Origin of the sequence: Sphingomonas sp. PP-F2F-A104-K0414 (genome assembly GCF_004340945.1) — a bacterium.
Lineage (GTDB): Bacteria > Pseudomonadota > Alphaproteobacteria > Sphingomonadales > Sphingomonadaceae > Sphingomonas.
On sequence record NZ_SLYD01000006.1, the window covers coordinates 115,344 to 172,044 of the forward strand.

General features: G+C 61.0%; 54 protein-coding genes (1 of these 54 running past the window's edge). 20 read left to right on the top strand and 34 right to left on the bottom strand.

Annotation, left to right across the window (positions count from 1 at the left end):
- Positions 1–759, top strand: the end of a protein-coding gene (locus tag C8J46_RS15550) for a GAF domain-containing protein (protein ID WP_132741147.1). It extends 1,206 nt beyond the left edge of the window; the window shows 759 of its 1,965 coding nt (coding positions 1,207–1,965); its start codon lies beyond the left edge, outside the window; the stop codon is at positions 757–759.
- Positions 756–1,169, top strand: a complete 414-nt coding sequence (locus C8J46_RS15555) for a response regulator (RefSeq protein ID WP_243643434.1) — start codon at positions 756–758, stop codon at positions 1,167–1,169. Before C8J46_RS15550 ends, C8J46_RS15555 begins: the two co-directional genes overlap by 4 nt.
- 211 nt (positions 1,170–1,380) lie before the next feature.
- Here C8J46_RS15555 and C8J46_RS15560 read toward each other — a convergent pair whose 3' ends face one another.
- Positions 1,381–1,671: a hypothetical protein gene (locus C8J46_RS15560; RefSeq protein ID WP_165886584.1), complete on the bottom strand. Its 291-nt coding sequence runs from the start codon at positions 1,669–1,671 to the stop codon at positions 1,381–1,383.
- Between the two features lie 1,008 nt (positions 1,672–2,679).
- Complete coding sequence (locus tag C8J46_RS15570) at positions 2,680–3,612, bottom strand: Crp/Fnr family transcriptional regulator (RefSeq protein WP_243643435.1); 933 nt, start codon at positions 3,610–3,612, stop codon at positions 2,680–2,682.
- Positions 3,613–4,247: 635 nt separating this feature from the next.
- Between C8J46_RS15570 and C8J46_RS15575 the strand changes: the two genes are divergently transcribed.
- Together C8J46_RS15575 and C8J46_RS15580 are read left to right on the top strand one after the other, a co-directional pair.
- Positions 4,248–5,072: a hypothetical protein gene (locus tag C8J46_RS15575; RefSeq protein ID WP_132741153.1), complete on the top strand. Its 825-nt coding sequence runs from the start codon at positions 4,248–4,250 to the stop codon at positions 5,070–5,072.
- Positions 5,073–5,201: 129 nt separating this feature from the next.
- Positions 5,202–5,621, top strand: coding sequence for a hypothetical protein (locus C8J46_RS15580; protein WP_132741155.1), 420 nt, complete (start codon positions 5,202–5,204; stop codon positions 5,619–5,621).
- Between the two features lie 140 nt (positions 5,622–5,761).
- Here the strand turns inward: C8J46_RS15580 and C8J46_RS15585 are convergent, their stop codons facing one another.
- The gene (locus C8J46_RS15585) at positions 5,762–6,085 is read right to left on the bottom strand and encodes a hypothetical protein (protein WP_132741157.1); all 324 of its coding nucleotides are present in this window, start codon (positions 6,083–6,085) and stop codon (positions 5,762–5,764) included.
- 184 nt (positions 6,086–6,269) lie between these two features.
- On the bottom strand, positions 6,270–6,875 hold the full coding sequence (locus C8J46_RS15590; protein WP_132741159.1) for a hypothetical protein: 606 nt from the start codon (positions 6,873–6,875) through the stop codon (positions 6,270–6,272).
- A gap of 349 nt (positions 6,876–7,224) precedes the next feature.
- On the opposite strand from C8J46_RS15590, the gene C8J46_RS15595 reads away from it, so the two are divergent.
- A complete protein-coding gene (locus tag C8J46_RS15595; RefSeq protein WP_132741161.1) occupies positions 7,225–7,674 on the top strand; it encodes a BLUF domain-containing protein in 450 nt (149 codons plus the stop codon).
- Positions 7,675–7,940: 266 nt separating this feature from the next.
- Here the strand turns inward: C8J46_RS15595 and C8J46_RS15600 are convergent, their stop codons facing one another.
- From C8J46_RS15600 to C8J46_RS15635, 9 genes are all read right to left on the bottom strand, one after another.
- Positions 7,941–8,264 carry a hypothetical protein gene (locus tag C8J46_RS15600; protein WP_132741163.1) on the bottom strand — a complete coding sequence of 108 codons (324 nt, stop codon included), beginning with the start codon at positions 8,262–8,264 and terminating at the stop codon, positions 7,941–7,943.
- Between the two features lie 19 nt (positions 8,265–8,283).
- Positions 8,284–8,580 (bottom strand): hypothetical protein, encoded by a 297-nt coding sequence (locus C8J46_RS15605; RefSeq protein ID WP_132741165.1) that lies wholly within the window; start codon positions 8,578–8,580, stop codon positions 8,284–8,286.
- Between the two features lie 13 nt (positions 8,581–8,593).
- Positions 8,594–9,238: a hypothetical protein gene (locus C8J46_RS15610; protein WP_243643436.1), complete on the bottom strand. Its 645-nt coding sequence runs from the start codon at positions 9,236–9,238 to the stop codon at positions 8,594–8,596.
- Positions 9,239–9,468: 230 nt separating this feature from the next.
- Positions 9,469–9,639, bottom strand: coding sequence for a hypothetical protein (locus tag C8J46_RS20915; RefSeq protein ID WP_165886585.1), 171 nt, complete (start codon positions 9,637–9,639; stop codon positions 9,469–9,471).
- Between the two features lie 208 nt (positions 9,640–9,847).
- A complete protein-coding gene (locus C8J46_RS15615; RefSeq protein WP_132741167.1) occupies positions 9,848–10,072 on the bottom strand; it encodes a hypothetical protein in 225 nt (74 codons plus the stop codon).
- A gap of 51 nt (positions 10,073–10,123) precedes the next feature.
- On the bottom strand, positions 10,124–10,657 hold the full coding sequence (locus tag C8J46_RS15620) for a thermonuclease family protein (protein ID WP_132741169.1): 534 nt from the start codon (positions 10,655–10,657) through the stop codon (positions 10,124–10,126).
- Between the two features lie 192 nt (positions 10,658–10,849).
- Complete coding sequence (locus tag C8J46_RS15625) at positions 10,850–11,473, bottom strand: hypothetical protein (protein WP_243643437.1); 624 nt, start codon at positions 11,471–11,473, stop codon at positions 10,850–10,852.
- 30 nt (positions 11,474–11,503) lie between these two features.
- On the bottom strand, positions 11,504–12,412 hold the full coding sequence (locus C8J46_RS15630; RefSeq protein WP_132741173.1) for a zincin-like metallopeptidase domain-containing protein: 909 nt from the start codon (positions 12,410–12,412) through the stop codon (positions 11,504–11,506).
- Between the two features lie 95 nt (positions 12,413–12,507).
- Entirely contained in the window at positions 12,508–14,760 is a 2,253-nt protein-coding gene (locus C8J46_RS15635; protein ID WP_132741175.1) for a ParB/RepB/Spo0J family partition protein, read from the bottom strand.
- Positions 14,761–14,951: 191 nt separating this feature from the next.
- On the opposite strand from C8J46_RS15635, the gene C8J46_RS15640 reads away from it, so the two are divergent.
- A complete protein-coding gene (locus tag C8J46_RS15640) occupies positions 14,952–15,461 on the top strand; it encodes a MucR family transcriptional regulator (RefSeq protein WP_132741177.1) in 510 nt (169 codons plus the stop codon).
- 557 nt (positions 15,462–16,018) lie between these two features.
- Here the strand turns inward: C8J46_RS15640 and C8J46_RS15645 are convergent.
- From C8J46_RS15645 to paoA (C8J46_RS15695), 11 genes are all read right to left on the bottom strand, one after another.
- Positions 16,019–17,374, bottom strand: coding sequence for a S41 family peptidase (locus tag C8J46_RS15645; protein WP_165886586.1), 1,356 nt, complete (start codon positions 17,372–17,374; stop codon positions 16,019–16,021).
- Between the two features lie 279 nt (positions 17,375–17,653).
- Positions 17,654–18,055, bottom strand: a complete 402-nt coding sequence (locus tag C8J46_RS15650; protein WP_132741182.1) for a cupin domain-containing protein — start codon at positions 18,053–18,055, stop codon at positions 17,654–17,656.
- A 25-nt stretch (positions 18,056–18,080) separates the two neighbouring features.
- A complete protein-coding gene (locus C8J46_RS15655; protein ID WP_132741184.1) occupies positions 18,081–18,407 on the bottom strand; it encodes a carboxymuconolactone decarboxylase family protein in 327 nt (108 codons plus the stop codon).
- 92 nt (positions 18,408–18,499) lie between these two features.
- Positions 18,500–19,321, bottom strand: coding sequence for a glucose 1-dehydrogenase (locus tag C8J46_RS15660; protein WP_243643438.1), 822 nt, complete (start codon positions 19,319–19,321; stop codon positions 18,500–18,502).
- A 109-nt stretch (positions 19,322–19,430) separates the two neighbouring features.
- Entirely contained in the window at positions 19,431–20,339 is a 909-nt protein-coding gene (locus C8J46_RS15665; RefSeq protein WP_132741186.1) for a LysR family transcriptional regulator, read from the bottom strand.
- A gap of 48 nt (positions 20,340–20,387) precedes the next feature.
- Entirely contained in the window at positions 20,388–20,879 is a 492-nt protein-coding gene (locus tag C8J46_RS15670; protein WP_132741188.1) for a cupin domain-containing protein, read from the bottom strand.
- A 14-nt stretch (positions 20,880–20,893) separates the two neighbouring features.
- Positions 20,894–23,317: a membrane-bound PQQ-dependent dehydrogenase, glucose/quinate/shikimate family gene (locus tag C8J46_RS15675; protein WP_132741190.1), complete on the bottom strand. Its 2,424-nt coding sequence runs from the start codon at positions 23,315–23,317 to the stop codon at positions 20,894–20,896.
- Between the two features lie 123 nt (positions 23,318–23,440).
- Complete coding sequence (locus C8J46_RS15680; RefSeq protein ID WP_165886587.1) at positions 23,441–24,154, bottom strand: isochorismatase family protein; 714 nt, start codon at positions 24,152–24,154, stop codon at positions 23,441–23,443.
- 41 nt (positions 24,155–24,195) lie between these two features.
- Entirely contained in the window at positions 24,196–26,406 is a 2,211-nt protein-coding gene (gene paoC / locus C8J46_RS15685; RefSeq protein WP_132741194.1) for an aldehyde oxidoreductase molybdenum-binding subunit PaoC, read from the bottom strand.
- Positions 26,403–27,353 (bottom strand): xanthine dehydrogenase family protein subunit M, encoded by a 951-nt coding sequence (locus C8J46_RS15690; RefSeq protein WP_132741196.1) that lies wholly within the window; start codon positions 27,351–27,353, stop codon positions 26,403–26,405. Before C8J46_RS15690 ends, paoC (C8J46_RS15685) begins: the two co-directional genes overlap by 4 nt.
- Positions 27,350–27,982 (bottom strand): aldehyde dehydrogenase iron-sulfur subunit PaoA, encoded by a 633-nt coding sequence (paoA, locus tag C8J46_RS15695; RefSeq protein WP_132741198.1) that lies wholly within the window; start codon positions 27,980–27,982, stop codon positions 27,350–27,352. Before paoA (C8J46_RS15695) ends, C8J46_RS15690 begins: the two co-directional genes overlap by 4 nt.
- A 117-nt stretch (positions 27,983–28,099) precedes the next feature.
- Here paoA (C8J46_RS15695) and C8J46_RS15700 point away from each other — a divergent pair, with 117 nt between their 5' ends.
- From C8J46_RS15700 to C8J46_RS15715, 4 genes are all read left to right on the top strand, one after another.
- Complete coding sequence (locus C8J46_RS15700; RefSeq protein ID WP_132741200.1) at positions 28,100–29,005, top strand: LysR family transcriptional regulator; 906 nt, start codon at positions 28,100–28,102, stop codon at positions 29,003–29,005.
- A 305-nt stretch (positions 29,006–29,310) separates the two neighbouring features.
- Positions 29,311–30,051, top strand: a complete 741-nt coding sequence (locus C8J46_RS15705) for an SDR family oxidoreductase (protein WP_132741202.1) — start codon at positions 29,311–29,313, stop codon at positions 30,049–30,051.
- Between the two features lie 124 nt (positions 30,052–30,175).
- On the top strand, positions 30,176–31,066 hold the full coding sequence (locus C8J46_RS15710) for an NAD(P)-dependent alcohol dehydrogenase (RefSeq protein ID WP_279388906.1): 891 nt from the start codon (positions 30,176–30,178) through the stop codon (positions 31,064–31,066).
- Positions 31,067–31,068: 2 nt separating this feature from the next.
- Complete coding sequence (locus C8J46_RS15715; protein ID WP_132741206.1) at positions 31,069–31,797, top strand: YafY family protein; 729 nt, start codon at positions 31,069–31,071, stop codon at positions 31,795–31,797.
- Positions 31,798–31,984: 187 nt separating this feature from the next.
- Here C8J46_RS15715 and paoC (C8J46_RS15720) read toward each other — a convergent pair whose 3' ends face one another.
- Genes paoC (C8J46_RS15720) through C8J46_RS15735 form a run of 4 tightly spaced genes read right to left on the bottom strand, consistent with a single transcriptional unit; the run spans position 31,985 to position 37,143 of the window.
- Entirely contained in the window at positions 31,985–34,201 is a 2,217-nt protein-coding gene (gene paoC / locus C8J46_RS15720; protein WP_132741208.1) for an aldehyde oxidoreductase molybdenum-binding subunit PaoC, read from the bottom strand.
- Positions 34,198–35,163: a xanthine dehydrogenase family protein subunit M gene (locus C8J46_RS15725; protein WP_132741210.1), complete on the bottom strand. Its 966-nt coding sequence runs from the start codon at positions 35,161–35,163 to the stop codon at positions 34,198–34,200. Before C8J46_RS15725 ends, paoC (C8J46_RS15720) begins: the two co-directional genes overlap by 4 nt.
- Complete coding sequence (gene paoA, locus C8J46_RS15730; protein ID WP_132741212.1) at positions 35,160–35,795, bottom strand: aldehyde dehydrogenase iron-sulfur subunit PaoA; 636 nt, start codon at positions 35,793–35,795, stop codon at positions 35,160–35,162. The genes C8J46_RS15725 and paoA (C8J46_RS15730) overlap by 4 nt, the downstream gene beginning before the upstream one ends.
- A gap of 37 nt (positions 35,796–35,832) precedes the next feature.
- Complete coding sequence (locus C8J46_RS15735) at positions 35,833–37,143, bottom strand: multidrug effflux MFS transporter (protein WP_243643440.1); 1,311 nt, start codon at positions 37,141–37,143, stop codon at positions 35,833–35,835.
- Positions 37,144–37,344: 201 nt separating this feature from the next.
- Here C8J46_RS15735 and C8J46_RS15740 point away from each other — a divergent pair, with 201 nt between their 5' ends.
- From C8J46_RS15740 to C8J46_RS15775, 8 genes are all read left to right on the top strand, one after another.
- Complete coding sequence (locus tag C8J46_RS15740) at positions 37,345–38,238, top strand: LysR family transcriptional regulator (protein WP_132741216.1); 894 nt, start codon at positions 37,345–37,347, stop codon at positions 38,236–38,238.
- A 218-nt stretch (positions 38,239–38,456) separates the two neighbouring features.
- Entirely contained in the window at positions 38,457–38,708 is a 252-nt protein-coding gene (locus C8J46_RS15745) for a hypothetical protein (protein ID WP_132741218.1), read from the top strand.
- Positions 38,683–39,888, top strand: a complete 1,206-nt coding sequence (locus C8J46_RS15750) for an MFS transporter (RefSeq protein ID WP_207894199.1) — start codon at positions 38,683–38,685, stop codon at positions 39,886–39,888. Before C8J46_RS15745 ends, C8J46_RS15750 begins: the two co-directional genes overlap by 26 nt.
- Before the next feature lie 122 nt (positions 39,889–40,010).
- Positions 40,011–40,994, top strand: coding sequence for an aldo/keto reductase (locus C8J46_RS15755; RefSeq protein ID WP_132741364.1), 984 nt, complete (start codon positions 40,011–40,013; stop codon positions 40,992–40,994).
- Positions 40,995–41,283: 289 nt separating this feature from the next.
- Positions 41,284–42,861 carry a carboxylesterase family protein gene (locus C8J46_RS15760; RefSeq protein WP_165886588.1) on the top strand — a complete coding sequence of 526 codons (1,578 nt, stop codon included), beginning with the start codon at positions 41,284–41,286 and terminating at the stop codon, positions 42,859–42,861.
- Between the two features lie 177 nt (positions 42,862–43,038).
- A complete protein-coding gene (locus tag C8J46_RS15765) occupies positions 43,039–43,425 on the top strand; it encodes an ester cyclase (protein WP_132741222.1) in 387 nt (128 codons plus the stop codon).
- Positions 43,426–43,850: 425 nt separating this feature from the next.
- Positions 43,851–44,828, top strand: a complete 978-nt coding sequence (locus C8J46_RS15770; RefSeq protein WP_243643441.1) for a serine hydrolase domain-containing protein — start codon at positions 43,851–43,853, stop codon at positions 44,826–44,828.
- 13 nt (positions 44,829–44,841) lie between these two features.
- Positions 44,842–45,318: a nuclear transport factor 2 family protein gene (locus C8J46_RS15775; protein WP_132741224.1), complete on the top strand. Its 477-nt coding sequence runs from the start codon at positions 44,842–44,844 to the stop codon at positions 45,316–45,318.
- Between the two features lie 337 nt (positions 45,319–45,655).
- On the opposite strand, the gene C8J46_RS15780 is transcribed toward C8J46_RS15775, so the two are convergent.
- From C8J46_RS15780 to C8J46_RS15790, 3 genes are read right to left on the bottom strand one after another with little or no spacing between them, the layout of a single operon-like run.
- A complete protein-coding gene (locus C8J46_RS15780; protein WP_132741226.1) occupies positions 45,656–49,873 on the bottom strand; it encodes a strawberry notch-like NTP hydrolase domain-containing protein in 4,218 nt (1,405 codons plus the stop codon).
- A gap of 37 nt (positions 49,874–49,910) precedes the next feature.
- Entirely contained in the window at positions 49,911–50,765 is an 855-nt protein-coding gene (locus C8J46_RS15785) for a toprim domain-containing protein (RefSeq protein WP_132741228.1), read from the bottom strand.
- Between the two features lie 12 nt (positions 50,766–50,777).
- Positions 50,778–51,002, bottom strand: a complete 225-nt coding sequence (locus tag C8J46_RS15790; RefSeq protein WP_132741230.1) for a hypothetical protein — start codon at positions 51,000–51,002, stop codon at positions 50,778–50,780.
- A gap of 232 nt (positions 51,003–51,234) precedes the next feature.
- Here C8J46_RS15790 and C8J46_RS15795 point away from each other — a divergent pair, with 232 nt between their 5' ends.
- Positions 51,235–51,504, top strand: coding sequence for a hypothetical protein (locus C8J46_RS15795; RefSeq protein ID WP_132741232.1), 270 nt, complete (start codon positions 51,235–51,237; stop codon positions 51,502–51,504).
- A gap of 4 nt (positions 51,505–51,508) precedes the next feature.
- Here C8J46_RS15795 and C8J46_RS15800 read toward each other — a convergent pair whose 3' ends face one another.
- Positions 51,509–52,801, bottom strand: a complete 1,293-nt coding sequence (locus C8J46_RS15800; RefSeq protein WP_132741234.1) for a hypothetical protein — start codon at positions 52,799–52,801, stop codon at positions 51,509–51,511.
- Between the two features lie 222 nt (positions 52,802–53,023).
- Here C8J46_RS15800 and C8J46_RS15805 point away from each other — a divergent pair, with 222 nt between their 5' ends.
- Complete coding sequence (locus C8J46_RS15805) at positions 53,024–53,818, top strand: lytic transglycosylase domain-containing protein (protein ID WP_132741236.1); 795 nt, start codon at positions 53,024–53,026, stop codon at positions 53,816–53,818.
- Here the strand turns inward: C8J46_RS15805 and C8J46_RS15810 are convergent.
- Positions 53,815–54,690: a replication initiator protein A gene (locus tag C8J46_RS15810; RefSeq protein ID WP_132741238.1), complete on the bottom strand. Its 876-nt coding sequence runs from the start codon at positions 54,688–54,690 to the stop codon at positions 53,815–53,817. The genes C8J46_RS15805 and C8J46_RS15810 overlap by 4 nt on opposite strands.
- A gap of 183 nt (positions 54,691–54,873) precedes the next feature.
- A complete protein-coding gene (repC, locus tag C8J46_RS15815) occupies positions 54,874–56,223 on the bottom strand; it encodes a plasmid replication protein RepC (protein ID WP_132741240.1) in 1,350 nt (449 codons plus the stop codon).
- Positions 56,224–56,701 lie beyond the last annotated feature (478 nt).

Genomic DNA, 56,701 nt, shown 5'->3' on the forward strand with positions numbered 1-56,701 from the left:
CTTCGTACGCACGCCGTGGTCATCGTACCAGTGCGAGAGCGTGATCGGACGGTTGCGGTTCTCCTGATTCACAAGGACAGCCCGTATCACTGGACGGACGACGAAGTTGGATTCCTCCGCAGCGCTGCCGACCGGCTTGAGACTGCGAACGCGAGACGGCGAGACGATGAGCAGCAAGGACTGGTCAACGGAGAGATCGCTCACCGGCTTAAAAACGCATTGTCGATGGTACAGGCCGTCGCGACGCAGACCTTACGCGGCGATGCTTCTCCCGAAGGTCTCGAAGCCTTTACGCGCAGATTGCAGGCGCTTGGTCATGGTCATGACGCGCTTACCAGCGGTCGCTGGAAGGCAGCTACCCTCAATGATATTCTAGGAGGAGTACTGGATGGAGCCGCCATACGCGACCGCTGCACCATCCAGGGCCCATCGGTCGAGATGGGCGCCCGTGCTGCGCTGTCGACGTCGTTGCTGATCCACGAACTAGCCACCAATGCCGTCAAGTACGGAGCTCTTTGCGCAGCCAGCGGGCATGTGGACATCACATGGCAGATTGAAGGTGACGGCGACGAATGCCAACTGGCGCTGGACTGGGCCGAACGAGGCGGGCCTGCGGTCACGGCACCAACGCGTAAAGGCTTCGGTTCAAAGCTAATTCGGCTGGGCCTCGTCGGAACCGGCGGTTCCGACATACGCTATGAGAAGGAAGGTCTGCGAGCTGCCTTCACGGCACGGCTCGCAGAAGTGGAACAAGCGTGAGCACAACCGATCCCCAGATCGATGGACATACCGCCATTGTGCTGATCGTCGAGGACGAGCCGTTGCAACGGCTGGACATGATCGACATGGCCGAACGCGCCGGCTTTGAGGTCTTGGAAGCGCATGATGCCAGCCATGCAGTAGCGCTGCTAGAAACCAGGACTGACGTCCGCCTTGTCCTGACCGACATCGATATGCCGGGCGCAATGGACGGGATGAACCTTGCTGCCGCGGTCCGCAAGCGTTGGCCACCTATCGAAATTATCATCATCACTGCGGGGCCGGCTCCCGCACGGGCGGACATGCCTGAGCGTGCCGTCTTCATGACCAAGCCACTAAACTACGAACGCGTGATCGAGACTATGCGACGAATGACAGCGATCCAAGACGCCGAAAACCGGCCGGATTGAGGGAATTGCGACGGCGGTATGCGTCTTAGTGTCAGGATGCGACGCTGACGTTCGTACTGGTTCACGGCCCAGGACGACCGGTTCCGACACCCAGATCCTTCTCGTTTCAGCGATATGGATCAGTTTTAGGAATGGACACGCTTTCCCGTTTCTCGATCGATTTCGGGACGGCATCAGGCGTCTCGATCACCGGGACTACCGACAGCGGTCGCTAGGATGGTTCCCAGAAGCGCACGGTTGCGCCCTCAAGCTCCCCGGCAACGCGATCGCTAAGAGATCGACCGCGATCGTTGAAGTCACGTGCAGCGGCATCATCGTTAAAGCCGGATCTGGCCGGATCGTCGATGTTCAGCGTCGCGTCGTATTCGCCGGCCCAAGCCCACAGTGCCTCTACAAGCCCTTCGCTTAGCGGCAGAGTCTGGGGGTTGATGTTGCCAACCCGTTCGCCTCCGTCCCACCACAATGGCGCGCAGCCGTAATCGACCATGACCTTAATCTGCATAATGATAGCCTCGCCAATCGCGATCGGTACCGCAATGGCTTGCGTCTCTAACATCGCCAAATGTTACGGACGAACGGGATTCCCATTTCTCGATCCCTCGCGAGAATGCCGGCTCGGGCAAGAACGCCCACACCCGGACGCTCATCTGGCTAAATGGGGTTCTTGAAAGCGGACATCCGTTCAGGACGATGATCTCGGCCCGCCACTCCCGATGCAAAATCAGCACTTTCGCGACCTCGGCCTTTTTGGCGTCGACATGGCCCGCCTGCTGATGCTCTAACCAGCCATTCCGATGACGCTCAGCCGCGTACTATTGCGTCTCCGCGATTTAGGACGTCGTCCAAGAAGGTTCGCAGGTGAGCTATGGCGTCTGTGGTAAGAACCACATCGTCATGGTCGCGTCGCTCCGCCACCTGACCGTCTTTCACAAGATGCTCAATCCACCTCCGACCGGAATGCTCGCTGGCTCCGGCTTTCTCGATGAGAGCAACTTCCGTCATAACTTGGTTATTGGCTAGCCCGACAAACAGATGCAGCATCATATTCCAGGCGAACTCGTCGAAGAGCTCACTCGGGAACATGACCTTCCGCAATGAGCGAACGTCTAGAATGCACTGAGCGGCCTCGCCGCGAGCTTGGTCACCAATCATAAAACGATCTTGCCGGAAATAATTGCTGAAGCCTTGATCTGCGTGAAGCTCGCGAAATTAACCTTATGCGATGACCCCCGCTGAACTGGAAGAAGCGGACAGGTGATATGCCGGCGATGAGCGCACAAAATGTCGAGTCCTTACGTGCAGCCATAGCTTGGGCGCTCCTGCTCGCGGACTCCCAGGAGCAAAGTTTGATTGCGGCTTATCTAGCCGATGCCCTTCATCTCGCTGAAAATTTGTCTGATCATGATCCTAAATAAAGCCGTTATTCTTGGCATGTCCACGGTACTCTGAACTTGGTAGAGGCGAACCGCTTTGCGGTTGCCGCGCGTCATACTGACTGCGTTCGGCTCGCTCACTTGTGCTTGTCGATCGACTGTGCGTGGAGGTAGCTAGGGTCAAACTCAGCAATCTCGGTGAGGGCAGGCAGATCGAGCACTGTGACCTGACCCTTGCGTATTTCAAGCACGCCTTCCTTCATAAGCTGACGAACGACACGGTTGATGTGCACCGCTGTAAGCCCAAGAGCCTCAGCTAAATCCGGCTGGGTTAACGGCATAGCGAACTGACCACCGTCTTCGCGATCGATATTGCGCATCCGTTCACGAAGTTCGCAAATGAGGTGCGCTACCCGTTCGCGCGCTGTTCGAACGCCGAGGCTAACAAGCCAGCTTCGCAATACGCCTTCATCGACCAACGTTGCCCACCACAGCGCTCGCATGATTGCCGGTCGTGAGCGTGTTAGTTCCTCAAATTGCAGGCGATCAACGTAGGCGAAGGTGGTCGAAGTTATGGCGCCGATGGCATGATCCATTCGATCGAGCACGCCTACGTGCAGGTCACAAAAATCTCCGGGGAGCAGCAGAGCGGTAATTTGCCGCTTGCCGTTCTTCAAAATTTTGTACCGACACGCCCAACCGTTCAGAATAAGGTGGACACGCTCCGGTCTGTCGCCATCACGAATGATGTCACGCCGGGCGCCAGTTTGACGCACATCCTGGCACATCGCCTGAAGGCCAGCGCAGTCGTCCTGTGAGAGCGTCATTACCCGCGACAGTTTGGTGATAAGTGGGTTCTTAGCTTTGAAAGTAGCCGGCTCCATCGCCGGTGCTAATGACCTACGATCTTCGTAGGTATCACCATGCCCTAATTTTTTATCTGGTTTAGCATCAAGAAGTTCTAAAACTATTTTCAACTGCGCTGATGCCAATGTCTTGCCGTGCAGGTCAAAAACATCAAGCAGAGTTTTGAGTTCTGATCGAGTGTCGGCGAGCCAGGCATCAGACATCAGCATCGCTTCATCGCTTTGGGTGCAGGCGGCATTTTGCCGATGCAAATTAAGGTCAACTGGTGTTTCGCATTGAGTTATTTATAGAACAGAGATGCAAATCGGTTATTGTTCACAAATTTGCGGCAAACGGGCCGGTTTGTGAAAAACGAACCTCATCGTCCGAGTGCTACTGAAATTCTGAGTGATTAATACCCTAAAATTACTTACACATATCAGTATCACGTATTCATGAAGGGACACCAGTAAGGTAGGGCATAGCCGGCGCTCAATCGATAGAGCACGGAAAGTGGACGGTCCCGCCAAATGGGACGCGCATGCGCTTCCGACGGCCAATCAGCGGTCGGCTTCCTCGACTGCTGCCCCGAAAGCGGTCGGTCCGCTTTCCTTCCCATGTTGGACATTCCCGAATCTCGATCCCAATGGAAATGCCCCGGCCGCCTCGCAAGCCGTTCCTTTTGGGGAAATGAGCCAACAGCTGCGAAGGCCTAAACGGTAAGCAAATTCGGCTTCTACAAACCGCGGCTAGATAGCCGTCCGTCTTGGTAAAGCTTAATCCTCGGCGGTTGATCATCGCCTTGGTTTGCGGGATGGCGGGTGACCCTGCAAAATCTGCGGAGGCTAGGATCGAAGCAATGCGAACCCAGACTGTCATGATGATGGCCGTGCTTATATCGATTGGCGGGGCGGGAGCCGCCCCTCAAGCGACTGCGCAAACCAATGACAAAGCTTCCGAACACAAAGCCAATCGGTCAGCCTCAACGCTCTATGAGGTGCTAAACGAGCAAGCGTCTTCGCGCAGCAAGCAATCTACGGAAGACGTTGGAACGCCAGTGCTCAAGCATGATTCAAATGGTAGCGCATGCACTACTGATCAACTTGTCCATGCTTCGGTGGGTTCGAATATCACGAGCCGTATCAAGAACTCTATCGTACCGCTGCAAAAAGGTATTCAGGTTCGTGACATCGCAATGCTGACATTGCCATGTGGCTTCAAAATAGATGACCGATCCGGTTGGAGTCTCTTTTTAACCAACGGTAGCGAGGTAAGGCGCTACATTGAAAATAACCCGTTCGGGTTCGCACCCGCATTTGGCTTTAGTGATCCGATCGAAAAGTCCTATACGATGAAATATGAAGACATTCCCCGTGAAAAGGTTCAGACAGATAGCTGCATCAATACAATAGCATCTATCAGTTCGAGCCTGAAGCTGTGTAGCAGCTTTGGAAATGAAAAATCCTTCTTTGGAATAGAACGGAGCGATCATACTAGCCATCTAGGTCATTATGTCGTTCGAGACGGGGCTATTTTTGAAGATTTTCCGTTGGCCAATATTAATAAGGATGTGGATAGTATTTACTTTATTCCACCCCCTGATGCATCCGGCGGTACTATCACGCTCATAGTGACCGATGGTCAGAACCCGTACAGGGCCTACGTGGACACTCCACGAGGGTAAGCTGCTTGCCGCCTCCGCTAACCGGCGCTCGGAAAGCGCGCGCATTCCCAAAATGCGATCGTTTGCGAGACAGTCGGTGTGCTCATAATGCAGCAATCAAGACATTGCACATCTCAAAGGATTAGTAGTGTGCGCGTGATATTCAACGACTCAATCGACCTCGGCTTCGCAGTCGCCGCTTTGATAACTGGCACTGTCGATCGGAGTGAAATTGCCGATTGGGCCGCACGCGTAATTGACGAAGTGGAAGATCCACCAACCTATATTTACGCCATGCTGGACATTGAGCGCTACCACGGACGTGGTCTTCATGACGAGATTGGATTTACGCCAACCACCGGTGTAAATTCTGACGACGAATTTCAGTACCTCCGTGAAATCGCAGTGCGTCGCGGCAAAGAAGACCCTGACTATCTCGGGGGTAAGAGTCCTGTCAGCCTGGGTGCGGTCCGCAAGGCTTATATAGATAATCTACTCAAAATAAATTTCGGATTCGATGTTCAATCATTGCCGCCATTGTACCTAGGGGATGCTTCGCGCGCGCCATAGCTTTCGAGAAGCAGGCTAGCCTAACCTGGTGTCCATGGGACCGGCAGCAGCTTACCAGCTCGTTAGCATACGAGGTCCGTCGCCAGCGGTTCCCGAAAGTCGATCCCTCGCGAGAAAGCTGGATCGGGAAAGAACGGCCATTAGCGGACGCTGAGGGGAATTTCGCGCAAATCTTGGAGATAGGCAATGATCCCTTGGACCGTTTCGACACACGCTTTACGGGCGAGAGTATTTGACGGGCCCAAGCCCATGTACTCTGACCCGACCCACTCGAGATATTCTGCTGCCTCTTCTGGGGAGTTTCCCTGATTTAACATGCCGACGACGTGAAGCAGGTATCTGTCATATTCGTCGGCGCAATGCTCTGGCCAGCCCTCTCCCGGCAGTCCCAAGCCTATCGGGTCCCACAGCTTCCAACCTATGTCCCGGAGAGCCGAAAGTTTGATTTTCGGATAGAGGTTCATCGGCCGTCTTATAACCTTATGGCCGCTTGCTACCAAATTTTGCCGTTCGTATCGGCGTGATCGCTTCCCATTTCCTTGCGCTTGGCGAATTTCGGAAAGTTGGCCGCGTTCCCATTCTCCGATCCTTTTGGGAGCGCTCTGGGCTTCCCGGCCCGCCCTCGTTTTGGGGAACGCTGAGAAGCTCCTACATTCCCTTCGTGAACCAGCAGTTGACCACGCGACCGTCCTCGGCATCCACGTGGCAACGCCCGGTCCATGTCGTCACTTCGAGCACCGCCTGATCTAACGCTATGATCTGGGAGTAACCTTTCGCGTCCGACCACTCTTCAACCGCCATCGGTGCGCGCCAGGCGAGCCTGCCGTTATGTTCGTACGCTCCGACATTTGAAGCGTTGTCCTCCGCAACAAATCCGTACGGCTCATTGACGACATAGACCCGGCGGCGATCAAAATCAGGTACGATCTCCAATACTTCCGTATTGCCAGTTCGGATGCGCTTCAGAATGTTGGCCGTTGCGGCATCTATCAGTAGCAGACCGTCATCGACGCCTACGAACAGGGTTTCATCCATCAGCACCATAATCCGTGCGTTGAACCACGGCGCACCGGGTACGGACACGTCACCAAGTTCGATGATCTTGGCAAAATCAGCGCGTCTCTGTCGCAAGCCGAGGCGCACCCTGCTGGGAGGACGCGACAGCTTCTTGTCGTGGATCTCCTCATAGCTAAGAGCGTCAAATGTCAGATCGGCGACATAATCGACATTTTCCTCTCTATAGGCGTAGCGCATTGCCGTCCTTTCTCTTGTCATGCGCACTGCAGCGATGGTTCGCTACTAGCACCTATGCCAGCGAAACCAGAGATTCTCGAAACACCATCCCTTTTGAGAACGTCGATTTGCCCTCAAATCGCCGTTCGTAGGGAAACTGCCTCAGATCCGTGTGTTGTGCCCCGACCAGACAGGAGGAAGCGGTTGAGTGTCCCGATCCATAATACGCCCTCCGACGTTGCAGCGCTGGACGGATGCGTGGTTGTATCTGGTCCTGGAGGGATCGCTCTAACCCTGTCGGCAGACGCCGCGGAAGAAACGGCAAAGCGCCTTCGTAGGTCTGCAACCGAGGCTCGGGATCAACCTTGCGTTGACCCAGCGCCGCGCGAAACGCCGGAATCGTGAGTTGGCGATGCACCGAATAATTTACGTCAGCAGATCGCTTATTGTCGGAAATCCCTGCGAGATAGAAGCCATCGTCGCGACCTCAATCGCTTGGAATAATACAGCCGGCGTCACGGGGATGCTATGGTTCGATGGTGCAAGCTTCGCACAGGTAATCGAAGGCGATCCTGATCAGGTTGAATCGACGATGGATCGTATCCGCAGTGACCCGAGGCACACCGACATCGAAGTATTGTTGGATCGATCCGTCCTATCCCGCCAGTTCGGTAGTTGGTCGATGCGGTGCGCTGGTAGCGATGAGGCGAGCGCGCATGGCACTAGCTTTATGATCGGCTTTGCAATGGGCGAGCGCACGGCGTCATCGAAGCGACTATATGAAATCGTCCTGTCTAGCGATGCTGGTAAAGCGGACTAGGGAACAGAACCACACGACCGCTGTTCTGATTTCGACCGGTGCGGTTCCCCCCCTGCCCCGCCGGCCACGACGCCCCGCTGCTCCCTCCCGCAGCGGGGCGTTTCTCTTTCGGGATCCCTTTTTAAAATCGGCTGATGGCATCGATGTCCAGAAAACGGCCGTTTTCCGAACATCGCATACGAGCCGGCCAGAGCCGGCGCTTGCCGCAGACCAATGTTCATCAACCTGTTCGGAAAACAATGTGCAGAAAAGGCCACGTACGTCAGCTATCCGCACGGCGGTGCCGGATACTGGAATGGTCGCACCGCCCGTTGCGCTGGTCCGTCAGCCGTGCCCAGCGTCTTCAGGCGGTCGGTCTCAAGTTTGGCACCGAGGTCTTCCGGCAGGTCGGCGTAGCGCGCTGCGATCTCGATCGCCGCTGCTGCGGTCGGTAGCTCGTCGGGCTCCGTACCCTGCCATTCGACCATGTCATCTTCGCCTTTCAGGGTCAGGTGAGGACGCAGGACCTGAACGAAAAATGTCGCCAAGGGACGATCCCAACCGATCGCTACGGTGGTGCCGGCGTTGCCGGTGTAAGTATGACGGCTCATCAATTGATCCCCCAGTCGGTCAGGAAGCGAGCGTGATCCACGCAAGCTGCCACGGGCGTGGATGCGGCGCAAAGCGGAGCACGCCAGGGACCTGTTCGGCATCACCAGCCAGCCGCTCGACCAGCCAGTCGATATAAAGGATGGCATCGGCCATATCCCCCTCGAGCAGATCGTCGAGCATCGCCGACTGGCGTGCGTGATCCTCGGTGAGCATCGACCAGTCGAGGGCATCTAGGAAACGCTCCCGTCGCTCGATGAAGTGCGCAATGCGCGTGGCGTCGGCTCGTGCAACCGCGAGCGCGTCTTGGATGTGCATGGGCATCGCTCCTTCAGGCGGCGATCAGGACTGCGGCGACAGGCGCGACCGGTCGGACGGCGATCGACAGATCGCGGCGCAAGCGATCAGCGAAGCGGTCCGGCTTCAGCAGATCGGCCATCGGCGCGTAATGGTTGAGCGGGCTCGTGCTATCGCCGACAGCCCGGTACGCTACCTCGCGACCCTCGTGACGTGCGCCGATCCTGACAGTGACGGCAAACTCGCCGGCCGCCAGCAGGACATGGCCTGATTGATCGCGTTCCCCCTGAAGCGACACTATCTCGAATGTCCCCGGTGCCAGGCCGATGCAGACGGCGAGGGCGTTCATCGCCTCGGTCGCTTCGATATGAAAACGCTCCTTGGCGCCAGCATCATATTCCACGCCGCGGATTGCGAGCGCCAGCAGCGTCGGGAACCGCTTCAGGTCTTCGAGGCGGCGCCTGCAGGCGTGGCGAAGTACGTCGCGGGGCGCACGATTGGTCGACACGGTTGCCATGTGACGCGCCAGCAGGACGACAGCGGGGTCGCTGTTGGGATCGACGCCGGCATTGCGGCAGTCGTCGACCGCTTTTCCGATCGCGTGCAATGTCGCGACGACGGTGGTGAGGGCGCTCGGGTCCAGCGCTTGTTGGTGGCGGAAAGGCACATCGTAAATCATCGACGCATGCTCCGAATGAGGACCGTGCGCTCTTTCGGCGCACACTCTTCACCCCCCTCTCTTCTCCCGCGACACCCGGTTTGCGCTCGTATCGTCAGCCCCTCAGGGCTGGGCGCTTGGGCACGTCTCGGGAAAGATGTTGCCGGATTTTGGCAACATCTTTCCGGCCTTTAGTCGGCCCCCTCCCCCTCCGTTGGCCAGAGGGGGTAGGGCAACGACGCTCCCGATCGTCACGGCACCAGTTCGACATCAAGAGCCGCAAAGGTGTTCATCGGGCGGGAGCTGTCGTAGCGTGCTGCATCACACAGGCCTTTGAAGTCCGGGCCTTCATACTGTGCGAAGCCCAGGTGATCGCAGCCGGTGATGCGCTGCCCGGTGACGCCGACCTTGCCCTTGGGCACCCAGTCGGCCCAATCTCCGGATGCTGAGCGTACCCCGATCTCTCCGATCGCGGCCTCGTAGAGCGCTGCCTTCTTCAGGACGTAGCTATCGCTTGGGCTGATAACCTCGCCGGTGAAGGCACCGTATTGTATCGGACGCCAGTGACGTGCCGTTTGATGGGCAAGGTTGCGTTCGATGTCGAACAGCGGGTCTTTCAGCGCTGCGAACTCAGTCTCGAACCCGATTTACCAGCGACCAGTTGACGTCTTCCTCGTAGTAGATGCCGTCGAGGCGCAGGGCTTCCGGCATCGCAGCCTGACGCTCATCCGACAGGACGAACCCACCATGCGAGGGGGTGGTAACGAACCAGATGCCTGGCAGGCGCTGGATCGCCGTATCGGGAGTGTCCCAGAGCGTATGCACGGGCGCGGAGGTCGAAGTGAAAGCGGGCATGATCGTCTCCTTGATCGATGCCCTTTCCCTCCCCCTTCTCTCCCACGCGATTCAGCGCTCTCGGCTGCTTTTGCCCCGGGCCTCGCATGAGAGGCGTTCGCCGCGACGCCATTTTGCCGGATCGATGAAGTAGCCGGCATGCACGCCGGCATGTCTGGCCTCCGCGTTTTCATAAGCGGCGAGATAACGCTGCGCGCGCTCGGGGTCGTTCTTCAGGTAGCTGGTCGCCGGCACGGCAAGCCCCGCTGCGATCATGCTCTCACCAAGGTCCTGGCCCCCAATCTCGACCGTTCCGATCGGACGACCGTAGCTTTGCTTGCCCGTCAGGCGGATCGTACTGCTTCCCGATTTCAGGAGCTTCGACGCATAGTCCTGTGCCGCCTTGCCGCACGGCCAGCAGCCGTTCGTATTTCGGCACAATTGCCTCTTCTCGAAGGCATCGGCCCCAAAAATCCGGACGTCGAACGATACGGTGTCACCGTCGATCGCGCGGCCGTCGGCGCGGATCAGCGCTGGGTCTTCGGCCTGGGAGGCGGCTCCTCCGCAGGCGGCAAGGGCAAGAGCGATGACAAGGGTCAGGCGCATGCGCGGGTGTCCTCGATCAATCCGGCGGTCGTCTCGACGATCAGCCACGGCTGCAATGGCTCGCCGTAGCGACGATGTCGGTATGAATTCCGTCAAGGCGCATCCATGCTGCGACCCTGACGGCGTTGGACCTGCTGCACAGCACACGGCGCAGCGGCGAGAGGGGCGTGTCGGCAGACATGGGGCTATCCATCATGCTGGTGTCGCACACGCGGTAGGGGCCGCGAAGACGGCGCGGTGAACTTTGGTTTCTGGAACGACAGACCAGGCCAGGTCGCGGAAATGCGAGATGCGGTAGTGGCCGTGCCCCTTGTGGCTCCGGAACGTGATCTTTTCGCCGCATTTCACGACGATGAACTCGGTGCCGGTATGGCCGTCACTGAACGAAACCGGGCGGGGAAGTTTGATCCGCATCCCGTTATCGATTTTGCGGGCGTGCAGCCTTAGCCGAACGAGGCAACGGCGGTGCCAATCCAGCGCGCTTTCTTTGCTGGTTGGCGACAGGAGACGCAGGATCCGGGCCGGGCATCCGGCCTCGCAAGGTCCCATCGATTCCTCCTGGTCCTTGTACGCAAATACGTATCCGTCTCTGGCCTTGGGATTCCAGCGGACCAGACACACGAGTGCGATGACGTAGAGCGGCTCGCCGTCTGAAATGATCTCAGCTGCTGCGTACCAGACGCGGTTTCCGACGAACGCGCTGTCGATAACGCGCAGCCCTCGCGTGCCGCCACCATCCAGCGCACGGCTGTAGGTGAACTGGTCGTCGAGATAGGCCTTGGGGTTCGGGTGGCCGGCCATGCCGGCGCTGGTCATCGAGAGCCAACCCATGTCGTGTTCTCCGGTTCATGCGGCGAGCCGCGTTTCTGCTGCAGCCTCGGTCGAGAAGGCGCGAAGGTAGATGAAGGCCTGTTCGGCCTTGGTCGCGGCCAGGAAGATCGCGGTCTTGTCGGCGCGCAACACCCCCAACCAGTTGGCGAGGTAGGAGGCATGGCTGTCGTGCAGCTCTGTCGGGAGGCCAAGATCGCCGCAGATCATGGCCGAGCCAAGCTCAGCGACCAATTCTTCGACGCAATATGCGTTGTCGCCGAAGCGCTTCCCGAAGGTGCGATCGAGCCGGGAGGCATGGCCCGCCCAATGGACGGTCTCGTGCGCGCGAACCGATGCGTATGCGTCGCCTGACTTGAAGCTGCCGGTGTGCGGCATCTGGATATAGTCAAAGGTTGGGTGGAAGAAGGCGCGGTCACCACCGTGACGGACCTTGGCCGGAATGCCGCCAAAGAAGGCGTCGATTCGATCCTGCCGTTCTGAGATCAGCAAAGGGGTCGGTGCGACCTCGCCCGGGTAATAATAGTCCGGCAGGCCAACGATTTCGTCGGCGTTGTAGACGACATAGGAACGCAGAAAGCGGATCATCTGGTCAGCGGTCGCACCAAGCAGATTGGGCATTCCGGCCTTGCGGAAGGTCGAGGCGTAGACGGAGAAAGACGGTCTCGCATCGCGGTTGATCTCGCCGCCCAGTTCGCGGGCCTGACGGGCGGTCATCCAGTAGCGGCTGCGATAGCCATAGGTGTCGGCGGTCGCCCAGAGCCATAGGGCGTTTATTCCGGTGTACGGAACGCCCTCATGGCGCAGTGGCCTGCCGCCCTCGCCGGTAACCGACCAGAAGCGTTGCCATGGCAGGGTCCCGGCTTCGAGCCGTGCGATGATGGTGGCGGTGATGTCGGCCGCAATGTCGCGGGTTGTAGCGGTCATGACGCTGTCCTCGTTAGCGGTGAGGAAAAGGCACTGCCGGCGCCGCGAGGTCGCGGGCCGGCAGTGAGGCTGCTCGGAATTGAAGCGTCGTGCTGCTATTCGGCCGCGACGATCTCGTTCACATCGTCATCGTTCTGGTGATCGCGTTCGATCTGGGCGTTGCCGTTCGTCTCGACCTCGCCCGTCTCCGCATCATCCGGACCGTCACCGACCAGAGCGGCGAGATCGTCCTCGCCGGTGTCGTCGCTGGTCCCCTCGATCAGGTCCGCAATATCGCCCTGCGCGCCATCGTCCTGGCTTTCACCCCCGACGACAGTGTCGCTGAAGCGCATCGCGGTCGGCACCCATTTCAGGGCAGCTTCCTTGACGTCGGTCTCGACGATCGCTTCGCCAGCGAACAGCTTCTGGCAGGATGCCGAGATCTCGGTCTTCTTCTCGCTGGCGTGGCGGCTCGACAGCGCGGGGCCTCCGACCTCGTGAAGGAGCGAGATCAACGACCCCTTGGAAACCCGGTCGAAGAAGTTCTCCGACGTCGGGCGCCACCAGCTGGCGACATCGACCTCGAGGATGCTGGCCATGCGGCCGTGGAGCGGGTTCTGGCGATTGGAGCCGTAGGACTCCTTGGCCTCCAGCGACGTCGCGACGATGTAGGCCAGCCATGCGCTCTTCACCTCGTCACCGAGCGCGCGGAATGCCTCGAACCGCATAACCTTGTCGTCGGATGCGCCCCACGATTCATCGAGGCCGTCCCGCACCTCGGCGAGGTAGTCGCGCGCGCGCGATCCCGGCATGTTGGTCGACAAGATCGGATCCTGCGGGGCATGGGCGCTGATCGTCGTGCCGTCATTCGACGAAGTGCCACGCCGCGCATCCGCCATGGCGAACAGCATGTAATCCAGCGCCAAGCCGGGACTGGCGATCAACGAGGCCGCCAGGACATCGCGACGCTGCATCGCCAGTTGGTCGCTCAGGACCTGGCTGAGTGCCTTGCCGCCCGGCGCTGCGTTATCAGGGTCGACCTCCTTGGGATTGCCCGCCGTCACCGGCGTCGCTGCGCCCTCCTCGATGCGGAAGGTCGGCTCCGCCCGGACCCGTTCCGAGCCCTCGCCCTCGCCGTCGGCAACCCCCTCGTCCGTCTCGTCGGTCTCCCCGTTATCACCTTCGACCGGTTCCGGCTCGACCACCGTCACGCGGATCGGCGTTTCGCTGTAATAGGTCTCATCCAGGACCATCGTACCGGTCTGCGACAGCGTCAGAAACGCGCCGACCCGCGACACGAGTTCAGCGGGGAGTACCGAGGGGCGACGTTGCAGCGCTTCGAGTTCCTCGCCAAGCGCATCATATTCGGCGTCGCAAGCGGTGAACGCCTCTTCGGTGAGCTCGTCGTTCTCCATCTCCTGCTGCAGTTCGCCCATGCGCTGCTCGATCTCGTCTACGCGTTGTGCCTCGGCCGGCGACATCGGCTGGACCGGCAAGGCGATGCGATGGAGGCTGCGGGCCGCATCCCAAGTGCTGTGGCTGGCGACAGGCCGGATCCAGGCAAGACCGCGTTCCTCGCCGATACGCTTGGCTTCCGCTTCCATCATCGCGGCCGCGAGGGTCTGTGCGATCTCGGGGTTGGTCCAGCGCTCGCCGGCGTTGCTGAACAGGTCTCGGTCGACGACGCCGCCTGCGGCCTCGTAGGATTCGACGCCGACCAGGAGCGCGATCGGATCGTTGGCCCGCATCGTGTCGTTGGCGATAACGCGCCGGATAGCATCCGCGTTGTAGTGAACCATCGCGCTATAGGTCTGCCAGACGCGCAACTGACGTTCGTGACTGCCGGTCGAGGCGTAGGCCTTTGCCATGTCGAGGGTCAGTTCGCCGTTCGCGAGAGCAGAGAAGATCGGCTCGGCAAGATCGGCTAGGCGGAGGCGACCGTCGATGAAGCGGCGGGTAACGCCAAAGCGCTTGGCCACAGCGTCGATATCGGTGCTGCCGTTCAGGAAATGCTGGAAGGCGCGGCATTCCTCGGCCGGGCTGAGCTTCATATGATGGAAGCTGACCGCGAGCGAGGTTTCGGTCAGTTCGGCATCGTCACCCTTCAGGACACGCACCGGCACGTCATACTCGTCGGGATTGATGACGCCGCGAGCGACCAGCATGTTGAGCGCACGCCAGCGCCGACCTCCATCGAACACCTCGAACGTGCCGCGTGGCCGAGAGACCGGCGTAACGAGCAGGTTCTGGAGGACGCCGCGGGCTTCGAGGTCGGCTGCGAACGGCTCGATCTGCAGCGATTCATCAGGGGCGGTGCGGACGTTGCTGGCGGAGAGGCGGAGCTTCGAGAGTTTCACGGACTGGATCATGGGAAATCACCCTTCGTTTTTGAGCATCCGACTATTTTCGGACACCATCTCCCTTCCCCCTTTCCTCTCCTTGCCGTTTTGGATCCCTCGGTTCAGCTCAATGGTATTGTTCGATTAAGTATTGTCTGTGATGCCTCAGCTACTATCTAGCGGCGATCCTCAAAGCGTTCTCACATAATTACGGAAAATTGATGACGGATGATATCAATGCGGTCGAACTTGCAACCGAACTGACCATTGCATGGCTGGGTAACCCGAATACGCGGACCACAGCAGACGATGTTCCTGCATTTCTACAGTCGATGCATGCGGCGGTGTCGAAGCTGAGCGGTGAACAGAGCGTAGATGCTCCGGAAGCGCCTGTGCCAGAGTACACGCCTGCGGTAACCGCACGAAGGTCGCTTGCCAGCAAGGAGCACATCATCAGCATGATCGATGGCAAGCCTTACAAGACCTTGCGTCGTCATCTGGCCACCAACGGTATGACCCCGGCTGAGTATCGTGAACGGTATAATCTCAAGGCGGATTATCCGATGGTTGCGGAAGCCTACAGCGAGAGCCGTCGCGCCATGGCCAAGAAGATCGGCCTCGGCCGTAAGCCTGGCCAGACCGTTCAGAAGGCTGAAGAGCCTGCGCCCGCACCTGCACCTGCCAAGCCGCGTCGCAGCGCGAAGCCCGCAGCAACCGCAGACGCCGAATAATCAGTCGTGAGGTTTGGCGCTTGGTCGAAAGCCAGCGTCAACGCCTGGCTCTATGAGCCGTGCTCATGAGGTAAAAAACAAAAGGCCGCCCCGGGAGGGGCGGCCTTTCCATTGTCAGCCACTACTGGCTTAATCCTTAGAGCTGGACAGCCCCGCCAGCGGGGGTCGCACTCATCAGGTTTGCCACGAGCGGCGTGTAACAATGAGACATTCGACCACCTCCTTCCAGTTGTTCAACAGTGAAACGGATATGGGCGAGCCTATCGAAGGTTCAAGGATTACAGTCAGATATCCATAAGCCGATCGTTCCAGGGTGCATCCCGATCCACGATACAGCGTCGAAGCGAGTTATCTTCGGTGATGGCACGCCCGGCCCCGTATGTTCGTCGCTACCCATTAAGAGCCGGTACATTGAACGGACCTAGATGTACGATCAGCGTCGGCAGGCCGGCTCGGGTGACGCAAAACACCTGTTTGTCACACAATGGTGATTACGACTGGGTTTTTCGCACATCGAGCAGCGTCGAACCTGCATAACTGCGCTCAGCGCCAGATGATTAGCTGCCCATCGCTACATAGTGCGTTACCCATCGCTCAAGAGCCCCGTCGTCACGAATATCGCCGGTGAAGCGACGGGAGGGAACCTGCGGCACGTTGTCGTCCCGTTCGCGTCCGTCACGGGTCATCGCGGCGAAGTGGGCGACCGCATTGCCACTAGGCAATGGGATCGCGACGGACGACCCCGAGCGCCTGTCCACAAACGTTGGCAAACCTATCTGGAAAACGCCGGGAAACTTCTTCATTTCGTCGACGAAGGCAATACAGGCACTCGCACAGCCATAATCGGTAAGCACATAGACCTGAGCGCGGACCGGACTGGTCGGCGCCTTACCGCGCACGATCGGGATCGAAGCCGCCCTGAACAGTGGCTCCCCTGCAGCCTTCGCGCGTGCCTGCTCCCGGTCGTCTTTCGCCCTATTAACGTCGAACGTTGTATCGACAGGGGTCTTGAAGGCGTCGGCTGTCTGTTCGACCTCACCGTCCAGCGCGACGTAGGCCGGCGACAGGCGATACACTCCGCGTATGTGCAGCCGAGCCGTTGCGTAATAGTCCGCGTAAGCCTGTCCATACAGCCCGCGCAGGTATCCCATGAACCAGTCATAGGGTCCGCCACTGTTGCCGCGAACATCGAGTACGATGAAGCGCTTGTTCCGTAGTGAGGGCGCTGCTGCGATCGCTGCATGGAAGTCCGACGCTTGCCGTGCGGTTTCCGGAGCAAAGTATCCGAGCGTCACCCACACGCCATCGGCCCCGATCAGTCGCGTGGTCACGCCACGCTTTCGTTTGCCCTGCCATGACAGTATAATCGGCTGCAGTTCATCTAACGGTGCGGGCTTCCAGTCGAGTACGACGGTACGGCCGTCGACCACGCACTGGGAGGGCCGTGGACGCAGCGGGCTGTCCTGATCCATCAAAAGCCGGAGAGCCGCTGTCATTCGCGAGTTCTCAAGCGCGATCGGGGTGCTGATCTCGTATTGCCCGATGGTATCGATCCACCATGACACGGGTTTCCCATCGCACGCAGTCAGTTCGGCATCGTCCCTGACGCCAGCCAGGCGCGATGACGTGACGCGATATCGTCCATTATCGAAGCGGACGAGGAAGCCCGGCCATTTAGCGTCAATGGGCGCCATCTGGAATTGCACGCCCGTATGCGCATCGCGGAAAGTCGTGGCGAGGTGGCGTAAGACTGCTTGATACCCAGCAGCGTCGCGAACGAGGGGTATTTCCGCCTCAGCCTTCGCCACCGCAAGGTCGAACTGAGCAAGCCATACTGCCGGGTCGGGGTAGGCTGCGTAGATGTAGTTCTGTCGCGTGGCACTTGTAAACGCGTGAATGTCACGTCGCGTCATGTCCTGCCATCCGGATATGGTCGCAGGCGTTTCCGCTGCCCCGGGGGTCTTCGCGGGCACCGACGGCATACCATCCGGCGTAGAGGCCCGTGCTAGCCGATCTGGCGTAGACGCAGTGCCAAGGATCATCAGCACTGACAAACCTGGGCGGATGGCTCGTGGGAAACGCATAGCAGACCTTAACGCGCCGGATGGGGCGGTGATTGCACCACCCCTACATTACGGAGACGGTAGGGCCGTCATGATCCGCGGGGGTAGCAATACCTCCCGAGGAAGCAACTATGGTCTACCCTGATACTGATCGTCCGTTACCTTCTCCAGCCACACGACGTTCTTGCCGTCTAAAGCTTCGGTTATCGCGAGGTGAGTCATTGCCGTGGTTGGCGTCGCCCCGTGCCAATGCTTGTGGCCAGGCGGGCACCAGACGACGTCACCTGTCCTGATCTCAACAATCGGTTCGCCCTCGCACTGTGTCCATCCACACCCTGCGGTCACGATCAGCGTCTGACCGAGCGGGTGCGTATGCCACGCCGAGCGAGCACCTGGTTCGAACGTGACGTAGGCGCTTGTAGCACGAGCGGGCTCCGGCGGACTGTTCAGCGGATCAATCCGGACGGTACCGGTGAAAAACTCCTCCGGACCTTTCTGTGAGGGCTGCGATCCTGCGCGCATGAGTTTCATAGTATTTCTCCTCTCCTCAATGACATCAGATGCCGGCTTCCTCGAACACCTTCTTCACGATCGGCAGAGCGGTCATGGCGGGCGGCCACCCAGCGTAGAAGGCAATCTGAGTGATCGCCTCGACGATCTCGCTGCGCTTCAGACCGTTCTCCAGTCCCTTCTTCACGTGGAAGGCCAGCTCGTTGTGTCGGTAGCCCGCGACGAGGCAGGTGATTGTTGTCAGACTGCGATCGCGCGGAGAAAGCGCCGGGTTTGCCCACACGTCCCCGAACAATACCTTGTCAGTGATCTCGGCGAGATGGGGCGCGATGTCGCCGAATGATTTGCGAGCGTCGGTCGGTTCCGTAGGCATGATTGTTTCTCCTGATAAGGCCGGCCACGGGGCAGAGGCGACAAGCGCCCCAGCGACTGCAGCCCGACGGGTGATTTGAAAGTCCATCAGCTTCAGTGAGCCGTAAAACCGCCATCTACTGGCAGGGCCACGCCGACGACAAAACTGGCGCCTGGGCTGCACAGCCATAAGACCGTCTGCGCGATCTCTTCAGCGGTACCGAGACGGCCAATTGGCTGCTGCTTCAGGAAGTCGTCCATCGCCGCCTTCTGTGTCTTCAGCATATCGGCAACCATCGGGGTTTCGATGACACCCGGGCAGATTGCGTTGATGCGGACTCCACGGGGCGCGTATTCAAGTGCAGCACTCTTGGTGAGGCCGATCACCCCATGCTTTGAGGCATGATAGGCGACACGCTCCGGCAGTCCGACAAGACCTCCCAGCGAAGAGCAATTGACGATCGCACCAGAACCTTGTGCACGCATCTGCTTCAGCTCGTGCTTCATGCAAGCCCAGATACCGCGCAGGTTCACTGCATGTACCTTGTCGAACTCTTCGGCGGTTTCGTCGGCCGCGTCTGACGGTGGAGCCTGGATACCTGCATTATTGTAGGCGAAGTCGAGCCGACCGAACTCGGAAACGGCTCGTTCGACGAGCGCCGCGGCCTGTGCTTCGTCCGAAACATCGCAGGCCATGCCGATCGCAGTGTAACCGGCAGAGGTGAGCTTGTCCGCAGCCTCCTGGATTGCGGCTTCGTCGACGTCACCAATGACGACTGCGGCACCGTTTTTCGCAAAAGCCTCTGCAGTTGCGTAGCCCATACCGCCTTTGGCGCCTGTGACGACGGCGACCTTGCCGGAGAAGTCGTAGGTGGGGTTCATATGAGATCTCGCTGTTTGACGGTCGCTCCCGTCTTCAGCCAACAAGATATTCATCAGCACGTGCTTGGATTACCCCGATCCAAGTTCATGCGACCTTGAGGACGGCTCAACGTAGAGCCGTAGCGCCGGTAACGGCTAAGAGCCGACCCGATGATCCGTGCGGTCACAGTCCAAGCGGCTTCAACTCCCTTACGAGATCGATCAGGAGACGAAGCCCGGTCGGTAATTGACGCCGGCTCGAATAATAGGCGTAGAAGCCCGGGCCCGACGCTGTCCACTCATCCAGCACCTGCCGTATGGCGCCGCTGGCGAGCAGCGGTGCGACCAACGGCTCGGGGGCATACATCAGGCCAGCACCGCCGATGAGCGCCTCCAGGATCGCGCGACTGTCGTCGAACGTCAGGGAACCCGGAACAGCGACGGCAATCTCTTCATTTCCACGCTCGAACTCCCAGCGGTAGACGCTGTCGTCCCCGATCCGGAAGCGCAGGCAATGATGGGCAGCAAGATCATCGGGGTGAGCCGGCGCACTATACCGTTCGAGGTAGTCGACAGAACCGACGACGATCCAGCGGATCTCCGCCGACAGTCGCTGCGCGATCATGTCCTCGGGAACCGTACCGCCGTAGCGTATGCCAGCGTCAAACCCACCGTCGGTCACGTCGACCAGTTGATTGCTGACCGCCACGTCGAGTTCGACGTCCGGGTAACGCGCCACGAACGCGGGCAGCACGGGGCCAATCAACAGGCTTGCCGCATCGCTTGGCACGTTGATGCGGATACGTCCCGTCGGAGCATCCCGAAAGCGGTTGAGCCGATCGACGGCTTGCTCGATCTGATCGAATGGGGCGCTGATCGCAGCCTGCAGCTCTTCCCCCGCCGCAGTGAGCGTAACGCTCCGGTTCGTTCGGTTCAGCAGTCTGATGCCGAGGCGGGTTTCAAGCCCCTTCAATGCATGGCTTAATGCCGAAGCGCTGACGCCGAGATCGAGGCCGGCGCGACGGAAGTTGCGGTGTCGAGCGATCGCAAGGAAGTAGTTGTAATCGGCGAGATCGGTACGGCTGATGGGCATGAGCGAACATGACCCATCAACGGCAAACATTGCAAACTGAACCGCTTACTATCTCGACGGCCCGTGGAACTGTACGTCCGATACTGGCTCGGCCCAATCGACGTTGCGCCCGCCGACAGTCTCGGTGATCGACAGATGAGTCATGGTCGTCCGGTCGGTAGCACCATGCCAATGCCGCTGACCTGCCGGCACATAGACTGTGTCACCCTTGCAGATACGCTGCACCGGCCCCCCTGCGCGTTCCGTCCAGCCACAGCCCTCCGTTACATAAAGGGTCTGGCCTGCGGGATGGGTATGCCAGTTGCTGCGCGCACCGGACTGGAACGTTACCAGTCCGGTGCCAGCACGGCCGGGCGCCAAAGGCTTCACCAGCTCGGCGACCGTCACCTTGCCCGTGAAATACTTCGCAGGGCCAGGCTTTGGGGACACCGTCTTGGCCCTGACCACGCCGGGCGGGGGCGCAGGTGCTGCCTGGCCGAGGGCGGCACCAGAGCCGTTAAACAGCAATGCCGCAAGGAGGGGTGCTTTGAGCGACGTCATATAGGTTCTCCTGCCTATCGGGCAACGTTGGCGGTCGGCATAGCGAAGGCGACGAGCCTCGTACCATGGGCCGTCTTGAGCGACGGCTTGCCCCCTGTAGCGATAACGACAAACTGGCGGCCGCTCGGCGCGCGATAGGTCATCGGCGTCGCCTGTCCGCCGGCGGGCAACCTCGCCTTCCACAGCTCCCTGCCGCTCGACACGTCATAGGCACGGATCGCCTGCTCGACCGAGGCGGCAATGAACGTCAGTCCGCCACGGGTCGTGATGCCGCCTCCCGAGAAGGGCACACCCATGGTGAAGGGGACGTGACTGTGGATGCCGAGCGGCCCTGTGTCAGCACCGGTGCCGAACGGCTTGGACCAGATCACACGACCGGTGGACAAGTCGACTGCCGACATGTTGCCCCAGGAGGGTGACGTACAGGGGACGCCAAGGAACGACTGGAACGGACCATTGGCGGCACCGTACGGCGTGTTTGCCATCGGGTTCTTGGTATTCGTCGCCCCATGTGTTGGTTCAAGTACGTTTCCGCGGCGGTTCGCCTCAGCGCGAGTGATGAGCTGCGACTTGGTCGGCAGGTTCATCCACGGCACGATCATGATGCCGCGCTCGGGGTCGACCGAAACGCTGCCCCAGTTAACACCGCCACCATAGCCGGGCTGGACGATGGTTGGACGATCAAGTCCGATGGGCGTCAGCGGTCCCTCGTACCGAGCTTGTTTGAACTGGATGCGGCACAGCATCTGGTCGATCGGCGTCAGCCCCCACATGTCGACCTCGCGAAGGTTGGCACCGCGGAACGACGGCATTCCGACCGAGAAGGGCTGGGTTGGAGACAGCCGATCGCCCGGCCCATTACCGCCTTGCGGAACCGGCAGTTCGCGCACTATCTTGATCGGCCGGCCCGTGGCGCGGTCGAGCACAAAGATCTCGCCGCGCTTCGTCGGCGCGATCAGCGCAGGACGCATTCCGCTCGCGGTCCGCACATCGACCAACGTGGGCTGCGACGGCATGTCATAGTCCCAGAGATCGTGGTGAGTGGCCTGGAAGCGCCAGCGGACGTTTCCGCTGTCGGCTTCGAGCGCGATGATCGAGCTGCTATTGGCATCGTCGAACGGCCTACGCTGCTTGCCGTAGAGATCCGGCGTCGAATTACCCATTGGGAGGTATACGAGGCCCAGCCGAACGTCTGCGCTGAGCGGTGCCCAGCTGTTGGGCGTGGATCGCGTGTAGGTATCGCCGACGGGTGGCTCTCCCTTGCGGTTTGGTTGCCCGACGTCGAACGCCCACGAGAGCTTGCCAGTGACGGCATCAAAAGCACGGATCACGCCCGATGGCGCGCCCCAGAACTGATTGTCGAGAATGCCGCCTCCGACCACGAGCTTGCCGCGGACCAGCTGCGGCGCCGAGCTGACATAGTAGATGCCAAATGGCGCCGGGCTCATACCACGCCGCAGATTGTAACGCCCCGCAGTGGCGAAGCTTGAGCAAAGCCGGCCGGTGCGGGCATCAAGCGCGACGAGATCAGGCACCTGACTGACAGCGTAGATGCGCTCGGCGCACGCGCCGGTTGCGCCGGGGACGCGGTAGTAGGTGACCCCGCGACACGGCTTGCCTGACGCGGAATCGGTCATCTGGAAGGACCAGCGCCGTTTCCCGGTCTCGGCATCGTAGGCGATCACGCCGTCATAGTTATTACAGATGTAGAGGCTGTCGCCGATCATGATCGGCGTCACTTCGAGCCCACCGGTATATGCCCCCTTCGGCTTGGGGCCGGTATCAGCCTCCCACGCGACCTTCAGGTTCTGGACGTTGCCGGCATTGATCTGATCGAGCTGGCTGAAACGCGAGCCGCCTTGATCGTTGCCATAGGCTTGCCACTCGCCCGTCGCGGCCGACGCGGCCGTCGCGGACGTCGTCGCCTGAGCGAGCCGGCCGGGTGCTGCGACGGGACCGCCCGTCTGCCAGATCGGATCAGCCGGCGTTCCTGGACCTGCTGCATTGAGCGCAATCCCGACCACGAGCGCCGCTACCAGCGCTGCACCGAACGCCGGCAAACCGCCGATGCGGGCCGACACTGGCGCATGTCGAGGTGCACGACGCACACCGGGCAGAAGCAGTCCCAGCCCGAGTACAAATGGCGCTGTCAGACGGGGCACGAGTTGCCAGACGTTGCCGCCCACCTCCCATATCGACCAGGCGAGAGTGACAGCCAGCAAAGCACCATAGACCCAGGCACCACGTCGATCACCGCGCCAGATCAACACGCCGCTTGCAAGTGCCATTGCCCCGGCAATGAGGTAATAAAACGATCCGCCCGCCGTCGTGAGAATGATGCCACCCACGAACAGAACTGCGCCGACGATCGCAAGCACAACGGCATAAATACCGGCGAGCCATCCGCCATTTGGTTTTATAGTGTCGTAAACTGACATGGGTCGCCTCTCGCAGCTACTGGGCAGCCGTTCGGTGATAGTTGTGCAATGTAGATAACGATGGACGCCGGACTTTCCGTCTTGAGCTTTGCTCAACGTCCGCTCAATCTCACGTCATCACGATCATTGACCGAGGACTGGCTTCAAGGCCGCGAACACCTGTTTTCCGGGCGTTCCGACAAAATCGGGTACGAGCCTGGTTGCGAAGCTTAGCACCGACGTTGGCTTTGCCCCTGCCATCTCCATCTCACGAAACGCCGCGTTCTCCGTCCGCTCGAACTGGCTGCCGATCGTGTCCGTTACGAAGTAGACCTCATGACCGGCAGCTACGGCGTCGAGCGCTGTCTGCAGGACGACGACCTCGGCCGCGAACCCGGCAATGACGAGAATTGGACGACGCTGTCTGGCGATGGCCGCGGCGGTTGCCCGATCATGAAACGGTGCGACGGGTATGCGCAAAAGTGTGCTCGCTGGTCGGGCATAGGGCTTGAGCGCCGGGAGCAAATGCGGAGGCGACGTTCCCTCCATAACTACGCTGAACAGCATGGGCAGAAAGAGTATCGTGCCGACCTCTGCCAGCACGGCCACAGCGCGTTCCAGACGGTCGGGCGGCTGTGTCTTCGACCCCGCGACGAGCGGCACCTGAAGATCTGCGAACAGTATCTGGACGAGGGCGGAATCAATCCGTGATCCCGCCGTTGCGTGATGGTCCGCCTCACGACCATTCGCAGCCGACGGCATTCCTGTCGCGACCCCGGCCGCAACTCCCAGTCCCATCAGTCCGCGACGGCTCAACGACGCGAACGGGGACTGTTCGCCTCGGTGGTCGCGGCTCATGTTCGGTTGCATCCCCGACGGCACACCTGATGAGACCGTAGTCACGTCAGTGCTGGCAGTGCGTCGAGATGCTTCTCGAGCGTGATAGGATACTCGCGCACGCGGACGCCGGTGGCGTTGTAAATCGCGTTGGCGACCGCTGGCGCGACCCCTGTCAGGCCGAGCTCGCCGACGCCCTTGGCCTTTACCGGCGATATCGTCGGATCGACCTCATCGATGAAGAAGGCGTCGAGATGCGGGATATCGGCGTGCACCGGCACCTCGTAGCCAGCGAGATCGTGGTTCACGAAGAAGCCGAAGCGCTTGTCGATCGCCATGTCTTCCATCAGCGCGGCGCCAACGCCCATGACCATCCCGCCGATCACCTGGCTACGCGCAGTCTTGGCATTGAGGATGCGTCCTGCGGCGCAGACCGCGAGCATGCGCCGCACCCGGACCTCGCCGGTATAGGCGTCGACCGCGACCTCGACGAAATGCGCCCCGAAGGTCTGCTGCTGGAACTGATCGGCGAGCTTGGCGAACTCCATCAGGTCCTCGACCACAATATCGCCGTCCTTGGCCGCGTCAGCGAGCTTTACCGACCGGTTACCGCTGCGGACTTGCCCATCGGCAAAGTCGACGTTGGCGGTGTTGAAGCCGAGCCGCTGCGCGACCGTCTCGCGCAGCTTCATGCACGCCGCATAGACACCTGCCGTCACAGAAGGCGCGCCCTGCTGCCCACCCGACCCTGGCGTTTCAGGGAAGGTGGAGTCTCCGAGTTTGACGACAATCCGATCGGGCGCGACGCCCATCATCTCGGCCGCGGTCTGCTGGACGACCGTATAGCTTCCGGTGCCGATGTCCGTCATGTCGGTCTCAATCGTGACCACGCCGTGCCGATCGAGCCGGGCCCGTGCGCCTGCCTTGGCGATCTTGCCGCCACGGATCGCACCCGCCATGCCCATGCCGATCAGCCATCGTCCCTCGCGGACCGTGCCGGGCTTGCTCTGGCGCCTGTCCCAGCCGAAGCGCTCCGCGCCCTCGCGCAGGCAGCGGACAAAAGCTCGGGTCGAGAAAGGCTTGTTCGGATTCTCCGGATCGACCTGCGTATCGTTCACGACGCGAAGCTCGATCGGATCCATCTTCAGCTCTTCCGCCAACTCGTCCATCGCGACCTCGAGCGCCATCAGCCCAGGCGCTTCGCCCGGCGCACGCATCGCATTGCCTTCGGCGAGATCAAGCGTCGCCAGCCGCATCCGCGTCAGCCGGTTCGCGCCCGCATACAGCGTCCGCGTCGAAGTGACGGTCGGCTCGGTCCGCCCACCGACGAGGTTGCCCGACAGGCTGTCGTGACCGATCGCCGTCAGCCGCCCGTCACGGCCCGCCCCCAGCTGCACTCGCTGGATCGTCTTGGGCCGGTGGATCGTCGTGTTGAACATGATCGGACGTTGCAGCGCGATCTTTACCGGGCGCTTGACCACCCGCGCGGCGATCGCTGCCAGCGCGAGATCGATCTGCACGGTCCCCTTACCGCCAAAGCCCCCGCCGATGTAGGGCGAGATCAGGTGGACGTTCTGCTTGGGGATACCGAGAATCAGCCCCAAATCGCGCGTTCCCCAGTTCATCTGCTGGATCGACGTCCAGCACGTCACGCGATCACCGTCCCATTTGGCGATCGAGGCGTGTGGCTCCATCATCGCGTGCGCTTGGTCGGGCACGGTGTAGGTCTCGTCGACCTTGACCGGGGCCGCGGCGAACGCCTTGGCGAAATCGCCGACCTGTTTCTCGTTGGGGCCGCCAAACTCGCCCTCCGGTGGGACCGGCGCGCTGGCGTTCTGCGCGGCCAGATCGAACCGGCCTGCCGTCCGATGATAGTCGACCCGCACCAGCGCCGCAGCCGCACGAGCCTGCTCAAACGTCTCTGCAACGACGACGGCGACCGGCTGATGGTAATGGTCCACCTCAGGTGCGGCGAGCATCTTCTGGACGTAGAACTTGCCGACCCCGGGCTTGCCGGCGTTGAGGTACGTAACCACCCCGACCACGCCGGGCGCACGTTCGGCGTCACGCGTGTCGATCGTCATGATCCGGCCCTTGGCGATAGCAGCTCCGAGGATGTAGCCGTACGCAAATCCGGGCGCGACACCCTGCCATTCATAAGCATAGGTCGCGGTACCGGTCGTCTTCAGATGCCCTTCGTAGCGATCGAGTGGCTTGCCGAGCACCTTCATCCGGTCGGTCGGGTTGGCGCCTGCGGGTGTGTCGAAGATCATGGCTTCACCTCTGCAATAACTGCCGCGAGGGTGCGCGTCGCGAGTGGGATTTTGAATGCGTTGTCGTCGGTCGGCCGTGCGCCGGCAAAGACCGCTTTCGCCATATTGGCCGCGCCGCGAGGCATCGCTGCCTCCGCAGCCTCCACGCGCCAAGGCCGATGGGCGACACCACCGAACGCAGCGCGTCCGCTGCCGTCGCGCTGAACGATGGCAGCGACCGACACGAGCGCGAACGCATAGGACGCCCGGTCACGCACCTTGCGGTAGACATGCGTACCACCAACCGGACGCGGCAACGTCACCGCGGTGATGAGTTCGCCGTGATCAAGCACGTTATCCCGCTCAGGCGTGCTACCTGGCAGCGTATGGAAGGTGCCGATCGGTATGGATCGTGTCTTCCCGTCCGCCTTCACCGTCTCGACTGTCGCATCGAGCACGCGCATCGCGACCGCCATGTCGCCCGGATAGGTCGCAATGCACGACCCGCTCGATCCGATTACGGCAAGCTGGCGCGAATAGCCACCAATCGCCGCACAGCCAGAGCCGGGATTGCGCTTGTTACAGGGCTGGTTGGTGTCGTAGAAATACGGGCACCGCGTCCGCTGGAGCAGATTGCCCGCGGTCGTCGCCTTGTTCCGCAACTGGCCCGAGGCGCCGGCAACAATGGCGCGGCTGAGGACGCCATAATCCCGCCGCACCCGCTCGTCGCTAGCAAGTGCCGTATTGCTGACGAACGCACCGATCCGCAGCCCGCCCGCGTCGGTAGGTTCGATCCGGTCGAGCTTAAGATCCTGCACGTCGACCAGATGGGTCGGCGTCTCGACCTCGAGCTTCATCAGATCGAGCAGGTTGGTACCGCCGGCGAGGAACCGCGCGCCCGGATCACTCGCGACCATCCGTGCCGCGTCCGCAGGCGTTCCTGCCCGCTCGTAGGTGAAGCTTCTCATGCGCTTGCTCCGGCAACGTCGGCCATCGCCTCGGCGATGTTGGAATAGGCACCGCAGCGGCAGATGTTGCCGCTCATTCGCTCTCGCATCTCGGCACCGGTCGGCTGCGGCGCTGCCAGCAGATTGGCCTGCGCATGGCTGGGTATGCCACGCTTGATTTCCTCCAGTACCGAAACCGCGGAACAGATCTGCCCCGGGGTGCAGTAACCGCACTGGTATCCGTCGTGCTTTACGAAAGCGGCCTGCATCGGATGCAGGCGCTCGGGCGTGCCGAGCCCTTCGATCGTGGTCACGGCGTCGCCGTCATGCTGGACGGCGAGGCTTAGACAGGCGTTGATCCGCTCGCCGTTCACGATGACCGTGCAGGCCCCGCACTGACCATGGTCACAGCCCTTCTTGGTACCGGTCAGGTGCAGATGTTCGCGCAGCGCATCAAGCAAGGTCGTGCGCGGATCTAACGTCAGCGCGCGGGGCTTGCCGTTCACCGTTATCGCCAACTTGTACGTCGGCACGGCTTTGACGGCCGGCGCGGCGTCTGCCGGTTCGCTTGGTATGGCAGATACTGCAGCAGTCGTTGCACTGGTCACAAGCATCTCCCTTCGCGACAATTGAAAAGTCTCACTGGCCATCGCCGATCCTCCGCGGGTGCACCAAAGGGCGCCGGTCAGGACTATTAAACGCATTCGTGCGAAGGAGGTTACCTCTGTACCGCTTGATGCGATACTGAACCTGGTTCATCATACGAAATGCTTGTCACCCGCACCAACCTAAACGACCTTGCCTATTTCCTGGCGATCGCGCGGCATCGCAATCTCCGTCGCGCCGGCCTCGAGCTTGGCGTATCTGCCTCCGCAGTCAGTCACGCGCTGAAGAGCTTTGAGGAACGCGCAGGCGTTCGACTGATCAACCGGACGAACCGATCCGTGACTTTGACGTCGGCTGGAAAGGCGCTTGAGAAATCCGTCTCTGGGTCGTTTGCCGACCTGGGAGCCGCGCTCGACAACCTCGATCAGCTTCGCGCAACTCCTGGCGGCAAGATTCGCATCAACGCCGTGATCGATGCGGTAACGCTGGTGCTTGGTCCCGTGCTTGCCGAACTATCATGTCGCCACCCCGATATTGAGGTCGATCTCGTCTCCAGCAACCGTATTGTCGATGTTGTTGGCGAGGGATTCGACGCAGGCGTGCGCTATGGCGGCACCGTGCCCGAAGACATGATCGCGCAGCGCCTTTCCGCAGACCTGCGGTGGGTTGTCGCGGCATCCCCTGGATATCTGGAAAAGCATGGCACGCCGACCCATCCAAATGAATTAAAGCAGCACCGGTGTTTAGGCGTCCGGCTTGGTGACGACAGTATTTACCGATGGGAGTTCGAGGGGCCAGACGGTGACTTCGACGTATCTATCAAAAGTGCAATGACCGCCGACGATAGTCGCTCAACCCTGGCGATGGCACTGAACGGCGGGGGTCTGACGTTTGGTCTTGAAGCACTGTTTGCCAAGCATGTTGCAGACGGCAGCTTGCGCCTCGTGCTGACCGAATGGGCGACGACCGGTCCCGGCTTCTATCTCTACTATTCAGGACGACGACAAGTACCGGCGGGTCTGCGCGCGCTGCTCGCCGTTGCAGGCGAGATAAAACCGTTAGGGTAGGTCGAAAAGCAGACGGATCCGCACGCTCCTTGCTGCACGGGGGCTGCTGCCGTTTGCAGCATGTCTCGCCGCTGAAAGCGCTCGCGACATTGAAATGACGATTGTAGCTCTCAGCCGGTCTGGGTAGTGTGTTCGCGTCGAAAGAGTGCTGACCGGATGGTAGCCCGGTCGTCGTCCTGCCCGGACGGCAACTCTTCCTCTCTGAGGTATCCGCGACACCTGGATCGGCATGCCGATCGGAAAGGTGTGTCCGCGAGCCCTTCGTCACCGTCGGCGCGCCTTGCATAGTAGGGAAGACGTTCGACATGAAACTCAACGGTAATACGATCCTGATCACGGGCGGTGCATCCGGCATCGGTCTGGCTCTGGCAGCCAGACTGTTATCGGCGGGAAACCGGGTCATTATCTGCGGACGAAACGAGGCGACTCTCGAGGAAGCAAATGCGGAATATCCTGCGCTTATCACCCGCGTCTGCGATGTGGCCGATGCACCGAGCCGCCATGCCATGGTCACATGGCTGGCGACCGATCATCCCGACCTCAACGTCCTCATCAACAATGCCGGTGTTCAGCACCGGCGGGACTTCAACGGCGATGCCGCAACTGCTGCGCTGGAGCAGGAGATCGCGATCAACCTGACTGCGCCCATTAACCTGATCGCTGAACTCCTCCCCACCTTCAAACGGCAGGAACTGGCGTGGATCGTCAACGTCAGCTCGGGCCTAGCCTTCTCACCAATGGCCGACGTCCCGGTCTATTGCGCGACTAAGGCGGCGATCCACTCCTTCACGCTCAGCCTGCGACATCAACTACGTGCAACGAACGTCAAGGTGGTCGAATTGGCCCCACCGATCGTGGACACAGGTCTAGGCGGCAGGACGAGAAGTGGCGGAACCGCAAACCAGCGGATGATGTCGACGGAGGCATTTGCGGCGGAAGCCCTAACCCAGCTCGAGGCAGGTGAGGATGAGGTTCTGATCGGTATATCGGCGGAGACCCGTCGTCAGGGTGAGGAGCTGTTTGATCGGATGAATAGTCGCGGATAATCCACTTCAGCTCGCCCCATGGTGACAGAAACTGTCACCATGGGGATGTAAGCCGACGTCTCAACCGAACAGGCAGTCGACCATGCAACGCATCCAATACCACAAATACGGTGGCCCCGAAGTCATGAGGCTGGAGGACTTCGTACTAGATGCGCCGGGCAAGGGTGAGGTGGCGGTTGGCGTCCGCTATGCCGCGATCAACCCGATCGACTGGAAGATGCGCGACGGCATGATGAAGATCATGACGGGACGATCCTTCCCTCGCGGCATGGGCATGGACCTGTCGGGGGTCGTCACCGCGGTCGGCGAAGGCGTGACCCGTTTCGCTGTGGGTGACGCGGTCTTCGGCCTGGCCCGGTTCAAACAGACAGGTGCCCTAGGTGAAGCGGCGCTCGCCAAGGAGGTCGCGCTTGCAAAAAAACCAGAAGAGGTATCGTTCGAGGACGCGGCCTGTCTCGGAACGCCCGGCGTCACCGCCTGGAACGGCCTTCTCGACAAGGCAAAGCTGAAAGCCGGACAGAGTGTCTTCATCAACGGTTGCGCAGGCGCCGTCGGCGAAGCCGCTGTGCAGATCGCGCGCCTGGCAGGGGCGCACGTGTCGGGCAATTGCAGCGCCGAGGGAATGGACCGTGCCCGCTCGCTAGGAATGGCGGAAGTGTACGATTACCGTGTAACTGATGCGACAAAGATCGTGGAGAAGTTCGACGTTGTCTTCGATGCCGCGGGAACGCTGTCTACGGCGAGCGGTCTCAGCATGTTGCGGAAGGTCGGGACCTTCACGACCGTCGACCCCACGCCGGCCCGTTTCCTGCGCGCGATGTTCGACAATCGGGTAAAACCGATCGTCGCCACTCCGCGGGCCGATCTGCTCGACACCTTGGCGCATGCTGCACGCGATAAGGGCTTCCGACTGCCGATAGCGCAGATCGTCCCGCTGTGCGACGCGATCGCGCTGATCGGGGACATTGAAGGTGGAAATAAACTGCGCGGCAAGGCCGTGGTGGCGATAGGGTAGCGATGTCGCGCAGCCATCGCCTGTTCGATCTCCTGCAGATTCTGCGCCGACACCGCGGGACGGTGTCGGGGGCTGTGCTCGCTCAAGAATCCGGCGTGTCGCTCCGCACCATTCGCCGCGACGTTCTCACGCTGCAGGCAATGGGCGCCGACATCGATGCCGAGGCGGGAGTTGGGTATGTCCTGCGTCCTGGCTTCGTACTGCCGCCCCTGTCCTTCACTGAGGAAGAACTCCACGCGCTTGTGGTCGGCGCGGAGTGGGTGGCGCGGCAGACAGACCCTCAGCTTGCTCATGCAGTCAGCAACGCGCTTGCAAAAATCAACGGCGTTCTGGCCCCGAACATGCGCGAGGCACTCGACAACACCAGTTTCTACGTTGGACCCACAAAATGTTCCGCCGCTACCGGACTGGACCTGGCACAATGTCGACAGGCACTACGCGAGCAGCGCAAGATGCGCATTACGTCTATGAATCAAAGTGGCGGTACCTTTGAACTAATCATATGGCCGATCATGCTGGGGTTCGAAGGAACGCGGCGGAGCGTTGCCGGTTGGTGCGAGACCGAGGCCGCTTTCCGTATCTTCTACTGCGAACACATCGTTGGAGCCGAACTTATGGTCGATCGCTACACTCGCAACCGCCGAACATTGGTCAAAGAGTGGCGAGCAAGCGATGAATATCCATGCGCGAGTAGCAAAGTAGTATTGACCGCAGGCGCTTCACGAAATTGAACGACATGCTATCTGCAGGTACGTTCCTCGTCTTATAATTCACATCTCCGCGAAAAATGTTGATGCTCCTTGACCGCCTTAAAGCAGCGTGTCCGGTATGCCGCAATTTACGGACCTCGCGCTCCGGCGCCGTCACTTGCCGGTCCCTTCGGTTGCATGTCGGACGGCATGCCTGACGAGACCGTAATCACGTCAGTGCCGGCAGCGCGTCGAGATGCTTGTCGAGCGTGATCGGATAATCGCGTACACGGACGCCGGTGGCGTTGTAGATCGCGTTCGCAACTGCTGCGCCGACCCCGCAGATACCCAGTTCTCCAACGCCCTTCGCTTTCATTGGCGATGAGATCGGATCGACTTCGTCCAGGAATACAACTTCCTGGTGCGGGATGTCGGCGTGGACCGGCACTTCGTACGTCGCCAGATCGTGATTGACGAAGAAGCCGAAGCGCTTGTCGACCGCCAGTTCCTCCATCAGTGCGGCACCTGCGCCCATTGTCATGCCTCCGATGACCTGGCTGCGTGCGGACTTCGGGTTGAGGATGCGCCCGGCCGCGCAGACTGCGAGCATCCGGCGGATACGCGTCTGGCCGGTGAACGAGTCCACCGCGACCTCGACAAAATGACCCGCAAAGGTCGATTGCTGGTACTTCTTGGCGAGGTCCCCATACTCGATGAAGTCCTCGGCGGTCAGCGGACCGTTGCGGGCTGCGTCGGCGATCTTGGCACTGCGGCCTCCTGCACGGACTTCTCCGTCCGTGAACTGAAGGTCGCCGGTCATGCCTAGCCGCTGCCCCACCTGCTCGCGCAACTTGATGCAGGCTGCATAAACGCCCGCAGTCGAGTTGTTCGCACCCCACTGGCCACCTGAGCCTGCTGCGGCAGGAAAATCGGAGTCGCCGAGCTTCACCACGACCTTGTCCAGCTCGACGCCCATCATCTCGGCCGCGGTCTGGGCGATGATCGTATAGCTGCCAGTACCGATGTCGGTCATGTCGGTTTCGACCGTCACGATGCCCTTGCCATCGAGGCGAACCCGCGCGGCAGACTTAGTCAGCTGGTTGTTACGGAATGCCGCGGCCATTCCCATGCCGATCAGGTAGCGCCCCTCGCGCACTGATGCGGGCTTCGCGTTGCGTCGGCTCCATCCGAACCGGTCAGCGCCTTCGCGCAAGCACTTGATCAGCTGCCGCTGAGAGAACGGCCGCTGCGGCTTCTCGGGATCGACCTGCGTGTCGTTGACGATGCGGAACTCAATCGGGTCCATGCCCAGCTTCTCAGCCATCTCGTCCATCGCCATCTCAAGCGCCATCAACCCCGGTGCCTCGCCCGGCGCACGCATGGCGTTGCCTTCGGGCAGATCCATGACCGCGAGCTTCATCAGCGTCATGCGGTTGGCACCGGCGTAGAGCAGCTTGGTCTGCGCGACGGCGGTCTCGGGCTTCCCCTCGGGCAGGTTGCCGGATGTGCTCTCGTGCGCGATCGCGGTGATCTTGCCGTCGCGGGTGGCACCCAGCCGGATGCGCTGGATGGTGGCAGGACGGTGCGTCGTATTATTGGCGATCAACGGCCGCTGCATCGCCACCTTTACCGGGCGACCTGCCGCTCGCGCGCCCAGTGCGGCAAGCGGCACGTCGGCGCGAATGGCCAGCTTTCCGCCAAACCCGCCACCGATATAGGGCGAGTCCACACGGACGTTCTCAGGGCTGAGGCTCAGTGTCTTGGCGACGTCGCGCTTCGCCCAAGCGATCATCTGGTTAGACGTCCACACCGTCAGCTTCGGGCCATCCCACGCCGCGATCGTCGCGAACGGTTCCATCATGGAATGGCTATGCCCTGGCGTCGTGTACTGCTGGTCGAGCTTCACCGGCGCCGAGGCGAAGGCACCATCGAAGTCTCCAACGCGATCGATCGGTGGCGCGCCGCTGCCTTCACCGCTGCCGCCACCCTCCAGCGGGGCGGTCGGTGCAAGCGCCTCGAGATCGTATTTGCCATTTCCTCGTGCATAATCGACGCGGATCAGGTTCGCGGCAGCGCGTGCCTGCTCGAACGTCTCCGCGACGACCATGGCGATCGCCTGATGGTAGTGCTGGATCTCGGCTCCACCAAACAGACTGGCAGTGTTTTGCTGCCCGAGCGGCAAGGGTTTGTGGTCCAGGGTCGAGACGATCGCCAGTACGCCAGGCGCGGCTTTGGCATCGGCGACATTCATCGAGCTGATGCGGCCTTTGGCGATCGCCGATCCAACGATGTAACCATAGGCCTGGTTCGGGGCGACGTCGTGCCGCTCATAGGCGTAAGGTGCGGTGCCGGTGGTCTTGAACTTGCCGTCGATACGATCGGTCGGCTTGCCGACGACTTTCAACTGATCGATCGGATTGGTGCCCGCAGGCGTCTCGAACTTCATGCTGCCACCTTCTTCATACCTGCGTCATGCATCACCGCCGCGAGCGTCCGCTCGACCAGTGGCACCTTGAACGCGTTGTCCTCCGTCGGCTTGGCACCTGCCATCAGGCGCGACGCCACGGCGCGGGCACCCTGCGGCATCGCCGTTTCCGCCGCCTCGACCCGCCACGGCTTGTGGGCGACACCGCCTACCGCGACCCGGCCGGTGCCGTCGGGCTGGATCACCGCGGCGACAGATACGAGCGCGTACGCGTAGGACGCACGATCCCGGACCTTGTTGTAGAAATGCTGACCGCCGAGCGGCTTGGGCAGGGTGACAGCCGTAATCAGCTCGCCGCGTTGCAGAGTATTGTCGAACTGGGGCGTGCTCCCGGGCAGCCGGTGGAAGTCGGCCATCGGAATCGCGCGGGTTGTCCCTTGCGGGTTCACCGTCTCTACCGTTGCATCGAGGACCCGGAGCGCAACCGCCATGTCGCCGGGGAAGGTGGCGATGCAGGCATCAGACGAACCGATAACGGCCAGCTGGCGGGAATATCCGCCGATCGCAGCACATCCTGACCCCGGCTTGCGCTTGTTGCATGGCTGGTTGGGGTCGTAAAAATACGGGCACCGGGTACGCTGCAGGATGTTGCCCGCGGTCGACGCCTTGTTTCGCAACTGCCCGCTGGCACCTGCGACGATTGCCTTGGTCAGTACCGCATAATCACGACGGACCCGGTCATCGGACGCCAGTGCAGTGTTGGTGACGTTCGCACCGATCCGCAGTCCGCCATCGCGCGTCGCCTCGATCCGATCGAGCTTCAAATCCTGGACATCGACGAGATGCGTCGGCGTTTCGATCTCCAGCTTCATCAGATCGAGCAGGTTGGTCCCGCCCGCGATGAACTTTGCGCCTGGACGGTTGGCGACAAGCGCGGCTGCCTCGGCGGGAGTTTTGGCGCGCTCATAGGTGAAGGGCTTCATGCGTTCGCTCCCGCGACTTCAGTCATCGCTTCGAGGATGTTAGAGTAGGCGCCACAGCGGCAGATATTGCCGCTCATCCGCTCGCGCATCTCGTCGTTGGTGGCCTGCGGTTTCGCAGTGACGTCCGCCATCGCGTGGCTTGGGATACCCGCCTTGATCTCACCCAGTACCGCTACGGCCGAGCAAATTTGCCCGGGGGTGCAGTAGCCGCACTGATAGCCGTCGTGCTTGACGAACGCCGCCTGCATCGGATGCAGCTTGTCCGGCGTGCCGAGCCCCTCGATCGTGGTGATCTCGTCGCCTTCGTGCATCACGGCCAAGCTCAGGCACGAATTGATGCGGGTGCCCCCGACCATGACGGTGCAAGCACCGCACTGACCATGATCACAGCCTTTCTTGGAGCCCGTCAGCTGCAGATGCTCGCGGAGCGCATCGAGCAGTGTCGTCCGAGTGTCGATCTCCAGCGAACGGCGCTGGCCATTCACTTTCATGGTGACCTTCATCATTGCCGGCTTCGGCTGAACCGGAGCGGTCTGCGCGTCCGCTGCGGACACAGTCGTCAACGCCACAGCCGCGGCGCTTCCCACCAGAACTCCCCGCCGGGAGATCTCCATGTCGTTTGAGCTGCTCATTTCCCTGTCCTTCCCGGTCCGCGCATCGTGGCCGTCACTAACATTGCTGAATTATCGCCGCGGTCGAACGCGTTTTGCGGCTGACGAATTGGGCAGCGACGACGCTGCAAACCCCCGTGACGGCGATAACCGCGCCCATCGATCGGGGTGTCCCGTCGGCAAACCAGCCGACGAGTGCCGACCCAAAGATGCCGCTGCCGAACTGGATCGAGCCGACCAGCGCCGATGTCGCACCAGCACGGTCCGGCTGTGCCTCCATCGCTCCGGCAACGGCATTGGCAATAAACAGCCCGTTTGCCGACAGGAACACGAACAACGGCACGACCAGACCCGGCAGTCCGCCGACGCCAGTCCACGCCGCAGCACCCGACCACAGCCCCGATACAGCGACGAGCGTAGCGCCCCACCGGAACATCCGCTCGCTTCCGAGCTGCACGACATAACGCCGGTTGATCAGGTTGAGCGCCATTTGCCCTATGATGCCCAGCCCGAGCAGCAGGCCGTAAGCGTCGGCAGGAACCTTGTAGTAGGTAATGTAGGCAAAGGGCGTACCGGCGAGATACGCATAGAGGCCGGCATAGTAGAAGCCACTGGCCAGGGCATAAGCCATGATGGTGCGGTTCCGGAGAAGTACGCCATAGCCGGCCAGCGCTGCCTGTATCGGCGTAGTCGACCGCCGGTCGGCAGGTAGCGACTCCGGAAGTCGCCACACCGCTGCAATCATGACGGCACCGATGACAGCGAGCATCCAGAACAGCGTGCGCCAGCTGCCGACGTGAAGAACCTGGGCACCAACCAGTGGACCAAGCAGCGGTGCAATCCCCATCACCAGCATCAGGGTGGAGAGGAGCTGCGCCGCGCGGTCGCGACCGTAGAGATCCCGCGCCATCGCGCGTGCGATCACTGGCCCGGCGCAGGCACCTGCGGCCTGGATTACCCTCCAGCCAATCAGATGCCAGAGCGTCGTCGCTGCGGCACAGCCCATCGACCCGATGATGAAAAGGACAATGCCTGCCAGCATGGGCAAGCGGCGACCGTACCGGTCGCTGATCGGCCCCCAGAGGAGCTGCCCAATGCTGAACCCGACGAGAAACCCTGACAGGGTCCATTCCACGTTTGCGGAGCTTTCCGCGAACGCTTGCTTCAATGTCGGGAGAGCCGGCAGATAAATGTCGGTGGAGATAGACGCAAAGGCCATCATGGCGCTGAGCACCACCACGACTTTCAGCGGTGCGGCGTCGCGGGTTATAATGGATGCCTGCGGCATAGCCTCTCTATTCAACGATCCGAGGATAATGCTCTCGCCGGTTTCAACGCCAAAGAGGTTGCAGCGGCGCAGCCTCTCCACGCGACCGGCGAAGGCTTGGCAGGCGACAGCTGGAAGCGATCGCCAACCAGCTGTTCGCCCCTCGCCCAGGCTTGCGACCTCTCATGAATGCTACCCTTGTTTTTGGCCCGGCGGTTTCCCGCCGCTGCTCGACATGTGGCCTTTGCGCTTGCCTGCGATTAGAGGCGGCAATCGGGATACCCTTATAAGGATTGCTTCTTAATGGCTCAGGCCAAGCTCGACGACGTGGAGGTGCTGCTGACGGTCGCGCGCGAGGGCAGCTTCACGCGTGCCGCAGCCCTGCTCGGGGTATCGCAATCGGCGCTGAGCCAGACGGTGCGGGCGCTTGAAGCGCGGATCGGCATTCGCTTGCTCGACCGCACGACACGCAGCGTGGCGCCGACAAATGCAGGCGCCCGACTGCTTGAACGGGTTTCACCCAAACTGGAGGAGATCCGCGCAGAGATCGCAGCGCTCAGTGCGCTGAAGGAAACTCCTGCCGGTACGATCCGCATCACTTCCACCGAGCATGCTGCCAGAACAGCCGTCTGGCCGCGGCTTGCCCCCTTGCTGAAAGCCTATCCGGACGTGAACGTGGAGATCATCACGGACTATGGCCTGACCGACATCGTCGCCGAGCGCTACGACGCCGGCGTTCGCTTGGGTGAGATGGTCGCCAAAGACATGATCGCCGTGCCGATCGGGCCCGAACAGCGTATGATCGTCGTCGCGGCGCCGGCCTATCTGCAGGACAGGGTAGCACCGACCACCCCGCAGGGTCTTCTGACACATGCCTGCATCAACTTACGCCTGCCCACGCACGGCGGGCTGTATGCGTGGGAGTTCGAGAAAGACGGCCACGAGATCAACGTTCGCGTCGAAGGCCAGTGCGTGTTCAACACGATGGCCTTGATCCTGGAGGCGACACTGGATGGTCTCGGATTCTCGTTCATGCCGCAGGAAGCTGCGCAACCGCACCTGGCAGCGGGAACGCTCTGCACGGTGCTGGAAGACTGGTGCCCGTCGTACCCTGGCTTCCACCTCTTCTATTCTAGCAGACGTCAGCCTTCTGCTGCGTTCGCGCTTGTGGTCGATGCGCTGCGCTACCGGGCCTAACCGTTTACTGATAAGCACATCTGATAAGAGCATGCGGAACTTAGCGTCTAATCCGTAGAACGTTTCGGGCTTACGTTTGCGTTGCAGTCAGGCGCCCCCGTCAGGGCTCTGCCGGCGGCAAAAGGGGCTCCGATGTACGAAACGAATTCCGAGCAATTCAATGGCTTGGCCAGGCGCGAGCTGACGCGAACCGGTGCGGTGGGGTCGTCGCCGTTGTCTTGCTCACGGCCAATGGCGATGCGGAGCAACTCGGCTTCCAATTCCAACGTGTGCTGAAGAACGATTTGACCGACGCGCCGCTCGGCAAGGCAATGGCTCAACTGGCTTTTATGCCGGCTGGAAGAAGCCCTCTCCGGCACCTCCATTTCGAAGCTCAAGCTGCCAATGCCGGCGCGGTGACGCGTGCCGCCCGTGCCCGCTCATCAAAGTTGAAGGACATCGATCATGGCCAGCATCACGGCCAGCGCTGACGTCGACATCGGCGCCACTTCCTCGTCTCCGGCCGCCTGGGGCGCGCTCTTTGCGATGACGCTTTGCACCTTCGTGCTGGTCGCGTCGGAGTTCATGCCGATCAGCCTGCTCAGCCCGATCGCACACGACCTGCAGCTGACAGAGGGCCAGGCCGGACAGGCTATCTCCATCTCCGGGCTCTTCGCGATGGTCGCCAGCTTGTCACTCAGCCGGGTGATCGGCCGACGCGATCGACGTCACGTGCTGCTCGCGCTGACGGCACTCCTCGTCGTCTCCGGTTCGCTGGTGGCCCTTGCACCGAACTACGCGTTGCTGATGGCCGGGCGTGCGTTGCTCGGCATTGCGATTGGAGGCTTCTGGTCGATGTCCGCAGCGATCGCGATGCGTCTCGTGCCGCCTGCATCGGTTCCGAAGGCGCTGGCCGTGCTTAATGGCGGCAGTGCCATTGCAGCAGTGGTTGGCGCGCCAGCTGGCAGCTTCCTTGGCGGCCTGATCGGCTGGCGCGGCGCGTTCTTCTGCGTCGTGCCGTTGGCCGTCGCGGCAGTCATCTGGCAGGCAGTGTCGCTTCCCCGCCTTCCGTATCGGGAGCGGACAAGCGGCACAGGCTTCATGACCCTGCTCCGTCGCCGGTCGGTGCTGATCGGTCTCCTGGGTTCGGCGCTTTTCTTCATGGGGCAATATTCGCTCTACACCTATCTGCGCCCCTTCCTTGAGCAGGTCACAGGGGTTGGCGTCGGTACTCTTTCCTCGCTGCTTCTGCTGATCGGGGTGTCCGGCTTTATCGGAACGATGCTGGTCGGTCGGGTGATCGGCAGGAAGCTACACCTCGCGCTTGCGGTATTCCCTGCTGTTCTGGCGCTGGTTGCCGTCGGGCTGACGATGTTTGGCAGTTCGGTTGCGATTGTCGCAGCATTGCTCGCTCTTTGGGGCCTGTTCGCCACGTCGGCACCGGTTGGCTGGTGGACCTGGGTTACGCGTGCGGCACCCGATGATCCGGAGGCTGGTGGCGGGCTGGTCGTCGCGATCGTACAGTTCTCGATCATGGCCGGAGCTGCCGGCGGTGGCATTATCTACGATGCCTTCGGCCCGCAGACCGAGTTCCTCGCCAGTGCCGCAATCCTTTTGGCCGCGGTGCCGATCGCCTTGTTGAGCCGAACCGCCCCTTCAGCTGTATCCTGATCAGTGATTTATCAGGACCGCTTATAGGTCCTTCCCGAAATCCGGTGGTAATCTTCTGGCCGAGCCGGTCCCACATCAGATCTCTACCGCATGCCCCGACAATGACCGCGAAAGAAAGACAGATGGACACACGCTTACTCGGCACGAACGGACTTCAGGTATCCGCCCTCGGCTTCGGCTGCATGGGGCTGTCGTTCGGCTATGGAGCTGCCACTGAGCGCAGCGACGCAGTCGCCTTGATCCGCGGCGCCCATGACCTGGGCGTGACCTTCTTCGATACCGCCGAGGCTTACGGCGTTGAGAACGAGGAAATGCTGGGCGAGGCGGTTGCTCCCTTCCGTGATCAGGTCGTGATCGCGACCAAATTCGGTTGGAAGGACGGTAGTCCGCGTACGGGCCAGCTTGACAGCCGCCCCGAGCGCATCCGGATCGTCGCAGATCAGTCATTGCAGCGATTGAAGACCGATCGCATCGATCTCTTCTACCAGCACCGCGTCGATCCGGATGTGCCGATCGAGGAGGTGGCAGGTGCGGTTCGGGACCTCATCGCAGAAGGCAAGGTCAAGCATTTCGGTCTGTCGGAGGCGGGCGCCCAGACGATCCGGCGCGCTCACGCTGTGCAGCCAGTGGCGGCGCTCCAGAGCGAATATTCGATGTTCACGCGAGATCCAGAGGCCGAGATCCTGCCGCTCCTCGAGGAGCTCGGCATTGGCTTTGTGCCGTTCAGCCCGCTGGGCAAGGGCTTCCTGACGGGCAAGATCGATGCCGGCACCAGCTTCCCCGAGGGCGATATCCGCAATTCGTTGCCTCGCTTCCAGGCTGAGGCACGAGCCGCGAACCATAAGCTGGCCGAGGAGATCGGATCGCTGGCAGAGGCCAAAGGTGTGACGCCGGCGCAGGTCGCGCTCGCATGGCTGCTGGCGCAGAAGCCCTGGATCGTGCCGATCCCCGGTACGACCAAGCTTCACCGTCTTCAGGAGAATGTCGGAGGCGCCTCTGTCGAGTTGAACTCTGACGATCTGCAGAAGCTTGCCGCCATCCTTGCCGCTATCCCTGTCCAGGGTGAGCGTTATTCCGCGCAGGGCATGAAGATGGTCAATCGTTAGTAAAAATACGCGAAATCTGTATTCGCGCCGGGACAAGGGACGGGCTGCTATTATCGGCACGTCCCTTTCCGGTGTGACGGCAAGTTTGTCGATTTCGAATATTGCCCTTTCCGTAACGCTCCCGACACGCTGCGAATGTTAAGCGGACAGTCCCGTCGAGGCGGGACATGCCACTTTCGTGCCAGGGGTGACGGGGCGGCGTGCCGACGGCACCCGCTCGAGGCGACAGATGCTGAATAATATTTATCGGCTTCTGCCGACCCACGGAGAAAAACGAATGCCGTTGACGATGACCCTGCGACACACTGTAGCCGCTACCCTTGCCTCGTTGAGCATGTTCGGCGCGCCACCCGTCGCTGCCCAGTCGGGTCTCGATGTCGTAACCGCTCAAGGTCCGCTGTCCGGTGTCGCCGGAAGTGACCTGCAAAGCTGGCTAGGCGTCCCGTTCGCGGCCCCGCCAGTTGGCGCTTTGCGCTGGCAGCCGCCCCAGCCGTTGAAGCCATGGACCGCCGTACGAAAGGCAAACACCGTTGCGTCAAGCTGCGCGCAGAACGCCGATCTCGGTGTGTTCGCGCGCGCCGGCGGGAGCGAGGATTGCCTCTATCTCAACGTCTATCGCAGTGCGTCCGCAGCGCAGGCGGGGCAGAAGCTGCCCGTGTTCGTCTGGATCCACGGCGGGTCGCTCCAGGTCGGACAAGGGGCGGATTATGACGCGACCAAGATGGCGCTGCGCGGCAAGGCGGTTGTCGTCACACTGAACTATCGTCTCGGCGTGTTCGGCTTCTTTGCGCAGAAGGCGCTGGACAATGAGGGTCATCCATCCGCCAATTACGGGCTGCTCGATCAGCAGGCGGCGCTTCGTTGGATCAAGCAGAATATCGGCGCATTTGGCGGTGATCCGACCAACGTGACAATCGCCGGCGAGTCCTCGGGCGGCAACAGCGTGATGCTCCAGATCGCGTCTCCTTTGGCTGCGGGCACCTTCCAGCACGCGATCGCAATGAGCGGTGCCGGTGAGATAAAACGCTACCCGGCGTTCGGTGCGCCGCGGCCGCTGGCACTCGCTGAGGTGCTTGGTGACCAGCTGGCAAAGGAAGTGGGGTGCACGGCCGACACAGCCGCCTGTCTGCGCGCGCTGCCGACCAAGCGCGTTCTTGATACCCAGACCAACTATCTCCTCAACGAGGCGATCATCGATGGCACCGTGTTGCCGATACATCCTGCGGATGCCTATCGGACGGGCCGGATCAATCATGTGACGTTGGTCAACGGCAATACCCACGATGAAGGGCGGTTCTTCGTCGCGCTCCCCGAACTGGCGTCCGGCAAGGCGATGACGGTGGCGGACTATCCGGTCTGGCTGAAACGCCAGTTTGGCGCGGCGCTAGCTCCCAAGGTCGCGCTCGAATATCCGCTCGACCGCTACGACAGCCCGAGCGAAGCGTTTGCCGCAGCTGCGACGGACAGCCTGTTCGCCTGCACGGGACGCACCCTGAACCGGTGGCTGGCCGACAAAATCCCGGTGTACGCTTATGAGTTTAGCGACGGCACCGCGCCAACCTACGTCGCCCCGACCACCTTTCCGCTTTTGGCGTCGCACACCTATGAGTTGGCTTACATATTCCCCGGTTTCCGGGGTGGGGCCGATGTGACGGTGAAGCTCAACCCGTTGCAGGAAAAACTGTCGGACCAGATGGTCGACTATTTTGCGCACGTCAGCGATCTTCCTTCCCGGACGGAATGGAACCGGTTCGACGCCAAGCGCGATGAAGTGATGAGCTTCAAGCTCACTGGCGCCAAGATGGAGTCAGGCAAGTTTGCCGCCTTCCACCGCTGCGATTTTTGGGATCGCTCGGGCACCTACTAAAGTGCTGAGGGATAGGGTGCTCCTTAGCTGCACGGGTAGCCGAGAAGTCCGGTAGCGGGGGCAACCTGACACTAGCGCGTTCGGCTGCTAGCTGTAGCTCGTGCAGTCGTTTAATCTCTGCAAAATCTGCGGAGGCTATTCGGGGTTGTTAAAGCGCGAGCAGGAAGGATTGAGCCTATGAACTTAGAGATCACTTACCACGCATATCTCGATTATCTGAACTCCAAGGACCTCGCGCAGCTCGAACGCTTCGTCGCCGAGAATGTCATCCATAACGGGCAATCCGTCGGTTTAGAGGGCTATCGTAAAATGATCGCTGACGATCAGAGCGACATCCCCGATCTCCGTTTCACCGCCGAGCTATTGATCGCCGACGTATCGAACATCGCTGCCCGACTCCGGTTCGACTGCCATCCGAAACGCAGGTTCCGAGATATCGACGTGAACGGCCGACGCGTGATTTTCCACGAGAACGTCTTCTATCGCTTCGCTAACGGAAAGATTCAGGAGGTCTGGTCGGTAATGGATAAGGCCGAGATCGAGAAAAACGTAGCTGCCGTGTAGCCGTTTTAATGCTTGATTGGTTACACAATCGGTCAGTTCTGGCATCGGCTCAAACGTCGCGCTTTTCCGCGGATTGGTCAGTGTCAGAACCCCGCATCAGAATGTTCGCTCTCGGGTCGGAGTGACCATCGTTAATGGGTGAAAGCGGTTGAGCCGGCTTTCCCGAAAACGAACCCCTTTTGCGATGCGGCCCGTGCCAGCTTCAATTCTCGAAATAGGATGGTATTCTGGGAATCTCTGGAGCGGTTCACGTTCGTCACCGCGATGGAAATACGATCCATGTTGCAGCCAAACGTCGACGCCGCTAACTGTTGCACATGAGCAATACAGTCAATCTCCTGAAGCGGACGGTTCACGGCAGTTTGATGGGACTGCTGGCTTGCGCCTCGATGGCGGACGCCAGAGCCAAAGCCTCTCTTCCGGATATGACCACAACCCTACGCGAACAGCGCGTGGAGAGTGCTTCAGTCGCCGTGATACGCAACGGACGGATCGTCTCGACTGGAGCTTGGGGCATGGCTGGCCCCAACCGTGCGACCACCGTCGCCACGCCCTACAATCTAGCCTCGCTGACGAAGCCGCTGACGGCAGAGGTCATTCTGCGACTGGTGTCGGCCGGCAAGCTGTCGCTTGATGAGCCGATGGACCGTTACTGGAGCGACCCCGACCTGTCGCGCGATCCCCGGCGGATGAAGCTGACGGTCCGCATGGCGCTGAGCCATCGCACCGGATTACCGAACTGGCGCGATGCAAAGGGGCTGGTCTTCGATCATGATCCTGGCACGACCACCGGCTATTCGGGCGAGGGGTATCAATATGCCGCGCGCTACGCCGAGCGTGTTACCGGAAAGTCGTTCGAGAGGCTTGCCGAGCGCTGGCTGTTCGCCCCGGCCCATATGCGTGCGTCAGGCTATGTGTCGGCGCAAGGTGAGACGGTGCCGATCGCCGTGCCGTATGACGACACAGGCAAGCCGCTGCCGGTCGAGCGGGTGACGCGATACAATGCTGCCGATCTGGCGCACGCGACCGCGCGTGATTATGCGCGCTTCCTCATCGATGCCCGCAACGACCGGGGCCTCGTCGCGTCTTTGGCGGCGGAGCGCAGCACATCGCAGGCCGACCTGACGCCTGAAATATGTGCCGGAACGAAGGCGGCCAGCTGTCCGCGCTGGACCGGCTTCGGACTCGGCTGGCAGCTCCTCGGCTTTCCCGGTGGCACGACGATGCTCCACACCGGCAAGGATGCCGGGGCCTTCACCTTCGCCGCGATCGATCGCGCGAACGGCGACGGGATCGTCATCCTGACCAATAGCGACAACGGGTGGCGGATCATCCTGCCTATCCTTGAGCGCACCAGCAGCGATCCAAAGCTGATCGCCTTCCTTCGCGGCCAGATGAACTGACAGGACCACGAGTATGTTGACCACCATCGCCATTGCCGCGGCATTGCTTGCGACACCCGTGCCGCCTCCGACCGATCCGCTGACGACGGAGATCGGCACGCTCGATACCAAGGTGTTCGATGCCTACAATCGTTGCGATCTGCCGGCCTTCTCCGGCTATTTCGATCCGAAAGTGGCCTTCTACCACGATACTGGCGGCGCGACGTTCGAGCGCGACGCGATGGTGGACGGCGTTCGCAAATACATCTGCGGGAAGGTGAAGCGCGAGTTGATCCCGGCGACCTTCCACATCTATCCGATCAAGGACTATGGTGCGATCGAGGAAGGCGAACACCGCTTCTGCGAACTGGCGACAGGCCGATGCGAAGGGATCGCCAAGTTCGTGATGGTCTGGGCGAAGCAGGATGGCGCATGGCGGATCACCAGCGTCCTCAGTTACGGACACCGCGCCGCGACGCCTGCCGAACAGCGGAGCGCTGCCGGCAGATAGCTCGCCGGCCGTTTCCCGATTGGGAACGTGGGGCGGGGAAACGGCACTGCAGATCGGCTCACGGCCACAGGCGGGTTTCGCTTTCCCAAAATCTGTTCCCGAAATGAAATTCTCGAAATTGCGAATTTCGATGGGAAAACGGGAAAGCTTAGAGTGACGGAAAACACATAATTTCCGATGGCACCCTCGAAGCCACTGACGCGACTGTTAATTGAGGCTCAGCCTGTTCGACAAACCCTGTCGCTTTGCCCGAGTAGGCCCAAACCCGGTTTTGGAGGTTTTCCGTCACAGCCAATCGTTAGCGTTCAACTGGGTCCGTTCTATGTGCTGACCCCCATCAGGAGGCTTTCAGTATCCGGCTTAACACAGCCTCTGCGTCGGTCGCCGGCACGAAGACGCGGGTCCGGTAAGCGATGATCTCGGCGAAGCAGCCGAGCGATTTCAGCCAGGGCAGCTGCGAGGCGGGTGCGTCCACGATCTCCACCCTCGGGTTGCCGTTCACGATCGAGCGCCGCAGCATCATCGGGAACGGCCGCACGACGTCGACACTTCGGCCTGAGAGGACCGATCGCGCGATCGCGTCGACCGGCAGATCGTCGGTCTTGGCGATTCCGAGCTTGGTGTAGAGCTGGACGACGTGCTGGTCGAATACGAGACGGCCTAGCCACGAATTGCCATGGGCGTCCGCAATCCGGTTTACCGCGAGATGGTCCGACGGCAGCGCCGACCAGATCGGCAGCAGCAGGCCGGTCGCCAGTCGGATCGTCTCGGTATCGACCTGACCCGCCGCCTCGGTGACCTCCGCGCTCCATTTGGCCTCGAAGGTCTCCCGGTCGACAACGTCCCATGCCGTTTCCAGCAGATCGGCCTCGCGCAGATACTCACGTCGGCAGGGACGCTGCAGTTCGATGCGCGCGATCGGCTGGCCATCGTCGTCCATCCACGACCGTGCCCGGGTCCGGAGCGCGATGCGCCCCGACCGGGCGTTGACCACGAACGCGACGTCGTCCTGCCATTTGGCGAGGTCGAGAATACGTTCGAGCGAGATGGGATTCTTGCGGCGGGCGATCTCGATCGTGAGAAGGTGCGAGGTCGCGCCCGACAGGGGATCGGTGCGCAGCAGCGTGTCGTCGAGGACCGTCGCGGTATCCGCCGTGATCGTCTCGACACCGACATCGAGCGTGCCGGCTTCGCGGGCTGCGGCGACGCGGGTTTCGACGAGTGCCAGGAATTCGTCGAAGATCAGGTTCTGGAGGCCGATTGGCAGCGCAAGCAGACGGTTCAGCCAGCGCTGGATGGGCGGCAGCTCTTCCTTCAGGACGCCGTCATTGTCGTGGAGCTCGAGGCCGGTTCGCGAGCAGAAGTCATCCATCGTCGTGCTGGTCAGCTTGCCGCCATCGAGGAGCGCGAACCATGTCAGGAGTGCATCCTTGGCATACTCACTTTCGAGATTGTCGGCCGGATCGAACAGGTTTTGCCCGCCGGTCTGCCGCTGGCCGCGCGTGAGGGCGCCAAGGCTGTCGAGGCGCCGCGCGATCGTTGAGGTGAAGCGCAGCTCGCCCTTGCAGTCGGTGGTTACCGGCCTGAACAGCGGTGTCGTCGCCTGATGGGTACGGTGCGTGCGACCAAGCCCCTGGATCGCGCGATCGGCACGCCAGCCGGGTTCGAGCAGGAAGTGGGCGCGCTGCTGCTGGTTCTTGGCGTCGAGGCTGGCATGGTACGAGCGCCCAGTGCCGCCAGCGTCTGAGAAGACCAGCACTCGCTTGGTACCGGCCATGAACGCCGCGGCCTCAACCTGGGAGGACCGACCTGAGCGGGTCTCGATCTTCTGGCGACCGTCCGACGTCGGTACGAGACGCCGCGACCGCCCCGTCACTTCGGCCACCATGTCGGTGCCGAAATGCTCGATCAGCGCGTCGAGGGCCGATTTGATCGGAGGCAGTGCACAGATGTGCTCGAGCATCTGGTCGCGGGCCGCGAGCGCGTCGGGGTTATGGACCGGGTTGCCGAACTCATCGCTCATCGGCGCCGAGCGCGCGGTACCGGTGTCGTCGGTATAGGTCTGCATCTGTCGCGTCGGGAACGCCCGCATCAGATAATCGGCAATATACTCGGTCGGTGACAAATCTATCGTAGGATCCGCACGCTCGTCGGCCGACATCTGGGCCAGGCGTCGATCGAGGATCGCCTCGGCGGTCGTGACCAGCTGTAGCACCACCGACTGGTCAGCCTTCAGATGCTGTTCGACCGCGGCGATAACCGTCGGCAGCTTCATCGAGAGCAGGACCTGCCCGAAGAAGCGCTGCTTGGTCGATTCCAGCCGCGAGCGTGCCGAGGCCTTGGCACCGCTGTTGAGCGTCGTCTTTTCGAACCCGTCGACGACGCCGGTCAGTTCCAGCGCCTCTTCCATGTTCTGATGAATGACGCTCCAGGCCTTGGCATAGGTGTCGTAGATCTCGATCTGCGCCGGCGTCAGTGCGTGCCGCAGCACGTCGTACTCGACGCCGGCGAAGCTCAGCGCGCGCGAGGTATAGAGACCGAGCGCCTTCAGGTCGCGCGCCACCAGTTCCATCGCTGCGATCCCGCCCTTGCGAATTTCGGCAATGAACGCCTCGCGGTCTGCGAACGCGGTGTCGGGTCCCCACAGGCCAAGCCGCACCGCGTAGGCGAGGTTGTTCACATCGGATGCGCCGGTTGCCGAGGCGTAGAGGACCCGGGCGCCGGGCAGGTCGTTCTGCAGCAGCACGCCGCAGATGCCCTGCTGTGAGCCTTCCTTCTTGCCCATGGCACCCTCGCCACCGGCGACGCCGCCCATCTCGTGGGCCTCGTCGAAGGCGATCACCCCGTCGAAATCGGAACCTGCCCAATCTAGGATCTGCTGCAGGCGGCTATGGTCGGAGCGCATCGAGCGCAGCGTCGGGTAGGTGACGAAGAGCACACCCTCGTCCAGTTTAATCGGCTGGTCGATCTTCCAGTTGGAGACCGGCTGTACGTCGCCCGACATGCCACCGAGCGCAGTCCAGTCGCGACGCGCGTCTTCGAGCAGCGGTTCGTTCTTCGACACCCAGATATGCCGGCGACGACCCTGTAGCCAGTTATCGAGAATGCACGCCGCGACCTGTCGGCCCTTACCCGCCCCAGTGCCGTCCCCCAGAAAGAAGCCCTTCCGGTAACGGCTGCCCTCGGGATCGATGGTGAGCCCGACGCCCTCCTTGGCAGGCTTGAACGCCCCGGGGAGCAGCTGACCCCAAGCATGGCCCGCATAGACCACAGTCTCGAGCTGCGATGAGGACAGCATCCGCTCCGTCACCGTGCGCTCCGGAAGGTGGGCAATGTGCGTCGGAATGGGTGCGGGTATCGAACCCATCGCCACGGATTCCACCAGCGCGGTCGGGTGGTCGCCGGCGACGTCGAACACGATCCGGCTTGGCCGGTAGGGCAGATAGCAACCAACCTGGTCGGCCAGAGGTGCGGCCGTAGCTAGCGTTCTGTAGCTGACCGGCAGTACGGTGTTGCGCACCGGTGCATGATAGGTACGAGCAACCGTCGCCTTGGCTTGCCGCGCCGCGCCGAACAGGCTGGGTTTGGGCTCCGGCAGTGCCGCTATCGGGGTATCAGCCACCAGCGAGGCCCGCGGCGGGATGGTTACGGCGTCGAGGAAACCCGCGACCGAACTGCGCTGAATGACGGTATGCGGCGTGCCGCCTGCTACCTTGTCGATGACGTAGAGCCGTACAGCGATGTCGGTCCCGTGCTTGCGGTAGCAGTGCTCCAGCCGAAGCGAGGTCCGAACCGTGCAGCCGGTCAGCACCGCCTCATAGGCCGCCTTAAGCCGTGCGCTCGGCGCGAACCAGTCGGGCATGATTGCCACCACCCGTCCGCCCTTTGCGACCCGCCGGATCGCTGCCTGGAGATGGCGAAGTGCAGCTAGATCGTCGGCGCCGCGACCGACGCTGCGCGAGAAGGGCGGATTCATCACCACCACGGTCGGCTTCGGCAGTCGCGCGTGCAGACTGACCAGCGCAGCGCCGTCGTGGCCGGTGACGATCGCGTCCGGGAAAATGCCGGCGAGGCGTTCGCGGCGTTTCGTGTCGATTTCGTTCAGCTGCAGGCTGGCGCACGCCGGTGCCTGAACGATCAGCAAGCCGTTGCCGGCGCTGGGTTCGAGGACGATGTCGTGCGGACCGATCGCGGCCATCAGCACGGCGATCGCCGCAATATCGACCGGCGTTGAGAATTGCTGGAGGTCGATCTGTTCCTCGCTGCGCACCGTCTGGGTCGGCAGCATCGTCATGATCGCCGACGCCTGTGCCACGTCCGACATACCAGTGAGCTGGTACGGCCGCGACGCGAGATGGAGCGCAATGCCGTGTTCGAGCATCTCGAAGCTGTCACGCTGCGTCCAATGTCCGTCTGCGTCCGAGCCGCCAAAGGCCGCTGTCATCGCCTCGTTCAGATCGCGGCGGGCGATCGGCGTACCCGATGCCAGCAACCCGGCAATTCTTGCCGCTGCGCTGTGATCGGTGACGGGCGGAAGATCGAACAAATCGAACATGGCAGGTTCCCTTGTTGCGCGCTGCCAATTCGACAGCTCACCGCCTCCCTCCCTCTCCCCTCTCTGCCGCCTCGAGCGCTTCGGCCCAGTCCTTGTAGCCCACTGGGTAATCGACCTGGATGACACGACTGTCGGATGCGAAGCGAGCAATGCTTCGCGCGACCGCACGGCGTCCGGCGAGATCATTATCGCCCGCGAGGATCAGCTTTGTAACGCTGTCAGGGATCGTCACGAGATCGAACCGGCGCGAGCCGAGCGTTGCCCAGCAAGGTAGTCCGCGGATCCGAGACCAAGCCCGCGCCGTCTCGAATCCTTCGGCCAGGCCAATGGTCGCACTAAGGCCACCGCCCCGCCATGCCCCGGTACCAAGCGTGCCGAGCGTCGCCTTCTGAGAATAGCCTCCATTGGGCTTCAGGAAAATGCGTTGAAAGGCGACCAGGCGCTGCGCTTCACGGACCCCGATCAGCAGTGCCGGCTTGAAGACAGTCATGGGTTTGGGACCTAGCGGACAGCGCGGATGGAAGCGGACGTCGGTTGGCACCGGCAACAGCCCCCTCGAGGCGAGGTAGCGCTCGGCCAGGTTACCGGAGACACTGACGGCCTCGTTCCACAGCCGGTCGATGTTGGCCGTACCCTTTGCCTGGGCCGGAACCGGCGGTTCATATCGGCGCCCGACTGGTATCCGGTCCAGCTCACGCAGGATGTCGCCAGCGTCGCACCCAGCAAAGCAGGTCACCAGCAGGCCGCGGTCACCCTGCCTGATCGAGAGGCTTGGCGTACCGTCGGCATGCGCGGGGCACCGACACATCGCGCTGTTCCCGTGCCAGGTGCCGGCAAGCGCGCCGACCAGATCGACGAGGTGCTGGGATGGTCGATTGGCGATGATAGCCATGTCCCATACCCCTTAGTGCGCACCGGCGGGGACGCCGGCGATCGCGTAGAAGGTCTTGTCACGATCGAAGTAGTTGGCGATCTCCTCGACAGCCGCTTCCGGGTCGGATGGCAGATCACGTCCTGTCTTCTTCGTCACATAGGCGGCCAGAGCCTTTTTGGCGGACATCTCGCTCGGATGGAAATCCAGGACGTCCTTGGCGCCGTGGTCCCTTATGAAAAGGACGTACTTGGTCATGGCTACAGGCCTCGTGCTGAAGGCTGCCTTTTCCGGCTGCCCTGGGGTGGAAGGTTAAGGCCGCTTTCCGCGACCCTTTTCTTACCCTCCCTCTCCACTCCATTTTTTTGACGGACCAAGTGGCGCACCGTCTCATTTACCAGCTGCTAAAATCTCGCCGCTAAGCTGCTCTTGGAACTAGAATCATTCTGCGCAGGTTTGTCGACCGCGCTCTTTTTCATTCGAGGTGTCGATGAACCAGTTTTCGCAGGTCGAGATTGCCAACTGGATCGCCATTTATCTGGCAGCGGCTATGTGCTGCGCAATCGCCATGGCTATGTCAGTCTCCGTGACGGTCCACGGTTTGTACCGTGACAAGGCATGGGAAGATGTTCGTAGTGTTTGTGGCGCCGTGCTTTTCCTGCCAAAGGCGTGGTGGCGCTGGCAAAAGCTGTATCTACTGTCGACACCGGTAACGCTTGGAATCGTTAGTTATTTTGCTGCGACGATGACTTGGAGCTGATCGCTCAAATATCCAGAACCCGAAGCAGTTTGGTCGACGCAGAATCCTGATCCATTTCGGACCTATCTAGCGTTACGAGATCACCCAGGACCTCCATGCGAGGGTGCGTCACCGCCTTAGCAGCTTCGTACTCGTCGCTTTCAAATCCCATCGCCTCCACCACGACCGTCCGCAATTCCCCCGTCATTCGCGACCTCGCCTCCAGGATGAAGTCGGGCCGGCAGGGGCCGTTTGGTGTCATTGAATCGAAGAGCGGCTTGCTGATGGCCATGTCGACACCCCGGGCATGTAACACGCGCTGGGTATCGAGGATTGCGCGTAGCGCCTTGCGCTCGAAGTCGGATTCCACAGGCACGAACATGCGTCCATTGTAGATCGGCTGCGCATAGGCGCGCAGGGGCGCATAACCGCGCGCCTCGGGATATTCGCCAGCAACGACAAGGACGATGTACGGTCCGCTGATGTGGTTACCCCTGATCGAAGGCGATTGGACGCGCGTCGCGATGGTGACCGGTTCACCGTCAGGCACATGGATTTCATTGCCTTTGATCGCCTTTGCATAGAGCGTCACGAAGCCTTGCGGAGCATGCGTCTTGGGCCACTTCGGCGCCAGTGCGCGTAGCGTGCCATAGACCGTGTTCGTCTCGAGGGGACGCGCGTGTGTCCAGAATGCCCTGGCCAGCTCGACACCCGGCGCGATCTCGATCTTGGCGGCCGCACGGCCGAGCGATGCGAACTCTTCCCTGATCGACCATTCGTAGCCCATACCCAACGGGGCAATCGTATTGCAGCCCGCGCTGTCGAGCAGGCGCCATAGGAGGCGCGCGAGCCGCGGGGTCGAGGCGTTGCGGGTCCGATCGTCGAGACTGTCGTCCTCAGGCCGCTGTGCGAGCTTCTCCGGCGCTGGTCGCAAGACTTCGAAAAAGCCTGAAGGTGGATCGGTCGGGGTGTTGTGGGACCTGACTTCCGTGATGCGATTGGTGGCCTGGTCGCGGAAGAAGGGGCAATCGGTGCGGTGCTCCGGCCGCTTGGTGCTGGTCAACCGGCGCAAATAGTAGGTTTCGGCCTCGGAGAGGTAAGCCGGCGTCAGGATGGGCGGGGCCTTACCCGGTCCCAGACAGTCGCAGGCGATCCAGCGGTGTCCGATCCGGGCATTCTGGACGAGCGTCACGCCAGCTTGTTCGTCGTGGAACGAGCCGTCGCCGACATACCAGCGCACCAGCGCGTCATGCAGGGGTGCCGGCAGCGGGATCCGATCCCCGCTGTTTCCGTCGGTATCGCGGTGGATCAACCACATGTTCGAGTGACCTTCAGGCGCTGATTTGGCTCAGTTTCGGCAGGTCTGGTGGTCTTGACAAGCACAAACCGCTTGATCTCAACTCTTCGATATCAAGGCCATTGGGGGTTTTCCGTGCGTTATCCACTCGCTGCTGCTGGCCTTTGCGCCGCTCTGATCGTCGGTTCGCAAGCTGGGGCCGCTCCAAAGGGCTCAGCGTTCCGGAAGGTTCAGCTGATCTCGATGACGGGGAGTCTGCCCACCGATGCCACGAACTCTTTGCCCGGGATCCCTCCATTAGCTGCAATAGCCAAGCCGTCGCCGCTGCCGGACGCCTTTCAAGTCCATGATCTTAGTCGCCGCTACGTTCAGTTCCGCATGCAGCAGGAGATCGCTGCAGCGGCGGTAACCTCGGTGGGTGCTCCTATTATGAGTGGCGAGCCCACGGGTATTGCGGCGTTTTCATCTATCCAGGTTCCGGGCTGGCTACGCGGGGGGATCACCATCCAGCCCGTCTCTTTCAAACCCGGTTGTGCTCCGCTGTCCTATCGTCCGTCAGGGTTTCTTGCCCGGAGTGCGGAGGCGCGTCGTGCCGCCTACTATGGGATGATGAGCGCGGTGGCCTGCGAGCATGGTATCCCGACCGGTTTGTTCGATGCGATGATTATCCGCGAGAGCGGGTACAATCCGATCGCCACATCGACGGCGAACGCCTACGGCCTCGCGCAGCTAATGCCGGGGACGGCGGTTGGCCTCGGCGTCGATCGGTATGATCCGCTGCAGAACATGCGTGGTGGTGCCCGTTATCTTCGGCAGCAGCTTGATCGTTTCGGCCAAGTTCACTTGGCGCTGGCCGCCTATAACGCAGGTCCAGGTCACGTGCACGGCGGCATGGTCCCGCGCATCACCGAAACACAGGCTTACGTCTCAGCCATTATCGCGAACTGGTCGCGGCTGACGTCGCCAGCTCGCTCGCCTTCCCCGATCTATAATCTGTCAGCGGGCTATACCAAGGTCGCCGCGATGCAGCGCTTCTAAGCAGAAATTGACCTCTGCTTAGGCTTCATGCGAACCGATGTAGTGACGGATTTACGGCGACGACCAAGCGAGTCTGTTCGTTCGCCGGATACGACCTCGATCAAGCTGACGTCATACTCTGGTAGCCGGTTTTCTGCTTCAATGCTCTTGAGAAGCTGCTTTAGCCGTTTCATTGGACCCATAGAACCAATTTTGTGATGAAGCTCCTCAAGATTGATGTCGATTGGACCAGCTTCGCAGTAACAATGGGCAATTTCGTAAAGACGACGTTCGATTGCACCCAAACGAAAATAGTCATGGTGATAATGGTAGATCCGCTGATCACGTTTGATTGCGCGGTATAGCCAATTGCATGGGCGGACGCGCACATAGCGAAGGACTTCGTCCCCGTTCGCCATTTTCTCGTACTCGACCTGCGCCTCGGACAGCCACGAGAACCAGCCCCGGTCGATTTTTGATCCGGTCTCGATATTCGTCTTTATCTGAGTGCCTTGAAGGCGTTCCAGCGCTTCACCAAACCGCCGGTAATCGCGTACCGACGGTCGCTCGACTCCGGTGATGCGAAAGAAGTCATGAGCTGAAAAAGTCACGTCCTCATCTGAGATCTGGCCATCAGCTATCGCCTGCGCAACGAGGGAGGCAACATACAGAAGGATTTCCTTGTCCCACATTGTCGCAACACCGGTTGCGCTTGGCCGGATTTGAATGGTCACCTGGTCATGCTTGTACTCGATAGGCTCAAGGTGCGCATTCTTCGAAAGCACGAAGAACGGGTAGTCCATGATGCTCCGCTCGCCGCGGACTTTTCCGTGAAGCGGGCTGTCCATGTCGAACAGTGAAATCTGCCGCGCTATCGCTGGTGATTTCGCCATCATCGATCCCCTTTGCAATACACCCCCTTCTTATCATTCTATCCTCTAGAATCACCCCTAGTCGAACATAGGGTAACTGAAAGCACGAGCTTTGGCGGTTCAATCGGTCGCGATCGCCGGATCTCGTCAGGGTACAACGAAAGGAGACGCTAGGCCTCGTGCTTTCGGTTACCCTATCCACACTCACAGCAATGCCGGCCCGACCCGACTTTCAGACCTCAGCGCTGTCGCCAAAAGCTGGCCTATGGATCGAAGGTCTGAGCTGCTCGATAGTGATCGGACTGGTTGCCTTTTGGCGTGGTCCTTCAGGCCATGAAAAGTCCGCCCCAAGTTCAGTTTTCCCGAGGCGGCGTTCTTATTCATGCCGCGAAGATACGCTCCGGGGCGATCGACATCGCCTCGAACGTGTTTATGGGCCGTCGCGATAACCGAGGCTGCCGCGCCTTTCTGACCCATTAGTCGACAAGCCTCATACCAAACATTGGCTGGGATTGCAGCTTGGGCAATGAGCCTCTCGGCGTCACCGATGATAATACCCCATGTCATTTGCTCGGGAGGACACGAAATGAACTCGGGAGCCACGGCGGCAATAAAGCTCGGATCAACGCCGTGATGGGCTAGGTCCGCCTCAACTTCACTTTGCGGCTCGTTGTTACGGACGTCGTAGCCTCGCTGACTACTGCTTCTCGCCAAGCCTCTACAGTATGTTGCTTTAGCAATGGGTGGTTGTTTTGTAGTTGTATAGTGGGTGTCGTTTAAGACGCCCGAGGGTGAATCTTTTACCGGTTCCCGTTCCTCGTTATCCCTCGCCGAAACCGTCCTAATGCGCTCATCGAGCGCTGCCGCATGACCTTCCAGCTTTGAAACACACGCCTGGAGCAAACGTTCATCCCGAACCTTCCGCATCTGATGAGTAGCCAACTGAGTGCTTTCGATGATGCCGGTTGCATCGACACCTCCGATCTCCTCGTCGATGATAAGCTGCACCAGGCTGCTGATGCGGCGGCGCGCTGCGGTAAGACGCTTTCGAAGAACATTTATGCGCAAGTCCGCCTCTGTCCCCTCGTCAGCTATGCGGACGAATTCATCGTAGCGCACGCCAAGCGGGCTAAGATCTATCCCGTAAGCATAGATCAGCCGGCCGTCTTTTCCCCTTGCTCCGATACGCTTGCCATTGGCGCTGTCGCGGTGTGCAACCAGCCCCCACCGCGTTGCACTGTTTAGCAGCTTTTGAAGCTGCCGAATACCAATTCCAAGCTTTTGACTGAGCGTTTCGTTAGAAGGAAAGACAATCGGGCGCTGTCCCTCACTCCAGTCTACCTCCCGCGACCAACTCATCAGTGTGTCAACCGCATGCACAAGGCGAGATGGTACACCAATATAGGGAGCCGCACGTTTAAAAGCTGTTAGAACATGCCGATGACTTACGCGTTCGGGAAGCCCGGAAAAGCCTTCAGCGATCCGTCCAGTCGATGCTGTGCGTTCGTCTACTCGCCGATGGCCAGCCCCTGGAGCGAAGGTAATAGAATTCATTCGGAGAACCCCCTTTGGATTTCCGTGCGGACGCAGAAGTCCGTGGCGCGCTAGGCACGCATTCCCGCTGCATCATCGTAATTTGGCTATGCCGCTGTTGTTACGCAGCACTTCCGAAATTCCGAAAGCTCCGACCTATTGCCGGGCTTTTCTTCTTTGCACGGCATTCCCTCAATTAGGTTTCGCGAGGCCAAGCGACCTCGAGATCGCCTCCCGTGATTCCGGTCTCGGCGATAGCGACAGCCTAAACGGCAGCGGCATGGGAAGTCGCTCGCGTTGGCTCGTGCTTTCGGTTTCTTTGACGAGGAAATTCTCGTGCTTTCAGTTTCCGTATCTCGGACGCACCAAAAAAAGGGCTTCATTAGATAGAGTAACTGAAAGCACGAGAGGCACGTCGTCACGCGACGCGTCCCTCCCTCGGCGAGAGTAGCAGCTTAGAGTATCGCTCGTGCTTTCAGTTACCCTATCTCACTGAGTC

Excerpts from the sequence above, each read along its gene's own strand:
- C8J46_RS15560 (WP_165886584.1), bottom strand. The coding sequence starts at position 1,671 with ATGCAGATTAAGGTCATGGTCGATTACGGCTGCGCGCCATTGTGGTGG.
- C8J46_RS15570 (WP_243643435.1), bottom strand. The coding sequence starts at position 3,612 with ATGTCTGATGCCTGGCTCGCCGACACTCGATCAGAACTCAAAACTCTG.
- C8J46_RS15575 (WP_132741153.1), top strand. The coding sequence starts at position 4,248 with ATGCGAACCCAGACTGTCATGATGATGGCCGTGCTTATATCGATTGGC.
- C8J46_RS15585 (WP_132741157.1), bottom strand. The coding sequence starts at position 6,085 with ATGAACCTCTATCCGAAAATCAAACTTTCGGCTCTCCGGGACATAGGT.
- C8J46_RS15590 (WP_132741159.1), bottom strand. The coding sequence starts at position 6,875 with ATGCGCTACGCCTATAGAGAGGAAAATGTCGATTATGTCGCCGATCTG.
- C8J46_RS15600 (WP_132741163.1), bottom strand. The coding sequence starts at position 8,264 with ATGAGCCGTCATACTTACACCGGCAACGCCGGCACCACCGTAGCGATC.
- C8J46_RS15605 (WP_132741165.1), bottom strand. The coding sequence starts at position 8,580 with ATGCACATCCAAGACGCGCTCGCGGTTGCACGAGCCGACGCCACGCGC.
- C8J46_RS15610 (WP_243643436.1), bottom strand. The coding sequence starts at position 9,238 with ATGATTTACGATGTGCCTTTCCGCCACCAACAAGCGCTGGACCCGAGC.
- C8J46_RS15615 (WP_132741167.1), bottom strand. The coding sequence starts at position 10,072 with ATGCCCGCTTTCACTTCGACCTCCGCGCCCGTGCATACGCTCTGGGAC.
- C8J46_RS15620 (WP_132741169.1), bottom strand. The coding sequence starts at position 10,657 with ATGCGCCTGACCCTTGTCATCGCTCTTGCCCTTGCCGCCTGCGGAGGA.
- C8J46_RS15625 (WP_243643437.1), bottom strand. The coding sequence starts at position 11,473 with ATGACCAGCGCCGGCATGGCCGGCCACCCGAACCCCAAGGCCTATCTC.
- C8J46_RS15630 (WP_132741173.1), bottom strand. The coding sequence starts at position 12,412 with ATGACCGCTACAACCCGCGACATTGCGGCCGACATCACCGCCACCATC.
- C8J46_RS15635 (WP_132741175.1), bottom strand. The coding sequence starts at position 14,760 with ATGATCCAGTCCGTGAAACTCTCGAAGCTCCGCCTCTCCGCCAGCAAC.
- C8J46_RS15640 (WP_132741177.1), top strand. The coding sequence starts at position 14,952 with ATGACGGATGATATCAATGCGGTCGAACTTGCAACCGAACTGACCATT.
- C8J46_RS15645 (WP_165886586.1), bottom strand. The coding sequence starts at position 17,374 with ATGACGCGACGTGACATTCACGCGTTTACAAGTGCCACGCGACAGAAC.
- C8J46_RS15650 (WP_132741182.1), bottom strand. The coding sequence starts at position 18,055 with ATGAAACTCATGCGCGCAGGATCGCAGCCCTCACAGAAAGGTCCGGAG.
- C8J46_RS15655 (WP_132741184.1), bottom strand. The coding sequence starts at position 18,407 with ATGCCTACGGAACCGACCGACGCTCGCAAATCATTCGGCGACATCGCG.
- C8J46_RS15660 (WP_243643438.1), bottom strand. The coding sequence starts at position 19,321 with ATGAATATCTTGTTGGCTGAAGACGGGAGCGACCGTCAAACAGCGAGA.
- C8J46_RS15665 (WP_132741186.1), bottom strand. The coding sequence starts at position 20,339 with ATGCCCATCAGCCGTACCGATCTCGCCGATTACAACTACTTCCTTGCG.
- C8J46_RS15670 (WP_132741188.1), bottom strand. The coding sequence starts at position 20,879 with ATGACGTCGCTCAAAGCACCCCTCCTTGCGGCATTGCTGTTTAACGGC.
- C8J46_RS15675 (WP_132741190.1), bottom strand. The coding sequence starts at position 23,317 with ATGTCAGTTTACGACACTATAAAACCAAATGGCGGATGGCTCGCCGGT.
- C8J46_RS15680 (WP_165886587.1), bottom strand. The coding sequence starts at position 24,154 with ATGAGCCGCGACCACCGAGGCGAACAGTCCCCGTTCGCGTCGTTGAGC.
- paoC (WP_132741194.1), bottom strand. The coding sequence starts at position 26,406 with ATGATCTTCGACACACCCGCAGGCGCCAACCCGACCGACCGGATGAAG.
- C8J46_RS15690 (WP_132741196.1), bottom strand. The coding sequence starts at position 27,353 with ATGAGAAGCTTCACCTACGAGCGGGCAGGAACGCCTGCGGACGCGGCA.
- paoA (WP_132741198.1), bottom strand. The coding sequence starts at position 27,982 with ATGGCCAGTGAGACTTTTCAATTGTCGCGAAGGGAGATGCTTGTGACC.
- C8J46_RS15700 (WP_132741200.1), top strand. The coding sequence starts at position 28,100 with ATGCTTGTCACCCGCACCAACCTAAACGACCTTGCCTATTTCCTGGCG.
- C8J46_RS15705 (WP_132741202.1), top strand. The coding sequence starts at position 29,311 with ATGAAACTCAACGGTAATACGATCCTGATCACGGGCGGTGCATCCGGC.
- C8J46_RS15710 (WP_279388906.1), top strand. The coding sequence starts at position 30,176 with ATGAGGCTGGAGGACTTCGTACTAGATGCGCCGGGCAAGGGTGAGGTG.
- C8J46_RS15715 (WP_132741206.1), top strand. The coding sequence starts at position 31,069 with ATGTCGCGCAGCCATCGCCTGTTCGATCTCCTGCAGATTCTGCGCCGA.
- paoC (WP_132741208.1), bottom strand. The coding sequence starts at position 34,201 with ATGAAGTTCGAGACGCCTGCGGGCACCAATCCGATCGATCAGTTGAAA.
- C8J46_RS15725 (WP_132741210.1), bottom strand. The coding sequence starts at position 35,163 with ATGAAGCCCTTCACCTATGAGCGCGCCAAAACTCCCGCCGAGGCAGCC.
- paoA (WP_132741212.1), bottom strand. The coding sequence starts at position 35,795 with ATGAGCAGCTCAAACGACATGGAGATCTCCCGGCGGGGAGTTCTGGTG.
- C8J46_RS15740 (WP_132741216.1), top strand. The coding sequence starts at position 37,345 with ATGGCTCAGGCCAAGCTCGACGACGTGGAGGTGCTGCTGACGGTCGCG.
- C8J46_RS15750 (WP_207894199.1), top strand. The coding sequence starts at position 38,683 with ATGGCCAGCATCACGGCCAGCGCTGACGTCGACATCGGCGCCACTTCC.
- C8J46_RS15755 (WP_132741364.1), top strand. The coding sequence starts at position 40,011 with ATGGACACACGCTTACTCGGCACGAACGGACTTCAGGTATCCGCCCTC.
- C8J46_RS15760 (WP_165886588.1), top strand. The coding sequence starts at position 41,284 with ATGACCCTGCGACACACTGTAGCCGCTACCCTTGCCTCGTTGAGCATG.
- C8J46_RS15765 (WP_132741222.1), top strand. The coding sequence starts at position 43,039 with ATGAACTTAGAGATCACTTACCACGCATATCTCGATTATCTGAACTCC.
- C8J46_RS15770 (WP_243643441.1), top strand. The coding sequence starts at position 43,851 with ATGACCACAACCCTACGCGAACAGCGCGTGGAGAGTGCTTCAGTCGCC.
- C8J46_RS15775 (WP_132741224.1), top strand. The coding sequence starts at position 44,842 with ATGTTGACCACCATCGCCATTGCCGCGGCATTGCTTGCGACACCCGTG.
- C8J46_RS15780 (WP_132741226.1), bottom strand. The coding sequence starts at position 49,873 with ATGTTCGATTTGTTCGATCTTCCGCCCGTCACCGATCACAGCGCAGCG.
- C8J46_RS15785 (WP_132741228.1), bottom strand. The coding sequence starts at position 50,765 with ATGGCTATCATCGCCAATCGACCATCCCAGCACCTCGTCGATCTGGTC.
- C8J46_RS15790 (WP_132741230.1), bottom strand. The coding sequence starts at position 51,002 with ATGACCAAGTACGTCCTTTTCATAAGGGACCACGGCGCCAAGGACGTC.
- C8J46_RS15795 (WP_132741232.1), top strand. The coding sequence starts at position 51,235 with ATGAACCAGTTTTCGCAGGTCGAGATTGCCAACTGGATCGCCATTTAT.
- C8J46_RS15800 (WP_132741234.1), bottom strand. The coding sequence starts at position 52,801 with ATGTGGTTGATCCACCGCGATACCGACGGAAACAGCGGGGATCGGATC.
- C8J46_RS15805 (WP_132741236.1), top strand. The coding sequence starts at position 53,024 with ATGACGGGGAGTCTGCCCACCGATGCCACGAACTCTTTGCCCGGGATC.
- C8J46_RS15810 (WP_132741238.1), bottom strand. The coding sequence starts at position 54,690 with ATGGCGAAATCACCAGCGATAGCGCGGCAGATTTCACTGTTCGACATG.
- repC (WP_132741240.1), bottom strand. The coding sequence starts at position 56,223 with ATGAATTCTATTACCTTCGCTCCAGGGGCTGGCCATCGGCGAGTAGAC.